Origin of the sequence: Streptosporangium amethystogenes, from assembly GCF_000721075.1 — a bacterium.
In the GTDB taxonomy this organism is placed as follows: Bacteria; Actinomycetota; Actinomycetes; order Streptosporangiales; family Streptosporangiaceae; genus Streptosporangium; species Streptosporangium amethystogenes.
In genome coordinates this window covers 55,633-112,606 of record NZ_JOEQ01000004.1, presented here as the reverse complement: position 1 = coordinate 112,606, position 56,974 = coordinate 55,633, and the positions used below count along the sequence as shown (strand labels likewise).

The following is a 56,974-nucleotide window of genomic DNA, read 5'->3' as shown; positions in this document are numbered from 1 at the left end:
GTTCCGGCGGGTGGCGCACCGCTGCCCAAGCGCCAGGTCGGCGGGCTGAAAGGCAGCGGGGGAGTCCCCACCCGGGGATTCTCCTCATGGGGCGAGTCCTCATACGAGTACGGATACGAGAACGGGTACGAGAACCCGCTGGCGGGGGCGATGCCCACGGTGGGCGTCTCCCCGCTCGAAGCCGAGCAGGAGGAGTACCTGCCCATCTTCGCCTCGGTCGAGTCGGTCTGGTTTCGCCGGGTGGACGGTTCGGTGGAAGGCGGGGCGCCCGCCTCCTTCGCACCGGAGAGCACGGCCGGTGAGCAGTCCGCCCCATCGGCGGGTGGACCGGTCCACCAGACGGCTCACGAGCCGGTCTCCCCCTCGGTGGGAGCGGAGGCGGAGCGATCCGCGACGGCGGGTGACCCGGACGGCTGGAACACCCCGTCCGACGCCGGCTGGCGGGCCGCCCAGGCGGTGAGCGATCCCACCCTCGGCGGGATCACCGCCGCGGGTCTGCCCAAGCGCACTCCCCGGGCGAATCTCGTACCGGGCACGGCCGCTCCCACGTCGTCCAGCCCGATGCCGCCCGTGTCCCCGGACAGGGTGCGCAACCGTCTGGCGAGTTTCCAGCAGGGGGTGCGACGAGGTCGCGCCGAAGTAGCCGAGGCCACTACCGAGAGCCTTACCGACAAGGAGGATCGCTCGTGACGACCCTGAGTCATGAGGCGCGCAGGTTCGACTGGCTGATCACCGAGTTCGTCCGCGGTACGCCAGGTGTCGCGCATGCGGTGTGCGTCTCCGCCGACGGGCTGAGGATCGCCAGTTCGGAGGGATTTCCGGTCGACAGGGCCGACCAGCTCGCCGCGGTCGCCGCGGGCCTGCTCAGCCTGACCGTGGGGGCCTCCCGGGTGTTCGACGGCGGTCCGGTCACCCAGACCGTGGTCGAGATGGAGCGTGGCCTGTTGCTGGTCATGGCGATCAGCGACGGTTCCGCGCTCGCCGTGCTGGCCTCTTCCGACTGCGACATGGGTCTGGTGGCCTACCAGATGACGATGCTCGTCGAGCGGGCCGGTCAGGTGCTCACCCCCGCGCTCCGCGCCGAGCTACAGTCCCTCCGGGGCCGGTAGTGACCGGGACCGTGTTGGGTTTGTCCAAGGGAGGGGTCAGTGCGGGGGATTGACGAGAGCGAGGACGACGAGCCGCTGTTTCGCCCGTACACCGTCACCGGTGGCAGGTCGGAGCCCCGTTTCCAGCTGGCCCTGGAGACGTTGGTCTCCTCGTCCTTCATCATGGAGGAGGACCTGGCTCTGCTCACCCCCGAGCAGGATGCGATCATCAGGCTCTGTCGCTCGTACCGCTCTGTGGCTGAGATCTCGGCTCTACTGAAGGTCCCGCTTGGCGTGGCCCGCGTTCTGGTGGCGGATATGGTCGACGAGGGCTTCGTCCGCATCCATCAGCCGCGTCTTGATGAGGGACAACCGAATCTCAACATGCTCGAAAGGGTTCTCAGTGGACTTCGCAGGCTCTAGCCAGGGTGGCCTGACGTCAACGAAAATCGTTGTCGCGGGCGGGTTCGGTGTCGGCAAGACCACGTTCGTGGGGGCGGTGTCGGAAATCCTGCCGCTGACCACGGAGGCGGTGATGACCGACGCCAGCGCCGGGATCGACGACCTGGGGCTGACTCCGCACAAGACCACCACCACGGTCGCGATGGACTTCGGCCGTCTTTCGCTGGACCGCGACCTGATCCTGTATCTGTTCGGCACTCCCGGCCAGCACCGGTTCTGGTTCATGTGGGACGACCTGGTCCGCGGCGCGATCGGCGCGGTGGTCCTGATCGACACCCGGCGGCTGGCCGACGGCTTTCCGGCGATCGACTACTTCGAGGAGGCCAAGCTCCCCTTCCTGGTCGGCATCAACGGCTGGAACGGGGAGTTCCCGCACAACGAGGACGAGGTGCGCGAGGCCCTGACGCTGGCCCCGCACATCCCGGTCGTGCGGACCGACGCCCGCTCCCGGGACTCCGTCAAGGGCACGCTGATCACTCTGGTCGAGCACGTTCTACGGGTCCGCGCGGCCTACGGCACCTCCGTGTAGCCCTCGTCGCATCCGGGTGGGTCCGTGGTCCGTGACCGCCCCACCCGGACAGGGCCGGAGCCATCAGCCGGGGAGCCACTCCTTCCAGACGATCTTATTCGCGTCGATCCACTTCTGGGCCGCCCGGTCGGCGTCCAGGCCGTTCTCCGTCATGTCGTTCGCCACCGCGTTCTGCTGGTCGTTCGTCCAGGTGAAGTTCCTCACCAGCTCGTAGGCCCTGCCGCCGGTGTCGGCGAACCGCCTGCTCACGATCTTGTCGAGCAGGTAGGGCGGGTAGTCGCACCTCACCTTGGCGGGGTCGGCGTCGCAGCCGATCGCGTACGGCGGAAGATTGACCTTCGCCAGCTTGACCTGGGTGAAGAGCCACTGCGGCTCGTAGAAGTACATCAGCAGCGGGGTGCGGTCGCGGGTCGCCCGTCTGGCGGCCTCGATCAGTGCTTTCTCGCTGCCCGCGTAGACGACCTTGTAGTCGAGGTCGAGATTGCGCACCAGGGCCTCGTCGTGGGTGACATATGAGGCGTCCCCGTCAAGAAGTTGACCTAAATTGCCGGATTTGTCAGTTTTGAAGAGATGGGCGTACTTGTTGAGCTGCCGCCAGTCGGTGATGTCTGGATACTCCTCCACCATCCACTGCGGGACGTACCAGCCGATGACACCCCTGCTGCCGTTTCTTCCCGCGGAGACCGCGACCTTTTTCTCCTCGATGTAGGTCTGCTTCTCCGCCTCCCGTCCCCAGTTCTCCACGATCACGTCCACCGTGCCCTTTTCGAGGCCCTCCCAGGACTGGGCCTCATTGAGCTTGACCGTCTGCACCGGGTAGCCGAGCTCCGTGGTCAGCAGCCGCCCGAGGACCGCGGCGCCGGCCTCGTAGCCCGCCCAGCCGTTGACGGCGATCCGCACCGGCCTGTGGTCGGCGACCGGTGCGGACGGCTGCTCGCCCGTGCACGAGGTGAGCGGTAGGACCAGCGCGGTGACCGCACCGAGCACCGCGACGCGGGTGAGCGTCGAGAGGCGGCCGAGTGCCGGAAGGCGGGCGGGTGGGCGCGGCCCGCGAACCTGGCTCGCGGCGTCGCCGGGTGTGGCCACGTTCTCCTCCAGGGCTCGTCGCCCGGATCCGGTGAACCGAGGACGTGGTGCACTGCGGACGTAAGAGGTCACGATATGGGGTGATTATCGTGACTCACAATGATGTGATCTTCCGGGGGCGGTGCGCTTCCGTCCAACGCCCCTGAGCCACCGAATGGAACGATGCAAACGGCCATGCGAGCCAGTAAATAGGTAAATAAAGGTATTTGGGCGACTGAAACCGATGTTCCAGTCGCAGCTGGAGCTCCAGGCTCTCGTCACCACTTCATTAGGAATACGCATTTATTGAGCCGTGTTCGCTTGGCCCCATAGGTCGATATGTGCTCGAATTGCCGAGAACCGCGGGAAATTCGACCGAGGGTTCATCCACCGAGAGGCAGCGTTCGGTGAGCACACAGAGGATCCAAGACGCGGGCAGCGGCCTACGCCCGCGGAACTGGCGGGTGCGCCGACGCCTTGTCGCGCTCATCCTGGTGCCCACGATCGCCGCGGTGCTGCTCGGCGGGGTTCAGGTGTTCGCCTCGATGAGCGCCTCGGACGACTACCGGCGGATCAACGACCTCGCCCGGCTCTCCGGTCACGTCGGCGCGCTCACCCACGAACTGGCCGAGGAACGTGACCACACCGCCTGGTTCATCGCCCTCGGCCGCCCCGCGAGCGGGGTGGAGAACGTGCGGGCCCAGATGGACCTGGTCGACGGTGCCGTGACACGCGTTCGCGAGAGCGGTGCCCTGCTCGGCGGGGAGGTGAAGGGGCGTACCCGGGACGAGGTCGAGACCGCGATCACCCACCTGGACGACCTCCCCCCGCTGCGCATCCAGGCCCTGGGGTCGACGCTGCTGTCCGACGCGGTCATCACCGCCTACAGCCTGGTCATCGCCGATCTGATCTCCCTCCACGACGAGATCGGCAAGGGTACGGCCGACGACGTCCTGTTCGGCCAGGCCCTGACCCTGGACGCGCTCGCCCGCGCCAAGGAGGCGGTCTCGTTCCAGCGGGCGCTGCTGACCGTGGTGCTGGTGGCGGGGCGGTTCGAGCAGGAGCAGATGGAGCAGTTCCTCGGCGCGCTCTCCACCGAGCGCAACGAGAGGAAGACCTTCGCAGCCGAGGCCGGAAGCCGGGACCGCCGCCTCTTCGACGAGGCGGTCAACGGCCGTACCGCAGAGCGCGCGGAGTTCCTCCGCGAGCTGGTCCTGCTCCGCGCGGCCTCCGGCATCTCGCTGAAAGGGCTGGACCTGGCAGAGAAGGACGACGCCAAGGAGTGGTACGACGCGGCCACCGTCGTCGTCGACCACATGCGCGGGGTCGAGGAACGGCACGCCCGGGACATCGTCGCACGCAGCCAGCAGCTCGGTGACGCCGAGCAGAGCCACGCCCTGATGGTCGCCATGGCCGTCGTCGCCCTGCTGGCGCTCGTACTGGTGATCACCATCTGGGTGGCGCGCTCGCTGGTCAGCCCGCTGCGGCGGCTGCGCGGGGAGGCGCTGGAGGTCGCCGGGGAGCGGCTGCCCGCGTACGTCCAGCGGGTCCGCGAGTCACGTGAGGGGGAGGTCGTCGTGGACGTGCCGCCGATCGGGGTGCTCTCCCGGGACGAGATCGGTGAGGTCGCCAGGGCGTTCGACGAGGTGCTCAGGGAGGCGGTGCGGCTGGCGGGCGACGAGGCCAAGCTGCGTAACACGGTGAACGCGATGTTCGTCAACCTCTCCCGGCGGAGCCAGAGCCTGGTGGAACGCCAGCTCAGCCTGGTCGAGCGGCTGGAGCGCGGGGAGCGCGACGACCAGCGGCTGGCGGACCTGTTCAAGCTCGACCACCTCGCCACCCGCATGCGCCGCAACAGCGAGAACCTGCTCGTCCTCGCCGGGCAGGAGGTGGCGCGGCGCTGGAGGCAGCCTGTCGAGTTGATGGACGTGGTCAGGGCGTCGCTGTCGGAGGTGGAGAACTACGAGCGGGTGACGAACCGGGTCCAGTCGGAGGTCGCCGTCGCGGGCCCCGCGGTGAGCGACGTGGTCCACCTGCTGGCCGAGTTGGTGGAGAACGCCGTCTCGTTCTCGCAGACGAACACCAGGGTCACGGTGTCCAGCAGCCGGATCGAGGGAGGAGGCGTGATGGTCTCGGTGACCGACCAGGGCATCGGCATGACGCTCGACGAGCTCTCCCAGGCCAACTGGCGGCTGGCCAACCCGCAGGCCGCCGACGCCTCGGTCGCCCGCCACATGGGTCTGTTCGTGGTCGGCCGCCTCGCGCTCAAGCACGACGTCCGCGTCCAGCTCCGCCCCCAGGGATCGGGGCTGACCGCGATGGTCCTCCTCCCGGAGACACTTCTCGTCACGCCGCCCTCCGCGCCCCAGCAGGTCGGTTACCCGCGGCTCCCCGCCGTCTTCCCCAAGGGCGTCGCACCCTTCGCCGGTCCGTCGTTCCCGCAGGCTCCCGGCGCGGGGCCGTCCGGCGCCGAGGGCCTGCCCCCGAGGGTTCCCCTGCTCGCGGCGCCCCCCGCGCAGACGTGGCCCGCACCCGCGTGGGACGGGCGGCCGGACATGAGCACGCCGAGCGTGTGGAGCCCGCCCCCGGAGCGGCCCCGCCCGCAGGGGGAGTTCCCGGAGCCGCGCCCCGACCCGCTGGGTCCCCTTCCCCGTCCGGCCCGGGCGGACGAGACAGGGCCGTCGGCGAGGCGGGACGACTTCCTGCCGATCTTCGCCTCGGTCGAGTCCGCCTGGTTCAGGATCACCGCCTCCAAAGATCCCGACGCGGCCACGGGCGACCCCGTTCCAGAGAGCCCTCGGACCGAGCCCGAGCCGTGGTCCTCGCCCGGGGACGGGGGCTGGCAGGCCGCCCAGGCGGCGAGCGCACCCGCACACGGCGGTACGACCGACGCCGACCTGCCCAAACGCACCCCCAGGGCGAACCTGGTGCCCGGCTCGGTGGCGCCGCTCGCGCGGTCTCGGCCGAACTCGGGACCGGGACCGGGCGCGGTCCCGGTCTCGGCCGAGCGACTCCGTGACCGGATGTCGAGCTTCCAGCAGGGCGTGCGCAGGGCGCGCAACGAGCTCCCGAACCGGGACCGGTAGCCGTGCGGACCGACGACTTTGGCGGTGGGCGGGGCGGGCGCTTCGGGTACGAGCCGGAGTACGGCGAACCGGTCGAGGAGGAGAGCTCGCTGGTCCGGATGTACGCCGTGACCGGAGGGCGGATCGTGCCGAGCGCCAAGCTCGCCATGGAGGCGATGGTCTCGACCTCGACCCCGGTCCAGCTCGGCCTGTCCTACATCCGGGAGTACCGTCTCATCAGCGATCTGTGCCGCCGGATCCGCTCGGTCGCGGAGATCTCCGCCCTCCTCGGCGTCCCCCTCGGCGTGACCCGCGTCCTGGTCTCCGACATGGAGTCCGAGGGCCTGGTGCGGATCCACCACCCCAAGGTCGACGCGGCGGGTCCCGGTCCCGACCTGCTCGAACGCGTCCTGAGCGGTCTCGACCAGATCTGAGGCCGGCCGGGGCAGCCGGGGGTCAGCTCGGGGCGAGCCACCATTTGGCGGCGACGAGCTCGGCCACCAGGGTCTCGGTCAGGAGCGCCACGTCAGGGTCGTCATCGTGGCGGTAGCGGACGGCGGCCTTGGCGCCGGGAAGGTCGCCGCCGACGGCCAGGACCGTGGAGCCGCGCTGCCGGATCCAGTCCATGGCCTGCTCGTCGTAGCGAGAACCGGGGAACAGGATGGCGCGGTAGTCCAGGGTCTTGGTGAGATAGACGTCCACGTGGGCCCAGTCGCCGGTCTCGCACGCGTCGGCCGCCCTGCGCGGCCCCTCCCGGAACATCAGAGCCGACTGCTCGGCGGAGGACAGGTGCTCGGCGGGGGCGATCGTGTAGACGCCGTGCGGGCCGTCGAGCAGTGCCGCCGCCGGCTCCAGCCACTCGTCGCGGCGCTCCAGCAGGTCGGCGGTGGCCTCGGCCGTACGGCGGAGCAGCGCGGGTACCTCCCCGCCGGAGGCGGTGAGGCGGTTTCCGAGTGCCAGGAGCAGGGCGAGGGTGTGCTGGAAGGTCCGGCAGGCCACGCCGCCGCGCTCCTCGCCGGCCAGCATCGGGACCACCAGGTCGGCGCCCTCGGTGACCGGCGAGCCCGGCGCGTTGGTCAGCGCGAGGACGAAGGACCGGCCACGATGGCGGGCGAGGGCGTCGAGGGTCTCCCTGCTGCCACCGGTGGCGGAGATGGCGACCACCAGGGTGTCCGGGCTCGGCGGGTGACCCAAGGTGGCGGAGGCGTACTCGGCCACCGCGTCCACTCCGGCGGCCCGCAGGCGCAGCGCGGCCACCCGGGCGGCGTACCGGGAGCTGCCCATGCCGAGGAAGACCACCCGCCGGATCCGGGAGGGGATTCCGGAATACGGGTCGTCGGCCTCCAGGGCGCTCGCCAGGCCGGTCAGCGCGGCGGGCTTGGCCTCCAGATCGGCGAGGTACAGCTCGGGAATCACGTGCTCTCCTTCATCGGTTTCACCGGTCACCGGTAGCGGGACCGAAGGACGCCCATCGGGGCGTAGCGCCAGCGGGGGAGATGCCGGGCGGCGTAGACGAGCTCACGGCACTCCTGTTCGATCTCGAACGGGCGCAGCAGGGAACGGTCCAAAAGACCGGCGTGGCCCAGCTCGGCCAGGCGGTCTGAGTAGGCCGTCTCCAGGGTGGCGCGGGCCGCGACGGCCCACTCGGCGATCATCGCCGGATCGGCGTCGCGGCGCCTGACCGCGACCTGGCCGACGTGTTCGAGGCTCGTGGTGAGCTGTGCGAGGTCGCGGGCGGCGGGCTGGAAGGGGGCGGCGTCCGTGACGGTCGGGTTGCCGTCGAAGTCGATCACCGCGTACCCGTCCCGCCAGCGGAGCATCTGGCCGACGTGCAGGTCGCCGTGGATGCGGATCAGCGGGGTGGCGCCCGCGACGGCCAGCGGAGCCAGGTCGGCGCGGAGCGCGCCGGCGTGGGCCGCGAGCCACTCGCCGTCCTCGCCGTCGGTCAGTGCCAGCGCCTCCTCCAGTGCCTCGCCGGCCCGGAGCGACCACGGGCCCTCCGCCGTACGCACCGGGTCGGGGAAGGTCACCGACGGGGTCGCCATCGCCGAGTGCAGGTCGGCCGAGAGGGCGCCCAGGTCGGCGGCGAAGGAGGTGCCGAAGGAGACGGCCTCGTCCACGCACCACTCCCAGCCGTCCCTCGCCTCGGGAAGGTAGGCGGTGACAAGGGCGAGCAGCGTCTCGGAGCCGTCGTCCGCGCGCCGGGAGAGGGCCGCGTAGGGCGTGGCGGTCGCGGTGAAGCCGACCGATGTCAGGTGCGCGAACATGTCGGGCGCGGGCGCCGGGAGTGGTAGGGGCGGGGTGAGCCACTTGACGACCACCCTCTCGCCGACGACCACCGAGTGGTTGGTCTGGTCGACGTCGAACCCGCGTTCACCCGTCCCGGAGGCTCCGCCGATCCATGACAATTGAGTGTCGGTTGAGATAAGTGTGGCAGTCGGGGAGGGAAGCGGATGGAACCGGCGCACTCTGAAGGGGGAGGTATCCGTGCTGGTCAGAGCGTCAAGGAGCGCGCTGCTCCGTCCGTCGCCGGCTCGGGGAACCGTGTCGAGCCGGTTCCAGATTGAAGCTGGATTTAACAAACGGACCCAACTTTCCAGGGGTGATGTCGTGGGAAGTCTTGCTCAAGATAATGTTGACTGCAACACTCCTGCTTTGGTCTGCCGTGTCCCTAACGGCCGGTCTACCCCACTTACACTGAATTCTTAAGGAGTAGCGGCCGTGTCCCGCACTCGGTACCCCCGTAATCTTCCGGCTGTCGCCCTGGTCGCCGGCCTCGCGCTCGCAGTCTCGGCATGTGGCGGGGAGGCCGCGGACACCGCCGCGCCCGCCGCCAGCGCCTCATCGGCGCAGCTCAACCCGAACGCCGACCTGTCCAAGCAGAGCCTCACCATCTCCGTCTGGGACGGTTACACCCCCAAGGAGCTGGCCACCGAGGTCAAGGAGAAGCTCAAGACCGAGCTCAAGGTCACCCTGCACGACACCAACGAAGTGATCATGGCGAAGCTCACCAGCGGCGCCGACACCGGGCTCGACGTGGCCTTCGTCTCCGGTCAGTACGCCCAGGCGCTCAACGAGGCCGGCCTGCTTGAGCCGCTCCACCCCGAGCTCATCCCGAACCTGGCGAACCTCTACCCCGAGGCCAAGGAGCTCTCCTACGACAAGGGCAACGTCTTCTCGGTCCCCTACACCTGGGGTACCACCGGGCTCTGCTACCGGACCGACCTGATGAAGACCGCCCCGACGAGTTGGAACGATCTCCTCAACCCGCCGGAGGAAGCGGTCAAGAAGGTCACCATGATGACCACCGAGCGCTGGCTGGCCCTGCCCGCCCTCAAGGCGCTCGGCTACTCGGTCAACACCAAGAACGACGAGGAGATCGCCAAGGTCAAGGAGGCGCTGCTGAAGGCCAAGCCGAAGCTGCTCGCCTACGACGACACCACCTTCGGCGAGAAGCTCAAGACCGGCGAGGCCGTGATGGTCGAGGCGTGGGACGGCTGGTGCCCGACCACCGAGAAGAACATCAAGTTCGTGGTGCCCAAGGAGGGCAGCGACCTGTGGGTGGACACCATGGTCGTGCTGAAGTCCTCCAAGAACAAGGAGGCGGCGCACGCCTTCATCAACTACATCCTGGACCCGAAGGTACACGGCTGGGCCGCGGAGAACATCCTCTACAAGGTCCCGAACAAGGCCGCGATGGACGCGATGAACCCCGAGCTCAAGGCCGCCAACGCGCCGCTGCAGATGACCCCGTCCGACCTGCTCAAGGGTGAGTCGATCATCGACCTGGGCGAGGACTCACTGAAGTTCGGCAGGCTCGCGGCAGAGGTCTCGGCCCAACAGTGACACGCTCCACCGGTTCCGGCGCGTCCGTGCGATCACGGGCGCGCCGATCGCGTGCCCTGGGAAGGCTCGTCTTCCTGGGGCCCGGACTGACGTACCTGATCGTCCTGCTGCTGATCCCGCTGGCGCTGCTCATCAGCTTCACGGTGTTTCGCAGGGGCCGCTTCGGCGGCATCGTCTACGAGCTGACGGCGGAGAACTTCACCCGCCTGTTCGACCCCCTCTATCTCGGCGTGGTGATCGGCTCGCTGCGGCTGGCCGCGATCGCCACGCTGATCGCCCTGCTGGTCGGCTACCCGACGGCCTACCTGATCGCCCAGCTGCCGCAGAAGTGGAAGACGATCGCGCTGGTCGCGATCGTGCTGCCGTTCTGGACCAACTTCCTGGTGCGCATCTACGCCTGGATCATCCTGCTGAGCGGTCCGGGGCTGGTCAACAGCACCCTGATGGACCTGGGACTGATCGACAAGCCACTGGAACTGCTCTACAACCAGGGCACCATCGTCACCGGCCTGGTGTACTCGTACCTGCCGCTGATGGTCCTGCCGCTGTACGCGGCGATCGAGAAGCTGGACCCGCAGCTCCGCGAGGCGTCGGCCAACCTCGGCGCCGGCCCCGTCCGCACGTTCGCCTCGGTGACGCTGCCGCTGACCCTGCCGGGCGTGCTCACCGGTTGCCTGTTCGTGTTCGTACCGAGCTTCGGCAACTTCATCATCCCCGAGCTGCTCGGCGGTGGCCGCTCCATCATGGTCGGCAACCTGATCAGGGACCAGTTCCTCAAGTCGCGCGACTGGCCGTTCGGATCCACCCTCGCACTGGCGCTGATCGCCGTGCTGATCGTCCTGCTGCTGGCGCAGGCATGGAGTGCCCGACGTGCGTAAATCCCGACTGCTGTACGTCCCCTTCTGGGCGACCTACGTCTTCCTCTACACGCCGATCGTCGTGCTCGTCGTGATGTCCTTCAACGCCGGCGACTCCCCCTACGTCTACGAGGGCTTCAGCCTGGAGTGGTACGGCACGCTCGCGAAGAACGCCGCGATCCGCGAGGGCCTGGTCAACACGCTGATCGTCGCGGTGGGCTCCACGGTGCTGGCCACGGTGCTCGGCACCCTGCTGGCCGTGGGCCTGGCCCGCCACACCAGGTCGCGGGCGCTGGACGCGCTCGGCATGCTGCCGGCCGTCCTGCCCGACCTGGTGCTGGGCATCGGCCTGCTGGTGTTCTACGCCACGATCAAGTCGACCCTCGGGCTGCACTCGGTGCTGCTGGCCCACACGGTGTTCGGCATGGCGTTCGTGACCGCGGTGGTCCGCACCCGGCTCACCCACGCCGACACCTCCCTGGAGGAGGCGTCCAGGGATCTGGGGGCGACGCCGTTCACCACGTTCGTCCGGATCACCCTGCCGCAGCTGGCGCCGGGCATTCTGGCCGGCGCGCTGCTCGCGTTCACCCTCTCGATCGACGAGTTCGTCATCGCGTTCTTCACGGCGGCGCCCACCACGCCGACCCTGCCCATCGTCATCTACTCAATGGTCCGCTTCGGGGTCACCCCCGAGATCAACGCCCTGGCCACGCTGCTGCTGCTCGTGAGCTTCACCGCGGTGATCGTGACCCAGCGGATGACCCGACTGACGGAGTCGCTGTCCTAATGCTGAAGATCACGGGTGTCAGCCGTCGGTTCGGTGACGTCACGGCGCTGTCGGACGTCTCCCTGGAGATCCGGCAGGGCGAGTTCTTCGCGTTGCTCGGCCCCAGCGGCTGCGGTAAGACCACACTGCTGCGGATTCTCGCGGGCTTCGAGTCGCCCGACGAGGGCACCGTCACGCTCGACGGCGACGACCTGCTCGGCCAGGCGGCCCACCGCCGCCCGGTCAACCTGATGTTCCAGTCGTACGCGCTCTTCCCGCACATGACCGTGGCCAAGAACGTCGCGTACGGCCTGGAGCGGGAGAGGCTGGGCAGGGCGGAGGTCCGCGGCCGGGTCGACGAGGTCCTGCAGAAGGTCGGGCTGGAGACCATGGCCGGCCGCAGGCCGCATCAGCTCTCCGGCGGCCAGCGCCAGCGGGTCGCGCTCGCCCGCGCGATCGTCAAGCGGCCGCGCCTGCTGCTGCTGGACGAGCCGCTGTCCGCGCTGGACAAGAAGGTGCGCGCGGAGATGCAGCTGGAGCTCAAGCGACTCCAGAACGAGGTCGGCATCACCTTCGTCGTGGTCACCCACGACCAGGAGGAGGCCATGTCGCTGGCCGACAGGATCGCGGTCTTCAACGCCGGCGGGGTCGAGCAGGTGGACGCCCCGGTGGAGCTGTACGAGCACCCGCGCACGCCGTTCGTCGCCGGCTTCGTGGGGGCCAACAACATCTTCGAGGGCAGGGCCTGCTCGGCCGGCCTGGCCGGCGAGGAGCTCGGCATCCTGCCAGGGGACTCGGGCCTGCCCGACGGCACGCCCGCGTTGCTCGCGGTACGGCCGGAGCGGATCAGGCTGGACGGCGAGGACAAGGGCGTGCTGGGCGGCGAGGTCGTCGACGTGAGCTTCTACGGCGGCATCTCGCACGTGTCGGTACAGGTGAGCGGGCGTCGGCAGCCGGTGCTGGTGGCCACCCAGGGGGCCACCCAGGTCCAGACGGGGTCCAAGGTGGCGCTCGGCTGGGCGGAGGGGGACGGAGTGCTGATCCCTCAATGAGACGAGTTGAGCGGGTGGTTCGTCGCGGTCCTGGCGTAGTCGAGGATGAGTTCCGCCGCCTCCTGCGGGCCGATCACCGGGTGGCGGGCCGTTATGCGGTAGCCGTACGCATCCTCAAGCGCGACCAGGTTGCGGGCGATGAGCAGGGAGTCGCCCGACAGCGTGAAGGTCTCCAACGCGGCCCCGGTGTCCAGGATGCTCTGGTAGAGCGAGACCTGGCGGTCGTAGAGGGTGGTCAGCAGCAGGGCGTACATCCTGTTGCGGGGGGCGGCTCCGCCGAGCTCGTTGAGCAGCCGGACGTCCGGGTCGTCCGGGCCGTGCGGCAGCCCCGAACGGACGGTCACGACAAGCTTCTCCGCGGGGTCGCGCATGCCCTTGATCCGCTTGAGTCGCTGCTCGTAGAAGCGCTCCATCCCGGAGTGGTGGGCGTCGACCAGCAGTTCGCTGAGACGCGGGTAGTGGTACAGGACGGCCCCGGAGGTGAGTCCGGCCTCCTCCGCGACATGGTTGAGGTGCACTCCCTCGGTACCGTGCCGGATGATCGCCCGATGTGCGGCCGCGATGAGATCCAGGCGCCGGTCCGCCCGTCCCTTGCGCGTCATATTCCCCCGCTCGTTGAAAACCACGCTCTGTGCCGGGGTCCATAGTGACCGTTTTCTGGGTTTTTTGCTAGCTGAGAATTTCACCATTCTTCAAAAGCCGCAACTTCTAGACGTAAGGAGGCGTGATGTCTCTCACGATCCTGTTCATGCCGGAGAGCGCCTACGGGCCGACGAACAACTGCATCGGCATCGGCGACATTCTTCGTAAGCGTGGACATAGAGTTGTTTTCGCAGCTGAGGCCTCCTGGAAGGGGAAATTGACGGCCCTCGGATTCGAGGAGGACCTGGTCGATCTCGCGCCGCCGGCCGAAGAGGAACAGGACGCCGGGCAGTTCTGGAAGGACTTCATCAGGGACACCGCGCCGGAATACCGGAAGTCGACTCTGGAGCAGTTGGAGACGGTCACCAAGCCGATCTGGGAGGCGCTTATCGACGGCGCCAAGTACTGCGAGCCCCGGTTGAAGGAGATTGTCGAGCGCGTCCAGCCGGACGTCATCGTCGAGGACAACGTCATCACCTTCCCGGCGCTGCTGACGGCGGGCAAGCCGTTCGTCCGGATCGTCTCCTGCAACCCGCTGGAGGTGCGCGGCGAGGGCGTCGCCCCGGTCTTCTCCGGGCTGCCCGCCGACGACCGGTCGCAGTGGGGCGCCTTCAACGCCGAGTACGACCGCACCCACCGCGAGATCTGGACCGCCTTCAACGAGTGGGTCGTCGAGCAGGGCGCCGACCCGCTGCCGGACCTGGACTTCATCCACGAGGGTGACCTCAACCTCTACGTCTTCCCCGAGATCGCCGACTACGTCGACGCCCGGCCGCTGGGCGACTCCTGGCACCGCCTGGACTCCTCGGTGCGCGAGACGGACGGCGGCTTCGAGCTTCCCGCGTCGCTGGCCGATCGGGACGGCTCGCTGGTCTACTTCTCGCTGGGCTCGCTCGGCTCGGCGGACGTCTCGCTGATGCAGCGGGTCATCGACGTGCTGGCCACCACCCCGTACCGCTTCATCGTCTCGATGGGTCCGCTGCACGAGGAGATCAAGCTGGCCGACAACATGTGGGGCGCCGAGTTCGTCCCGCAGACCAAGATCATTCCTATGGTCGACCTGGTCATCACGCACGGCGGCAACAACACCACCACCGAGGCGCTGCACTTCGGCAAGCCGATGATCCTGCTTCCCCTGTTCTGGGACCAGTACGACAACGCGCAGCGCGTCCACGAACTCGGCTACGGTGTGCGCCTGTCCACCTACACCTTCTCCAACGAGGAGCTGACCGGCGCACTGGACAGGCTCCTGGGCGACGGCGCGCTCCGCGAGCGCCTGGCAGCCGCGGGCGAGGAGATCCGCGGGCGGGACGGCCTGCGCAGGGCGGCCGACCTGATCGAGCAGGCCGGCGCCTGACGGCTCTCCGCACCACCACGATGAGGGAAGTTCCATGGGCAAGTTGATCAATCCGGCGACCGGCGAGATCCTGAGGGAGATCGCCGACACCCCGATCGAGGAGGTGGCCGCCGCCGTGCGGCGGGCCCGCGTGGCGTTCCGGGAATGGAGCGAGGCGACGCCGGCCGAGCGGGCCAGGGTGCTGCTGCGCTTCGCCGATCTCGTCGAGGCCGACGCCGAGGAGCTCACCCGGCTGGAGGTCGCCGAGACGGGCAAGCCCGCGGCGGTCTTCCGCGACGGCGAGCTGCCGTTCGCGGCGGACAACCTCCGCTTCTTCGCCGGGGCGGCCCGCTCGCTGGACGGCACCGGTGCGGGGGTGCTCAGCTCCGGCTACACCTCGCTGCTGGTGCGTCGTCCGGTCGGTGTCGTCGGATCGATCGCCCCGTGGAACTTCCCCCTGGTCATGGCGGTGTGGAAGATCGGCCCCGCGCTCGCCGCGGGAAACGCGGTGGTCATCAAGCCCGCACCTCAGACGCCGGGCACCACGTTGCGGATGGCCGAGCTGTTCGCCCGTGCCGGCGCGCCCGACGGCCTGCTCCAGGTGGTGCTGGGCGGTGCCGAGGTGGGCGAGGCCCTCGTCACCGACCCGGGCGTCGACATGGTGAGCGTCACGGGCTCCACCGCGACCGGCCGCGCGGTCATGCGCGGCGCCACGGGTTCCCTGAAGCGGGTCCATCTGGAGCTCGGCGGCAAGGCTCCGGCGCTGGTCTTCGGTGACGCGGACCTGTCCGAGATGGCCAGGGGCGTCGCGATGGGCGCCACCTACAACACCGGCCAGGACTGCACGGCCGCGACTCGCGTCTACATCTCCCGGGAGGTGTACGACGAGGCGGTCGAGGCGCTGCACGCGACGCTGGCGCGGATCAGTGTGGGCGACCCCTGGGATCCGGCCACCGACATCGGCCCGTTGATCTCCAAGGGGCACCGCGACCGCGTGCACGGCTTCGTGGAGCGTTCCGTCGCCGCGGGCGCCTCCGTGCTCTGCGGCGGTGCCCCGCTCGAAGGGCCCGGGTTCTACTACCCGCCCACCCTGGTTTCCGGCGCGACCCAGGACAGTGAGATCGTTCAGGGTGAACTTTTCGGTCCGGTACTGATCGCCCTGCCCTTCGACGGAGAGGACGAGGCGGTCCGGCTGGCCAACGACACCGTCTACGGGCTGGCCTCATCGGTCTGGTCCAGGGACGTGGCCAGGGCGCTGCGCGTGTCGCATCGGCTCGATGTGGGCGTGACCTGGGTGAACGACCATCTGCCCATCGCCTCTGAGGCGCCGCACGGCGGGGTCAAGGGGAGTGGCTTCGGCAAGGACATGAGTCAGGAGGCGGTTGGGGAATACTCTGTGACCCGCCACCTGATGATCAAGCACCAGGCTCCGGAGGTGAAGGATTCCTTCCGGCCGGCCTGAAAGCTTTGTGGCCGTATGTCCTTTTTGCGGTGATTTATCGGCATTTACTCCATTCGAAGTGACATAAAGGATGTGCTCAAATTGCTTTCGCCGCTTCCAAATCCGGCGAGGGGTTACGTAGGCCAGTGATGACACAAGACCGCCGGAGCCACCGCGCGTCAGGGGTGGGCAGTCGACTCCTGCCGGCGAACTGGCGCGTGCGTCCCCGTCTGGTCGCGCTGATCCTGCTCCCGACCGCCGCGGCCGTCCTGCTCACCGGACTTCAGCTGACCACCGCCCTCGCCACGGCCGGCGAATACCGCCGGATGACCGAGGTCGCCTCACTGGTCGAGTCGCTCGGCACCCTCGCCCACGAGATGGCCGAAGAGCGCGACCTCACCGCCTGGTACGCCGCCGGCGCCACGCGCTCCCGGCTCACCAAGGTCAGGGAACAGCGTGGGGTGGTCGACCGGAGCAGCAAGCAAACGCTGACCGCCATGGAGGCCCTCGACGAGTCGCAGGCGGCCCGTGTCCGTACCGAGGTCGCCCAGATCCGCCGCTGGCTCGACGGTCTTCCCGGCCTGCGCAGGCTGATGACCGACGGCAGCGTGCTGCCCCGGGCGGCCCTCGGCATGTACTCGCGGATGATCTCCGACTTCATCACCCTCCACGACGACCTGGGCCGCAGCGGCGGCGACGAGCGCCTTATCGGTGACGCGCTCGCGCTGGGCGCACTGACCCGGGCCAAGGAGCAGGTCGCCAGGCAGCGGGGCACCCTCCTGGTCAGCTTCCTGGACGGCAAGTTCGACTTCGACGACCCCGCCGACCTACTGGGCGCGTACCGGAGCCAGCAGAGCGAGGAGAACGCCTTCCGGGCGACCGCCTCGGCCGCCGACATCAAGCGCTTCCGTGACGTGGTCAACGGTCCAAAGATCGACCAGGCCGACTCCATGCGGGCTCTCGTCATGTCCCTCATGCGGGAGAACAAGCCGCTGGAGCGGATCGGCGGTGGCTGGCTCAGGAGCGCCGACACCTGGTACGCGGCCTCCTCCGCGATCGTGGACGACATGCGGACCGTCGAGCGCGGCCTGTCGGCCGCGGTGGTCGCCCGCAGCCAGGAGATGGAGAGTGCGGAACAGCGCAGCGCCGCGATCTCCGGTGTCTCGATCCTGATCCTGCTGGTCCTGATCCTGCTCATCACCGCCTGGGTGGCCGGCACGCTCGTCCGGCCGCTGCGCAAGCTGCGCAGCGAGGCGCTTGAGGTGGCCGACACCCGGCTGCCCGAGACCGTCCGGGTGCTGCGGGAGTCCGGAGACCACGCTCCGAACATCGAGGTGCCCTCCATCGGGGTGCTCTCCCGCGACGAGATCGGGGAAGTGGCCAGGGCATTCGACGAGGTCCACCGCGAGGCCATCAGGCTGGCGGGTGACGAGGCCCGGCTGCGAAGCAACATCAACGCGATGTTCGTCAACCTCTCCCGGCGCACCCAGTCGCTGGTGGAACGCCAGATCGACCTCATCGACGACCTGGAGCAGGGTGAGCAGGACGAGAGCCGCCTCGGCAGCCTCTTCAAGCTGGACCACCTGGCCACCCGCATGCGCCGGAACTCCGAGAACCTCCTGGTCCTCGCCGGTCAGGAGCAGAGCCGCCGGTGGAGTGAGCCGGTTCCGCTCAGCGACGTCGTCCGCGCCTCGCTGTCGGAGGTCGAGAACTACGAGCGGGTGAACCTCCGGGTCGAGTCGGGCATCTCGATCATCGGCCAGGCCGTCAACGACATCGTCCACCTGGTCGCGGAGCTCGTCGAGAACGCGATCTTCTTCTCGCCGCAGGACACCAAGATCACGGTGACCAGCAACGGCAACGAGATGGGCGCCGTCATCCTGGCGGTCACCGACGCGGGCATCGGCATGAGCGACGAGGAACTGGCCGAGGCCAACCGCCGGCTGGCCGAGCCTCCCGCGGTGGACCTGTCGGTCTCCCGCCGGATGGGCCTGTTCGTGGTCGGCCGCCTTGCCATGCGCCACGGGATCAGGGTCCAGCTCAGGCGCCCGGAGACCGGCGGCCTGAGCGCCGTCGTACTCCTGCCGGTGCAGGTGGTGGCCCAGGGCGCGGGGATGCCCGAGATGGCGATGGCCGGACAGGGCGGCATGCCGTCCGGTTCCTTCGGCGGTCCCGCGAACTCGTTCCCCTCGGTGAACCCCGACCCGTTCGGCTCCGCTCCGAACGCGGACCCGTTCGGGACCGGTGCCGGGCGCGGTGGCCGATCGCCGGCCGGCTTCGGGCAGCCCGCCCAGACGCCGCCTCAGATGCCGTCTCAGGCGCCTCCCCAGGTGCCGGCACCGATGTCCGGAGATCTCTGGTCGGGGCCGGTGGTGCCCGCCTCCGCGGTGGAGGACCTGTGGTCGTCGCCGCTGGCGTCGACCCCGGCGCCGTCGTTCCCCTCGGCCTGGCCCGAGACCTCCTCGTCCGATCTGTGGACACCGCAGCGGCTGGAGCCGGTGGAGAACACCCAGGCCCTTCCCGCGGTCGAGGTCTCGCCGACGGAACCGGAGCCGGAGGAGTTCCTGCCGATCTTCGCAGCGGTGGGGTCCGACTGGTTCCGCAGCAGCACCTCTGGCGCACCCGAGCCGGAGCAGGAGGCGGAGCCCGATCCCGAGCCCGTCGCCGAGGCCAGGCCCCGGCTGCTGGAGCCGCGGGTCAGGCGAGGCCCGCAGGGACTGGAGACCCAGAACTTCCCGCAGCTCTCGCACTCCACGCCGCAGCCTCAGCAGCAGCCGGGGCAGCCGCCGCAGCAGCAGCAGGCGCAGCCGCCCAGGCCGGCTGCGCCCGCGGCCGACAGGCAACCGTGGAGCACCCCGTCAGATCAGGGCTGGGCGGCCGCGGAGGTCGCCAAGAAGCCGGTGGAGGGCGGCGTGACCGGATCGGGCCTTCCCAAGCGGGTGCCCAAGGCGAACCTCGTTCCCGGAGCCGCCTCGGCGGCACCGGCTACGCCGGCCCCCCCGATGCCGCCGATATCGGCGGATCGGGTACGCAGCCGCCTGTCCAGTTTCCAGCAAGGCGTACGGCAGGGACGCGCTGAGATGAGCGAGCGCGCCAAGGCCGTCGAGGGAGAGAACCAGCAGTGAACAACCAACTCAGCCAGGCCGCCCGCGGCTTCAACTGGCTGATCACCGAGTTCGTCAAGGAGATGCCCGGAGTGGCGCACGCGGTGATCGTCTCCGCGGATGGGCTCCCGCTGGCCTACTCCCAGGGGTTTCCCAAGGACCGGGCGGACCAACTCGCCGCGATCACGGCCGGTCTGATCAGCCTCACCCAGGGTGCCTCACGAGTCTTCGAAGGTGGTCCGGTGGCACAGACAGTGATCGAGATGCAGCGGGGCCTCCTGCTGACCATGTCGATCAGCGATGGTTCCGCGCTGGCCGTACTGGCCTCGCCGGACTGTGACATGGGCCTGGTGGCCTACCAGATGACACTGCTCGCAGAGCGTGCCGGGCAGGCGCTTACGCCTGCGCTACGGGCCGAACTGCAGTCGGTTCAGCGATAGGGGGGTGATATGGACGCACCAGGTTGGCGTGGGCCGGGGGAGGAACCCCAGAACACGTCTCAGGCCAAGAGCGGGCGAGACCGGTTGATTCGCCCGTACGCTGTGACCGGGGGCAGGACCGCCCCCCGGATGCAGCTAGCTCTTGAGGCACTGGTCTCCTCGGCGACGTTGGCGGGAGTGGATCCCGCCACGCTTTCCACGGAATATCAGGCGATCATTTCGCTGTCCCGGCAGGTGCGCTCGGTCGCCGAGCTCTCTGCCCTGTTGCGCATGCCACTTGGCGTGACCCGGGTACTGATCGCGGACATGGCGGCCGAGGGCCTGGTGCAGATCCATCAGCCGTCACTGGATGCGGGTAAGCCGGATCTCAATTTGCTTGAAAGGGTGCTCAGTGGGCTTCGCAGGCTCTGACGCCGGGATGACGTCGACGAAGATCGTCGTCGCCGGCGGGTTCGGTGTCGGCAAGACGACCTTCGTCGGCGCGTGGGACGACCTCGTGAAGGGCGCGATCGGTGCGATCGTGCTCGTCGACACCCGGAGGCTGGCCGACAGCTTCCCGGCGATCGACTACTTCGAGGAGGCCGGACTCCCGTTCGTCGTGGCCCTCAACGGGTTCGGCGGATCGCACATCCACGGTGAGGAGGAGGTGCGGGAGGCTCTGACGATCTCCCCGCACATCCCCGTCGTCCGGACCGACGCCCGGTCCAGGGACGCGGTGAAATCGACCTTGATCACCTTGGTCGAGCACGTCCTCACCCTCAGGGTCTGATCTCCTGGCGCGGGTCTCGCCCCTGAGAAGGGGCGAGACCCGCTTCTTTTTCCCCTGACAGAGCTCCCGCGAAGCCGCCCTCGCCCGCCGCGGGTCGGCGGGGCTCGCCCTCCCGGACGACGCCCCGGTTCCGGAATCCCCGATCTCCACGCCTTCGCCGGCCGACTCGTTCTCCGTCCTCGGGACCCGGGTGTCCCCTACCTGACAACGACATCGGACGCCGGCCCGCCGGTGATATTCCGGCGGGGGCGGGGCCGTTGCCCCCCCCGCCCCCCCCCGCCGCTGTTTCGCGAGCCCGATGCCGGCCTTTACGCCGGCCCTATATCGGCCGCTAAATAGGCAGGGCCTCAACAATTGAGGCGCCACCGGGTAGTTCCATCTGCCGGTTGAGCCGGAAACCGGACTTGCCCAGGAGTTCGGCGTACTCGGAGGTGCTGCGTTCCATGCCCTCGCCGAAAAGGGCGAGCATTCGCATGTCGATGTCCTTACTGATGTGCGGTCTGTCGTCGTCCGGCACCACGGCCTCCACCAGGAGCACTCGGCCGTCGTCGGAGACGGCCTCCCTGACGTTGCGCAGAATCCGCACCGAATCCTCGTCGGACCAGTTGTGGATCACACTGCTCAGCAGATAGGCGTCCGCCCCGCCGGGCACCGAGGTGAAGAAGTCGCCGTCCACGAATTTGCACCGGCCTTCAAGACCGGCCTCGGCGAAGAACTCCCTGGCCGCGCTGACCACCGGTTCCTGATCGAACAGCACCCCGTCCAGATCTGAGTGGGTCTTCAGAACGGCGGCCAGGATGTGCCCCTTGCCGCCGGCCACGTCCACCAGGGTCCGGACCCCGGAGAAGTCGTAGCGGGAGGCCACGGCGTCCGCGAACGGCTGGGCCCTGACCACCATGTAGTCGTTGAACAGCGCGCCGGCCCCGGGGTTGGCCTTCAGGTAGCCGTAGAGGTGCCCGTGCCGTTCGACGAAGCCCGACCTGCCGGTGCGCACGGTCTGCGGGACCATGCCCATGCCGTGCCAGAAGCCCTCCTCGGAGATCATCCGTACGGCGGAGCGGAGCGAGCCGGGCAGGTCGGCGCGGAGGGTGGCACCCGCCTCGGTCAGCTCGTAGGTGCCGGGCGCCGTGGTCGCGACCATGCCCATGGCGGCGAGCTGGCGGAGCACCCTGCCGAGCGCGGAGGCGTCGGCGCCGCAGCGCAGTGCGAGCTCGTCGACGCTCAGGGCGCCGTCTCTCAGGTGGTCGGCGCAGCCCAGCTCCGCCATCGTGGCCAGGGCGGCGAAACGGGAGACGCCGCCGATCGCGTCCCAGACCGGTGCCTGTGGGTGGCTCATGGAAATCCTCTCTCTGCGGTGTGCGGCCCTGAGGGGACCACCACGTTTCGGCAGGCGTTTTGAAGAGGGCTTCAGGAGGCCGAGGGCGACGGGCTCCGCATGCCGCGCACCAGGCGGCCGACCTCGGCACGCAGGTGCACGAAGTCGGGGTGCTCACGGGTGGTGATCTGATCGCGCGGTCCCGGGAGGTCCACGCGCAGGTCACCGACGATTCCGGCAGGGGCCTTGGACAGGACCACGACGCGGTCACCGACGTAGACGCTCTCGTCGATGTCGTGGGTGATCAGCACGATGGTCATGTTGTGCAGGTTGCGGACCCGCAGGGTCAGGTCTTCCAGGTCCTCACGGGTCTGGGCGTCGACGGAACCGAAGGGCTCGTCCATCAGCAACAGGGCGGGGCGGTAGGCCAGGGCTCGGGCGATGGACACCCGCTGCTGCATGCCCCCGGAAAGTTGCCACGGGTACTTGGCCGCGGCGCCGTCCAGGCCGACCTCCTCCAGTGCCTCCATCGCCGCCTGCCCGCGCTGCCGCTTGTCCATTCCCTTACGGCGCAGCGGGAGCGAGACGTTGTCGACCACCGACATCCAGGGGAACAGGGAGCGGCTGTAGTCCTGGAAGACCACGGCCAGGTTGTCGGGGGTCTGCTCGACCTGGGCGCCGTTGAGCGTGACCTGGCCGCCGCTGGGCCGCAGCAGCCCCGCGATGGAACGCAGCAGTGTGGACTTGCCGCATCCGGAGGGGCCGACGATGCACACCAGTTCACCCTGGGCGACCTTCAGGTCGATGCCCCCCAGCGCGTTGTGGGCGGTCGGCCCGTTGCCGTAGGTGTGGGACAGATTCGTGATCTCAAGCACAGCAGGTCCTCAGGTCGTCTGCTTGGCGGAGCGGTGCCAGGACAGGACACGTCGCTCGGCCGCCAGGAACGCCGAGTTGAACACGTATCCCAGGACGCCGAGCACCACGATGGTTCCCCACACGCCGGAGAAGTCGTATGACCTCTGGGCGTCCAGAAGCTGGAAGCCGATCCCGTCGGTGCTGCCGACCAGTTCGGAGAGCACCATGAGGATCAGCGCCAGTGACAGGCTGACCCGGAGTCCGGCGAAGATCTTCGGCATGGCCGAGGGCAGGATGATCCGGAACAGCCGCTCACCGCCCGACAGCCCGAAGACCCTGGCGGTGTCCAGGTGCTGGCGGTCGACCTGCCGAGCCCCCTCGGAGGCGTTGATCAGAACCGGCCAGACGATGCCGAACGCGATGAAGCTGATCTGCATCCGGGGACCGATGGAGAACAACGCCATGAAGAACGCCAGCAGCATGGGCGGCGGGATGGCGCGGGCGAACTGGACCAGGGGGTCGATGAAGCGAAAGAGCAGCGGGGAGCGGCCCAGGGCGACCCCGAGGACGATCCCGACGACCCCGGCCAGCACCCACCCGGACAGCAGCCGGCCGACGCTCACCGGGATGTTCGTCAGCGCCGCGTCGGTCAGCCAGAGCCGCTCCGCGGGACCGGTCAGCCACATCGTGTACATGCTGGTCGCGATCTGCGACGGCGGCGGGAAGCTCAGCATCTCGATGCCGCGGGTGAGCAGCTCCCACAGCAACAGCACGACGGGCACCGGCCACAGCCGGACCGCGCCGCGCAGCAGGCCGTTCATCAGACCACCTCCGTACGGGCGGTGTGCCAGCGGAAGATCCGCCGTTCCGCGAGCACGAACAGGCCGTTGGTGACCATGCCGATGACCCCGGCCCAGATGGCGGCGGCGATGATGTACTCCACCGCGTCCGCGTTGCCGCCGCTCTCCAGGACGTAACTGCCGATGCCCTGGGCGCCGCCACCGAGCAGTTCCGCACTGATTCCCACGATGAGCGCGATCGCCGACGCCAGCCGGACACCGGTGGCGATGAAGGGCGCCGTGCTCGGCAGGGAGACGCGCCACAGCACGGCCGACTTCCCGAACCCGAAGCTGCGGAGCGTCTCCTTGGCGAGCGGGTCGACGTCCTTGAGGCCGTACATCGTGTTGATCAAGACGGGCCAGGTCGCCGCGTAGACGATCAGGAGGACCTTCATGTCGAACCTGTCGGAGAACACGGCGAGCGCCAGCGGGATCAACGCGATCGACGGAATCGGGCGCAGGAACTCAAGGATCGGCCGGAGCGCGCTCTCCACCCGGGGCAGGCTGCCGAGCAGGAACCCGGCGGGTACGGCGAGCGCGACCGTGAACAGCAGTCCAAGAGCCCAGGCCCCGAGGGTCGAGGCGACGTCGGAGAGGAACTCGCCGTCGGTCACGAGTGCGGCTGCTCGACCCAGCACCGTGGAGGCCAGTGGGAAAACGAGCGGATCGATCAACCCGGTCCGGCCCGCGACCTCCATGACGCAGAACAGCCCTGCGACGCCGAGGGCGCCGCAGAGCAGTCTGTTGTCGAGCGGGTTGTGCCGTGTCACCCGAGGTTTCCGGGAAGGAGGGTCTTGGCCTGGATCGGGCTCTTCAGGTAGCCCTGCTCGACCATCAGGTCGGCGACGCGCTGAAGGCGGGTCTCGTCAAGGCTGGTCGGGAAGGACCCGAGGGTGATGACGGCGGCGGTCGCAGCGTCGATCTTGGTGTAGGTCGGCAGGATCTCCTCGACGGCCTTGCGGTCGGTGGCGGAGATCTGCTGGGCCTTGGCGATCGCCCGCTGGAAGGCGGCGACGGTCTTGGGGTTCTCGGTGGCGTAGCTCTCCATGACGATCACGCCGGCGATGGGGAAGTCCGCCGTGGAATCGACCATCGTGTCGGCGAGCTTCTGGGCGCCGAGGTTCTTCTGCACCGCGGTCAGGGCCGGCTCGGTCATCCAGGCCGCGTCGACGGTCTTGTTGGCCAGCTGGGCACCCATCTCGGGGAAGGGGAACTCCAGGAACTGCACGTCGGCCTCGGTGAGGCCGTGCGTCTTGAGCACCGAGGTGACCGCCAGGGTGCCGATGTTCTTGAGGCTGTTGACCGCGATCTTCTTGCCCTTGAGGTCGGCGGGCGTCTTGATCGAGGAGTCCTTGGGCACCATGAGGTTGAACGAGTTCGGAGCGGCCTGGTAGAGGTCCGAGATGATCTTCATCTTGTTGCCGGCCGCGACGGCGAGGAAGGCGGAGACGTAGTTCGTCTGGGTGGCGTCCAGGGAACCGCCGATGAGGGACTGCTGGGCCTGGGCTCCACCGGGCACCGGCTCGATGGTGACGGTGAGCCCCTCCTCCTTGAAGAAGCCCCGCTTGTTGGCGATGTAGAGCGCGGCGGAGTCAGGGATCGGCAGCGCGCCGATCTTGATCTGAGTCTTCTCCAGACCGCCCGCGTTCGCGGCGGTGGTGTCAGTGGACTTGTCGGAACCTCCGCAGGCGCTCAGCACCAGGGCGGCGGTGACTCCTGCGATGACGGCCCGGCTCGCAAGTGTGAACCTCATGGGTCTCCTTAGCTGCATTTGACCGCCCCTGCCGGAACTCGCGGTGACTCATCGGGCGACATGGAGGGGGTCCCGGGAGGCATGTTGGTCAAGGGGGGGTTTGCCGACCGCGGATCAGAGTAGCGGAGTAGATCAGTCAAATTACAAATATAACCCCTTTCGCCCCTATCGCCCCGAAGCTACAAAGCAGGCATACGCCACTCAGTTGTCACATCCGTATCAATCAACGGATAGATCCGCATAGCGGGCATAAGCAGAGATGTCAATAAATCTGTTTCGCAACTTTGTGGAAGTTTGTGGTTACGGGGCGGAGAGTCACCGCCCGATTACAGGTGTGATGTACCCGTTCGGTAGGAAATGTGAGTTATGTGCTGTTGGCCGAACTCATCCGGCTGTGCTCCAATAACCCCTACCCCATGGATGCGTCGGCGTCACTCGCACATCATTGCGTGACGCGATCCCCTCCAAGCAGACGATCCGAGGAGAGGCAGCGGAGGCCAGTGAGGACAGCGTCAATCCCCAGCGAACGCGAATCCGGGCTGGCACCTGCCCTGGGATTCGACAACCAGGGGGGGCGGCCGCAGAGCGGCCCGGGTCAGGACCGGGACGACTCCGGTTCCGAGAGTTCTGCGAGGAACGGCGGCAAGCTCGCGCTCAAGAACTGGCGGGTGAGATCGCGACTGATCGCGCTCATCGTCATCCCCACGGCCGCCGCGATCGTGCTGGGTGGCCTGCGGGTCACCACCTCGATCAGCAGTGCCACCGAGTACGAGCGCGTGCGGACCACCGCCGAACTCACCGCGGGCCTGAGCCGCCTGGTCGACGAGCTACAGGTCGAGCGGGACCTGTCGGCCCGGTACGTGGCCCAGGGTCGGCTGAGCACCGGCAAGTCGAATCTACGCAAGCAGTACGAAAGCGTCGACAGCGTCGCCGGCGAGGTGCGCACCCGCATCAACGGCGTCATCAACGACAGCGGCGTCATCGAGTCGTTCGGGGCTCGGAGCAGGAACGAGCTCACGCAGATCCGCAGCCGCATCGACGAGCTCAAGAGCCTGCGTGACGCGGCGACGGCCACCCAACTACCGGCCCAGCCCACGATCGCCGCGTACTCCCGTACCATCACGGACCTGCTCGCCCTGCACGACGAGATCATTCAGGGCGTCGCGGACCAGGAGATCACCGCCAGCGCCGCCGCGTTCGCCGCACTGGCCAGGGCCAAGGAACAGGCCTCCAGGGAGCGGGCGAACCTCGCCGTCGCCCTCGCCGTCAGGGGGTTCAGCGCGGAAGGCCTCAACGCCATGCTGGCCGCCCGGGCGCAGTTCGACAGCGAGCTCGCGACCTTCCGCTCCGAGGCCTCGGTCGCCCAGCGCCAGCTCTACGACGACACGGTCAGCAGCCAGAAGAAGGACCGCGCGGCGGCACTGCGCGCCCGCGCCATCTTCCTGGCCCTCAACGGCCAGCCGCTGAGGAACGTCGACGTCTCCAGGACCGGACTCGGTGACCAGACGACGTGGTTCGACGCCTCCAGCGACATCATCGAACGCATGCGCGCGGTCGAGGAGCAGGTCGCCGATACCCTCATCACGCAGAGCCGGGTCCTGCAGGAGTCGGAGCAGCGCGGCGCGCTGATCGCCGCCGGGTTGAGCGTGCTGCTGCTCATCTTCGTCCTGATCGTCACCGCGATCATGGCGCGGTCGCTGGTCAGGCCGCTGCGCAGGCTCCGTACCGAGGCGCTGTCCATCGCCGGCCAGCGTCTCCCCGAGACCGTCCAGAGCATGCGCGAGAGCGGCGAGGTCTCGACCACGGACATCACCCCGATCGGTGTCGCCTCCGACGACGAGATCGGTGAGGTGGCCCGGGCCTTCGACGAGGTCCACCGCGAGGCCGTGCGACTGGCGGGCCAGGAGGCCACGCTGCGGAGCAACGTCAACTCGATGTTCGTCAACCTCTCCCGGCGCAGCCAGACCCTGGTGGAGCGCCAGCTCTCCCTCATCGAGAGCCTGGAGCAGGGCGAGCAGGACGAGGGCCGGCTCGGCAGCCTCTTCCGCCTCGACCACCTCGCCACCCGCATGCGCCGCAACTCGGAGAACCTCCTGGTCCTCGCCGGTCAGGAGCCCGCCCGCCGGTGGAGCCAGCCGGTCCCGCTCATCGACGTGGTCCGCGCCTCGCTGTCGGAGGTCGAGAACTACGAGCGGGTCGACCTGCAGCTGTCCGCGGGCGTGGCCGTGGCCGGAACCTCCGTCAACGACGTCGTCCACCTGATCGCGGAGCTGGTGGAGAACGCGATCTCCTTCTCCCCCCGGGAGACCAAGGTCATCGTCTCCAGCAACCGCATCGACGGCGGTGGCGTGATGGTCTCGGTGACCGACATCGGCATCGGCATGACCGCCGAGGAACTCGCCCAGGCCAACTGGCGACTGGCCAACCCGCCGGTGGTGGACGTCTCGGTCTCCCGCCGGATGGGCCTGTTCGTGGTCGGCCGCCTTGCCCTGCGGCACGGCATCCGAGTCCAGCTCAGGCAGCAGGACAGCGGCGGCCTGACCGCCATGGTCCTGCTCCCGGAGAACCTGCTCGCCGTCACCGCCCGCCCGGGAGGCGGTCCCGGTGCCATGCCGCAGAGCGGAGACTGGGCCGGGTCCATGGCCTCCATGGAACGCCCGCCCGTGCTGGCCAGCCCCGCGGCTCCCCAGATGCCGTCCTTCGCCTCGTTCGAGGCCGCCCATCAGAACTCGTTCGCCTCCTTCGACCTGGGGCAGCAGTTCAACTCCTTCGAGGCCTCGCAGCCTCCCTTCGGTGGCGGCCAGTTCGGGCAGGCACCCGTCGACACCCCATGGCCGGGACAGCTCCCGCCGCCCGGCGCCACCCCCGGTCACGGCTGGCCGGACGCCTCCCAGCCCGACCCCACCGCGTGGCACCAGGGCCAGGGCGCCCCGTCCAGAAACGACGCCGGAACGTGGTCGGGGGGACCGAGCGCGCCCGCGCGCGGTGACGCCCCCGTCTGGCCCGGCGGGCAGAGCAGGGACGGCGGCTCCGACGTCTGGTCGAGTTCCTCGTTCCGCGGCGGCGACTCCGGAGGCTGGCCGTCCAGCGGCAACTCCGGCCCGTTCGGACGGCGCCCGTTCGACACGGCGGACAACACCGGCCCGCTGCCGGTGATCCCCGCCTCCTCGCCCATGGAGGAGGCGAAGGAGGAGTTCCTGCCGATCTTCGCGGCCGTCGAGTCCGACTGGTTCAAGAAGGTCGAGCCGGTCCAGGCCGCCGAGGAACGGGGCGAGGAGGTCCAGACGGCCCAGCCGTCCCAGGCCGTCCAGGAGACCGTTCAGCTCTCACAGCAGGCCGCCCCCACACAGGGGAACGGTTGGTCGTCACCCGCCGACGTGGGCTGGCAGGCGGCCAAGGCCGCCAGCGAGCCCTCACTCGGCGGGATCACCGGTTCCGGGCTGCCCAAGCGGGTGCCCAAGGCGAACCTGGTGCCCGGTACGGCCGCGCCCGACCTGGGCGCGGCTCCCCAAACCCCCGCGCTCCGGCCGACAGTCTCCCCGGAGGCGGTGCGCAACAGGCTGGCCAGCTTCCAGCAGGGCGTACGGCAGGGCCGCGCGGCCGCCAGGGGCGGAGCCGCGGACGGACGGCCGTATCCCGACTTCGGCCGGGACGTTGAAGGAAACAAGGAGGACCGGTGAGCGAGCTCATCATGGTCGCCAAGGAGGATGACACGTGCGCGAAATGAGCCAGGCCGCCCGGGGGGTCAATTGGCTGATCACTGACTTTGTGAACAACGTCCCAGGTGTGGCGCACACAGTCGTCGTGTCGGCGGACGGTCTGCCGTTGGCGTATTCCGACGGATTTCCCAGGGACAGGGCGGACCAGCTGGCCGCGGTCGCGGCCGGCCTGATCAGCCTGACCCAGGGCGCCTCGCGGGTTTTCGAAGGCGGTGCGGTCACCCAGACCGTGGTGGAGATGCAGCGAGGGCTGCTCCTCATCATGTCCATCAGTGACGGTTCCTGTCTGGCGGTGCTGGCCGCCGCCGACTGTGACATGGGACTGGTGGCCTACCAGATGACGTTGCTCGTCGAGCGGGCAGGTCAGGTGCTGACCCCGGCCGTCCGCGCGGAACTGCAGTCTTCCCACTCACGGTGACGGCGATGACGCTAGGAGGCTGTCGTGGCAGGCCGCGGCTGGACCGGTGAGGGCGACCCGCACGGCGGGTTTCCCTACCAATCGATGGACGACCCCCACCGGCAACAGGCGGGGCCTTCGCATCTCATGCAGCCGGCGCCGTTGGAGCAGAGCTCCCTCGTCCGTCCGTATGCCGTGACCGGGGGGCGTACCGCCCCCCGGACCCAACTCGCCCTGGAGGCCCTGGTCTCCTCGGCGACCTCCATACATCACGATTTATCCACCCGCACTCCGGAGTATCAGGCAATCAGTGCCCTGTGCCGGCAAGTGCGTTCGGTCGCTGAGATCTCCGCGATGCTCCGCATCCCGCTCGGCGTGACCCGGATCCTGGTCGCCGACATGGCCGCCGAGGGTCTGATCCAGTTGCATCAGCCTCAGCTGGACGCGGGCAAGCCGGATCTCAACCTGCTGGAAAGGGTGCTCAGTGGACTTCGCAGGCTCTAGCCGCGGCGGCGGCCTGACATCGACGAAAATCGTCGTCGCCGGGGGATTCGGTGTAGGTAAGACCACGTTCGTGGGGGCGGTGTCGGAATGGGACGACCTCGTGAAGGGCGCGATCGGTGCGATCGTGCTCGTCGACACCCGGAGGCTGGCCGACAGCTTCCCGGCGATCGACTACTTCGAGGAGGCCAAGCTCCCCTTCGTCGTCGCGGTCAACGGGTGGGACGGCACCTACCTGCACGGTGAGGAGGAGGTACGCGAGGCGCTGACGCTGGCGCCGCACATCCCCATCTCCAAGACCGACGCCCGCTCGCGCGACGCGGTGAAGGCCACGCTCATCACGCTTGTGGAGCACGCGCTCACCACGCGGATGGCTGTTCCCGGCTGGGGCCGCTGACCCCGGGAGGGCGTCAGTCGCACCTCCCAGCGGATAGGCTGGGAGGTCGAGTCGCAGACCTGTAGCGCAGAGGCTGGCCAATCACGTGTTCGAGACGCTTTCCGACCGGCTGACATCGGTCTTCTCCTCCCTTCGATCCAAGGGTCGGCTCTCCGAGGCCGACATCGACGCGACCTGCCGCGAGATCCGCATCGCGCTCCTCGAGGCCGATGTCGCGCTGCCCGTGGTCAAGGCGTTCGTCGCCCAGGTCAAGGAGCGCGCCCGCGGCGCCGAGGTCTCCCAGGCGCTGAACCCGGCGCAGCAGGTCGTCAAGATCGTCAATGACGAGCTCATCGAGATCCTCGGCGGCGAGACCCGGCGGCTCCGCTATGCCAAGAACCCGCCGACCGTGGTGATGCTCGCGGGCCTGCAGGGTGCGGGCAAGACGACCCTGGCCGGCAAGCTCGCCCGCTGGCTGCGTGAGCAGAACCACACGCCGCTGCTGGTCGCCGCCGACCTCCAGCGGCCCAATGCGGTACAGCAGCTCTCGGTCGTGGCCGAGCGCGCGGGCGTCGCGGTCTACGCGCCCGAGCCGGGAAACGGCGTCGGCGACCCGGTCGCGGTGGCCCGCCAGTCGATCGACCACGCCAAGCGGCAGCAGCACGACATCGTCATCATCGACACCGCGGGCCGCCTGGGCATCGACCAGGAGCTGATGAAGCAGGCGGCGGACATCCGCGACGCGGTCTCGCCCGACGAGGTCCTCTTCGTCGTCGACGCGATGATCGGCCAGGACGCCGTCAGCACGGCCCAGGCGTTCATGGAGGGTGTCGGTTTCGACGGCGTCGTACTGACCAAGCTCGACGGCGACGCCCGCGGTGGCGCCGCACTGTCGGTCCGCCACATCACCGGCAGGCCGATCATGTTCGCGTCCACCGGTGAGAAGCTCGAGGACTTCGACGCCTTCCACCCGGACCGGATGGCCTCCCGCATCCTCGACATGGGTGACATCCTCACCCTGATCGAGCAGGCGCAGAAGACCTTCGACGAGGCCGAGGCCGCCAAGATGGCGAGCAAGCTCACCTCGGGCGAGGGCTTCACCCTGGAGGACTTCCTCGAGCAGATGATGATGGTCCAGAAGATGGGCCCGATCAAGAACCTGCTCGGCATGATGCCCGGCATGGGGCAGATGCGTGATCAGCTGAACCAGGTGGACGACCGCGACCTCGACCGGATCGCCGCCATCATCCGCTCCATGACCCCTGCCGAGCGTCACAATCCGAAGATGATCGACGGCTCCCGCCGTGCCCGTATCGCGAAGGGCTCCGGTGTGACGGTGACCGAGGTGAGCGGCCTGGTCACCCGCTTCTTCGACGCTCAGAAGATGATGAAGCGGATGGCCGGCGGCATGGGCATCCCCGGCATGCCCGGTGGCCGCAAGGGGGCCAAGGCCGCGCAGAAGAAGGCGGCCAAGGGACGCAGGGTCAGCGGTGACCCGCGCAAGGCGGCGCTCGGCAAGGCCGCCCCCGACAAGTCCGGCGAGCCCGCACCCCCGGCGGGGAACGGCCTCCTCGGCAAGCTCGGTTCCCGGCAGCAGCTGCCTCCTGGCCTGGAGCTGCCGCCGGGCTTCGACCCCTCGAAGTTCAAGCTCCCCGGTCAGAAATGAGCGATGGACCCTTCCACGCGCGTGCCAGGTGGATCTGGGTGATCATCGTCGCGGGGTTCATCCTGGTGGCCGTGCTCGAACTGCTCGGGGTACGTCCGAAGTAGTGCTCCCACCACGGCATCCCGGCCGACGGATCGTACGGCGGGTAGGTGAGCCGCGTGGGTGCTCCCGGGGGTGCGGGGATCTCCGGTGCCTGGGCGGCTCCCGGCAGGATCGGCGCCTCGGGCAGGACGGGGGTTCCGAGCCGTGAGGCGGTCCCCGGCGGCCCGACTGTCTCCGGCGGGGCGGGTGCTCCCGTCCGCGCCGGAGTCCCGGGCAGGAGCGGGGTCCAAGGAGGCACGAACGTGCCTCCTTTCGGAGTCACGGCAGGGGACGGGGCGGACGCCGGCGGCGCGTCGGCCTGACCGGCAGGGACCGCCCTGATGGTCAGCACCGCTCCCAGCACGGTGATGGATCCGGTCGCGGTCAGCAGCAGAGATCTGAGGGTGGTTGCCACGGCGGCCATTTAGCGCAGCAGGCCGGACCCGCCGGGGGCCCGGACACACGTGGATTACCGAGATTTGCCCTCCGGCCGCCGCAGGGGATGGCCGTGGATTGGCCGGACACCCCCGCGCGTCTGGCACAATGACATGTTGGAACATCGTGACACGTGGTTGCCCTCTCACTCCCGCGTGCCATGCCTGTCCCTCGATCGGTCCTCTCCTCGTGCCCCACTCGATGAGACACCGCTCACCCACGCTCTAATGCAGGAGAGACCACACCAGTGGCAGTCAAGATCAAGCTCAAGCGGCTCGGCATGATCCGCAACCCGCAGTACCGCATCGTCATCGCCGACAGCCGCACCAAGCGTGACGGCCGGGCGATCGAGGAGATCGGCCTCTACCACCCGAAGGAGAACCCCTCGCGCATCGAGGTCAACTCCGAGCGGGCGGCCTACTGGCTGGGTGTCGGCGCGCAGCCGACCGAGCCCGTCCTCAAGCTCCTCAAGCTCACCGGCGACTGGCAGAAGTTCAAGGGCGAGCCGGCTCCGGCTCCGCTCCTGGTCGCCGAGCCCAAGGCCGACCGGCACGCCGTCTACGAGGCCGCGGCCAAGGAGGCGCTGTCTCTGGAAGCCGCCACCACGCCGAAGAAGTCGACCCGCAAGGCGGCTCCCAAGGCTGAAGAGGCCCCCGCCGAGGCCCCGGCTGAGCCCACCGCGGCCGCCGAGGAGAAGCCGGAAGGCGAGGCCTGAGGTGCTTGAGGAGGCCCTCGAGCACCTGGTGAAGGGCATCGTCGAATATCCCGACGATGTCCAGGTGCACGCTCGCCGCATCCGCAGCGGGCGTGTGCTTGAGGTCCGGGTGCATCCCGAGGACCTCGGCAAGGTCATCGGCCGCGGCGGCCGTACGGCCAAGGCGCTTCGCACGGTCGTGAACGCCCTCGGCGACGGCAAATACGTCCGGGTCGATCTGCTCGACCTGAACGAGGCCCGCTAGCCGCCGGACGCGTCCAATCGAGCGAACGGGCCACCCGCCCAGCGCGGGTGGCCCGTCTGCTTTCCACCGGCACCACTATGTGAGGAGGCGGGCGTGCAGCTCGTCGTAGGGCGGATCGGTCGCCCGCACGGACTCCGCGGAGACGTGTCCGTGGAAGTACGCACCGACGAGCCTGACAGGCGCTTCGCCCCGGGCACAGCCCTGGCCACCGAGCCCGCCTCGGCCGGCCCGCTGGTCGTCGAGTCCCGCCGCTGGCATTCGGGCATCCTGCTGGTCAGGTTCGAGGGCGTGAACGACCGCGACCACGCCGAGGAGCTCCGCGGCACCATGCTCGTCATCGACTCGGCGGACATTCCGCCGTCCGACGATCCCGACGAGTTCTACGATCACCAGCTCATCGGCCTCGCCGTGGTCAAGCCCGACGGCGAGCGGGTGGGCGAGGTGTCCGACGTGCTCCATCACGGCCAGGACCTGCTCGTCGTACGGCGTGGGAAGGCGGAGGTCTACGTGCCGTTCGTCAAGGCGCTGGTCCCGGTGATCGACCTTGAGAAGGGCATCCTCGTCGTGGACGCTCCGGCGGGACTGCTCGATCCGGACGAGATCGTCTGACATGCGCGTCGACGTCATCTCGATCTTCCCCGAGTACTTCGGCCCCCTCGACGTCTCCCTCATCGGCAAGGCCCGCGAGCGCGGCATCCTCGACGTCCGTCTCCACCAGCTCCGCGACCACGCCCACGACGTGCACCGCACCGTGGACGACACCCCCTACGGGGGCGGCCCCGGCATGGTCATGAAGCCCGAACCCTGGGGTGAGGCCCTCGACGAGGTCCTCGCCGCGGATCCCGCGGTCCTGCCGCGGATGATCGTGCCGACCCCCAGCGGTGTGCCCTTCACCCAGAAACTGGCGATGGAGTACGCCGCCGAGCCCTGGCTGCTGTTCACCCCGGCCCGCTACGAGGGCATCGACTCCAGGGTGATGGCCGAGTACGGCGCGCGCATGCGCGTGGACGAGGTCAGCATCGGCGACTACGTGCTCGCCGGAGGCGAGGTGGCCGTGCTGGTGATGATCGAGGCCATCGGACGGCTGCTGCCGGGTGTACTCGGCAACGTCCACTCGGCCGTGGACGACTCCTTCGCGCCCGGTGCGATGGAGAACCTTCTCGAAGGTCCCGTCTACACCAAGCCGCCCGAGTGGCGGGGGCACGAGGTGCCGGAGATCCTGCTCTCCGGGCATCACGGAAAGATCGCCCGCTGGCGGCGGGACCAGGCACTGCGCCGTACCGCGAGGAACCGGCCCGAACTGCTGGCGGCGCTCGCCCCGCAGAGCCTGGACAAGCACGACAGGCAGCTCCTGTCCGAGCTCGACCGGCCCGGGGCCGGACCTGTCGACCCGGCTCCCTGACCGGTTCCTTCCCCTGACCGGCAGCCGATACGGAGGCCGGTCCGGCCGCCCTGACCGGCTGATTTCCGGTCGGTCGGGAAAATATGGCAGACTGAAGCGTTGCCGCCGACCGTCCATGGGTTGGCGCGCACTGCCGGGAGAGCGACCCGGCTCCCGAGACACAGTCCACTTCAGCACGCGTGTCCGTCACGACGCCGCTCCGTTGCGGCCGGATGGACCTCCGGGTGCGTTTAAAAATGAGGTACCACTGCCATGCACACGCTGATCAGCGAGCTCGAGAAGTCCTCGCTCCGCACCGACATCCCGAACTTCCGGCCCGGTGACACGCTTGAGGTCCACGTCCGGGTCATTGAGGGCAGCAGGTCCCGTGTCCAGGTCTTCAAGGGCTTCGTGCTCCGTCGCCAGGGCGGCGGCTCCCGCGAGACCTTCACGGTTCGCAAGGTCAGCTACAGCGTCGGCGTCGAGCGCACCTTCCCGGTGCACAGCCCGGTCATCGAGAAGATCGTCCTCGTGACCCGTGGCGACGTCCGCCGGGCCAAGCTCTACTACATGCGTGACCTGCGCGGCAAGGCCGCCCGCATCCGCGAGAAGCGTGAGGCCCGCTAGGCGCGCGCTGGTCGCCGCCCTGGCCCGCACCCTCCTTTCCGGGGAGCGGGCCAGTCGCATGTAAGGAGGTTTGACCTCCTATGGCAATACGCATGGCTGTGCGGTACCCCGTCACTCGACCACTTGGTGCCGCCCATCATCTAGGCTCGTCAGCGATGACTAGCGAAGACCGGGAGTACGGCGCAGTCTCGCGTCGACCTGTCGAGGACGAGGTGGACGTGGTCGCCGAAGACACCCAGAAGAACGCCAAGGGCGACAAGGACAAGAAGAAGGGCTCCTTCTGGAAGGAGTTGCCTGTTCTGATCGTCGTGGCGGTGGTGCTCGCTCTCATAATCAAGACCTTCGTGATCCAGGCGTTCTACATTCCCTCGGAGTCGATGGAGAACACCCTCCTCACGAACGACCGGGTCCTGGTCAACAAGCTCGTCTACCGCGTCCGGGACATCGAACGCGGCGACGTGGTGGTGTTCTCCGGGGTCGACTCCTGGGATCCCGAGATCGACCTTGAGGAGCCGTCCAACCCGGTCGCGGGGTTCTTCCGCTGGGTCGGAACCGCCTTCGGCGTGGTCCCCGGCGAGAAGGACTACATCAAGCGGGTCATCGGCGTCGGTGGCGACACGGTGAAGTGCTGTGACGCCCAGGGCCGGGTGACGGTCAACGGGGTCCCCATCGACGAGGACTACCTCTACCCGGGGGACGTGCCGTCCCAGAAGTTCTTCGAGGCCAAGGTCCCCGAGGGCCGCCTGTGGGTGATGGGCGACCACCGGATGGTCTCCCTCGACTCCCGCTCCCACCTGGGCGATCCCGGCGGCGGGACGATCTCGGTGGACAAGGTGATCGGCCGGGCCTTCGTGATCGTGTGGCCGTTCTCCAGGGCCACGACCATTCCCATCCCCGACACCTTCGGTCAGCCGGCCCTCAAAGCCGCCGCGGCCGTGGGAGAGGCGACCCCGTTCCTCGCGGGCTTCGCAGGCGCCGTGCCGCTGGTGCTGTGGCGTCGTCGCCGGCTTTCAAGGCGGTAGCCGAACCTCATGACCGTGGAACCCGAGGCTGACAAGAACAAGAAGTCCGGCAAGGGCGGGAACCTGCGCGAGTCGCTGTTCCTGCTGGTGTGCGGGGTGGTGGTGGCGCTGCTGTTGCAGGCCTTCGTCTTCCAGTCGTTCTGGATCCCGTCGGAGTCGATGGAGAACACCCTCCAGGTGGGCGACCGGGTGGTCGTCAACAAGCTGCACGGCGACACCGAGCGTGGCGACATCGTGGTTTTCAAGGGTTGGAACGACGAGGACACCATCAAGCGGGTCATCGCGGTCGGCGGTGACACGGTGAAGTGCTGCGACGCCCAGAAGCGGATCACGGTCAACGGGGTGCCGCTCGAAGAGGGCTCCTACCTGTACCCCGGCGACTTCCCCTCGGGGGACGCGTTCGAGAAGGTGGTCCCCGCCGGGAGACTGTGGGTCATGGGCGACCACCGCACCGCCTCCGCCGACTCGCGCGCCCACGAGGAGCGGGAGAAGGAGGGCACGATCTCCGAGGACGACGTCATCGGCCGTGCGATGGCGATCTACTGGCCGTTCTCCAGGGCCACGATCCTTTCGAGGCCGGAGAGCTTTCTCAAGGTGAGATAGCGGTACCGAATGTACCGGAGGGGGCGTACTCTCTGCTCATGGTCGCTGTGTCACCCGAGGTGTCATGACGGTTGCGTTCCGCCCCAGGCCCAGCGTGGTCCGGCGCGATCTAGGGCTGTACGGCTACGAGCGGGCCCTTGACCGCCGCGGACTCGGTCCCGTGGCAGGGGTCGACGAGGCGGGCCGGGGCGCCTGTGCCGGGCCTCTGGTGGTCGCCGCCGTGGTGCTGGGCGGCCGGATCGACGGCCTGGGTGATTCCAAGCAGTTGACGGCCTCCCGCCGCGAGGCGCTGTACGAGCGGATCACGGCGACCGCGGAGGCGGTGAGCGTGATGGTGATCCCGCCGGGTGAGATCGACGCCCGCGGTCTGCACAGATCCAACATCGATGGGATGCGCAGAGCCGTGGCACGACTTCCCCGTCAGCCCGGCTACGTTCTCACCGACGGGTTTCCCGTTCCCGGGCTGCCCGTGCCGTCATTGGGCGTGTGGAAGGGAGATCAGGTCGCGGCCTGCATCGCCGCGGCCTCGATCGTGGCCAAGGTGACGCGGGACGAGATGATGGTCGCGTTGCACGAACGTCATCCCCGGTACGGATTCGCCGTGCACAAGGGGTATGGCACCGTCGATCATCGCAGGGCTCTCAGCACCTACGGTCCGTGTCCGGACCACCGCTTCTCGTTCTCGACGGTGGCACGGTCAGGAGCGGGCGAGGTGATGGGTGAGAATGAACTGGGGGCCGGTGCCGTCTGATCGGGCGGGCCGGGGTGTGCGTTTAACAGGAGGACCGGTATGAGCGCAGAGGATCTCGAGAAGTACGAAACCGAGATGGAGCTGCAGCTTTACCGTGAGTATCGCGACGTTGTCGGCCTGTTCACATACGTCGTGGAGACTGAGCGGCGCTTCTATCTCACCAACTCCGTCGATCTCGACGTGCGGACCGCCGAGAACGGCGACGTTTTCTTCGACGTGAAGATGCAGGACGCCTGGGTCTGGGACATGTACCGGCCCGCAAGGTTCGTCAAGAACGTCCGAGTGGTGACCTTCAAGGACGTGAACGTCGAGGAGCTCGCCAAACCCGATCTGGAGATGCCGAAGGAGGGCTTCTCCTCCTGAGAGGCTTTGCGGCTTTTTGACCATTGCTGAGTGGGGCGGGGCGTCGTCCACAGGCGCGCCTCGTCTCCGGCGGGTTGTCCACAGAGTCCCGTTCGGCTCGTCGGGGGTGCGGTGAGCTGAGCGAAGGTCGGGAACCGGAGGTGGTTCCATGGCCGCGAAGGATGAGCTCGGCAGGTACGGCGAACAGGTCGCCGTCGACTATCTGCTCGCGCACGACCTGCAGATCCTGGATCGCAACTGGCGATGCCCGGACGGGGAGATCGACGTCGTCGCCCGAGAGGGACGCACGCTCGTCGCGGTGGAGGTGAAGACCCGCTCCGGCCGCAGTCACGGCACCGCCTTCGAGGCGGTCACCGATGCGAAGATCGCGCGCCTGCGCATGCTCGTGGCCAGATGGGTCGCCGAGCACCGGGAGGCGTTCGACGCGATCCGCGTTGACGTCGTCGCCCTTGAGCGGTTCGCCGGGGATTTCGCCATCCGCCACGAGCGGGGGGTGTGCTGATGTCTCCTGGCCTGTCCTGGATCATTCGCCGCCCACATCCCGCCCGGTGGGAGGTGAGGTGAGTGGCCGTCGCACGCACGCGCTGCGTCGCCCTGGTCGGGGTGACCGGCCGTCTCGTCGAGATCGAGGCCGACATCGGCAGCGGTGTCGCGGGTCTGCACCTGATCGGAATGCTGGACACCGCGCTGAGCGAAGCCCGCGACCGGGTCCGCTCCGCTCTGGTCAACAGCCGGTACGCGTGGCCCGACGCCCGGATCACCGTCAGCCTGTTCCCCGCCAGCCTGCCCAAGCGGGGCAGCCTCTTCGATCTCGCGATCGCGATGGCCCTGCTCGCGGCGGCCGGATTCGTGCCCGCGGCCAGGGTCGCCGAGCCGTTCTTCCTGGGTGAGCTGGGTCTCGACGGCTCGGTGCGGCCGGTGAGGGGCGTTCTCCCCGCCGTGCTGGCGGCCGTCGCCGCGGGTGCCCGCACCGTCGTCGTCCCCGCACGCAACGCCGCCGAGGCGGGTCTGGTGCCGGGCGTGACCGTGATCCCCGCGACCACCCTGGGCGCGCTGGTGAGCGGGCTGCGGAGCGGCGAGTCGCCGGGAGGCGTCCTGGACGGTGCCGAAGATCCCGGTCACCGGGCCGCGCGCCCGCTTCCGCCGGGATGTCACGGCGAGGCCGTCCCCGGGAACGAACTGGAAGACGGTGCCGCCGAGGACGGTCCCGACCTGGGAGACGTCGCCGGGCAACCCGTCGCCCGCCGCGCGCTGGAGGTCTGCGCCGCAGGTGGTCACAACCTCTGGATGCTCGGTCCTCCCGGCACCGGCAAGACCATGCTCGCCGAGCGGCTGCCGACCCTGCTCCCGGCCCTGCAGTGGGATCAGGCCCTGGAGGTGACCGCCATACACTCGGTCGCCGGAGTGCTGCCCAAGGATCGCCCCCTGCTGGTCCGCCCGCCGTTCGTGGCGCCACACCACACCGCGACCGTCGCGTCCGTCATCGGTGGGGGCAGCGGGATGATCCGCCCTGGTGCGGTTTCGCTGGCCCACCGGGGAGTGCTCTTTCTCGATGAGGCCCCCGAGTTTTCGACGACCGTTCTCGACGCGCTCAGGCAGCCGCTCGAATCGGGCCGGGTGACGGTCTCCAGGGCGTTGGGGGCGGTGACCTTTCCCGCCAGGTTCGCGCTGGTGCTGGCGGCCAACAGGTGCCCGTGCGCGCGGCCCTCCACCCCCAAGGATCCGTGCGCGTGCGCTCCCGCCGCCCGTCGCCGCTATCTCGCCAGGCTTTCCGGCCCGCTGCTCGACCGGGTGGACGTCAAGGTCAGCCTCGCCAGGTCGACCCGGCGCGAACTCCTCGCCGACCGCCGCTTCATCGAGCCCAGCAGGGTGGTGGCGGAGCGGGTGCTGCTCGCCCGTGAGCGCGCCGCCAAGCGGTTCGCGAACACGCCGTGGCGCTGCAACGCGGAGATGCCCGCTCGCGCCCTCCATGCCGAATACCGGCCGCCGCCCGCGGCGATGTCACCGCTGCTCCGGTATCTCGACAGCGGCCTGCTGAGCGCCCGGGGGCTTGACCGGATCATCAAACTGGCCTGGACTCTGGCCGATCTCGCCGGCAAGGACCGGCCGGAGCCGCACGAGACCAACTCCGCCCTCGGGCTGTGGCTGGGGGAGGAACGTTGAACGACAGGCTCGCGCGGCTCACCCTGATGCGCCTGGCCGAACCGGGTGACCCCGCGATGGGCGCGCTCGTCGCCCTGCGCGGCCCACAGGCCGCCGTCGCACTGGTCCGGGAGGGCGCCGCGGACGCGGATTTCACCCGGTGGTTCGCCGACACCCACGGCCGCCCGGCTGGAGGCCCCGGCCCCTGCGACGAGGGCTCCGGTCCGTACGACAGAGGGCTGTACGACAGGAATCCGTACGACAGGGGCTCGGATGGCGCCTCAGGGGCGGGCTGCGGCAGGAGGGCCGGATGGGACGAACGGCTCGTGGCCAGGTTCGACCGGATGGTCGCATCCTGGGCGGCCCGGCTGAAGACGGCCGACCCCGAGCGCGATCTGGCCGAGGGCGAGCGGATAGGCGCCAGGCTGGTGATTCCCGGCGACGCCGAGTGGCCGAGCCAGCTGGATGACCTGGGAGGCTCCCGGCCCCATGCGCTCTGGCTGCACGGCGACTCCGACCTGCGATTCTCCTGCCTCAGATCCGTCGCGGTCGTCGGTTCCCGGGCCGCCACGCCATACGGCACGCACGTGGCGGCGGAGCTGGGGGCGGGACTGGGCGAGAAGGGATGGGGGGTCGTCTCCGGTGGCGCCTACGGCATCGATGGGGCCGCCCACCGCGGTGCGCTCGCCTGCGAGGCGCCGACGGTCGCCGTGCTCGCCTGCGGCGCCGACGTCGCCTATCCCAGCGCGCATCAGCAGTTGTTCGCGGCCGTTCGGGCGCAGGGGGTGCTGGTCAGCGAATGTCCCATGGGCGCGCACCCGACCCGGCCGAGGTTCCTGGTCAGGAACCGTCTTATCGCGGCCCTGTCACGGAGCACCGTGGTGGTCGAGGCCGCCGTGCGCAGCGGGGCGCTCAACACCGCCGGGCACGCGGTCGCACTCAACCGGCAGCTGGCCGCGGTGCCTGGCCCGGTGACCTCGGATGCTTCGGCAGGGTGCCATCGGCTGATCCGCCAGGGCAAAGCCGTCTGTGTCACCGGTGCCGATGAGGTGATCGAGCTCGCCGGAACGATGGGCGCCGACCTGGCCCCCGAAGCGCGTGGGCCGGTGCTTCCCCGTGACCGGCTCGACCCGGAGAGCAGGAAGGTCATCGAGGCCATGCCCACCCGGATCGGCATGGGACCGGCGACGATAGCCGTCGCCGCGGGCGTCGACCTGGAGACCGTGCTCTCCTGCCTCGGCGGCCTGGCCGCCGCGGGCTACGTCGAGCGTGCCTCCCAGGGCTGGCGTCTCCGCGCCGATCGCCCTTTCGGTGGATAGCCACCTTCCCGGCCCGGGAAGGTGGCCGCCGTGGCGTCGGTCAGGGACGAGTGCCGGCCTGTCCATCGGTGATCAGCGATGGACAGGCCGGCCGGCGAGATCCCGGCCGGGCCACAGGGGGAGCAGGCGGACCTGGCCGTGACCGAGGAGGAGCAGGGGGTCGAGATAAGCGCGGTCGCGGAGCAGACCCCAGTGCAGGCAGGCGGCGGGGCAGTGCCCGGGGACGTCCTGGAGGACGCCGATCACCTCGCCGGTGGCCACCGCCCGCCCACGTCCTACCGAGGGCTGGACGGGCAGGTAGGTCGTTCGCAGGCCGCCGGGGTGGAGCACGGTCACCACTCCACGCTCTGCGAGCGGGCCCGCGTAGCCGACCGTTCCGGCTCCCGCGGCGCGCACCTCGGCTCCGGGGGACGCGGCGAGATCGGCGCCCCGGTGGCCGGCCAGCCACGGCTGCGCCGGTGGCGCGAACCCCCTGAGCACCCGTGGCCGCCCGGCGAGCGGCCATCCCCAGAGCGGAGAGGGGGCGGGTGCCTCGCCCGGACGCGTCGCCCCGGCCATGCCGGGTGTGGCCTCACGGCCGGTTCCTCCGCCGGTTCCTCCGCCGGGGGACGCGAGGGCGGTCGCATGGTGGGCGCCGGCTGCCGGAACGGCCAGAATCAGCGAGCAGAGCACGGCTCGCAGCCCCATGGCGGGGAAGGGTCTCATGCCTGCGAGCATGCGGACCAGCGGTGTGACGGATATGGGCCGAACTGGATTCTGTGGACAGGCGGCCGAGGGTGTGGAGGGGCACGTGGTCGAAGAACGTATTCGCGAGCTGGCGGCCGAGGTGGGGGTCGGGCTGCCGCCGGTACGGGTGACCGGGGATGATCCGGTGCTGCCTTCCGTCTTCCGGGTGGGTGGCGCCGCCGCCGTCGCCGTCGGAGCCGCGACCGCGGCGGCCGCGGCGCTCGGGGGAGGCGGGCATGAACCGGCGGTGGACGTACGGGAGGCGGCAGCGGCCTTCAGGGACGAGCGGCACTTCAGGATCGACGGAGTCGCCGGAGAGCTGTGGGCCCCTCTCTCGGGCGACTACCGCGCAGCCGATGGCTGGGTCCGGTTGCACTGCAACTTCGACCACCACCGTGCCGCGGCTCTCACGGCGCTGGGACTCCCCTCGGCCGCGGGCAGGGACGCCGTCGTGCGTGCCTGCGCCGGCCGTGCCGCCGTCGAGGTCGAGGAGTCGGTGACGGCCGCGGGAGGATGCGCCGCGGCCATGCGCAGCCGTGCCGAGTGGCGCGAGCACCCCCAGGCCCGGGAGGTCGCCACGGCGCCGCTCGTCGGCCTGACCCGGCTCGGCGACACCCGGCTCGGTGACCCCGACGGTGTGCGGACCAGTGCCCCGAGGAGGGGAGGAAGGCGGCCGCTGGACGGGGTACGGGTGCTCGACCTGACCAGGGTGATCGCGGGGCCGGTGGCGACGCGCACGCTGGCGGCCCACGGTGCCCAGGTGCTCAGGGTGGGCGCCGGGCACCTTCCCGAGGTGCCGAGGCTGGTGATCGGCACCGCGTTCGGCAAGCGGTCCTGTCACCTCGACCTGAGGACGGCGGCCGGGCGTGCCGCGCTGCGCGAGCTGGTGGCCGGAGCGGACGTGTTCGTGCAGTCCTACCGGCCGGGGGCTCTCCAGTCACTGGGGTTCGGTCCCGGGGAACTGGCGGCGATCAGGCCGGGGATCGTCTGCGTGGACGTCTCGGCGTACGGGGGGCGCGGGCCGTGGGCACTCCGGCGCGGGTTCGACAGCCTGGTGCAGATGGCGTGCGGCATCGCGCACGAGGGCGGCGACGGATCGCGGCCGCATCCCCTTCCCGCCCAGGTCCTCGACCACGCCACCGGCTACCTGGCCGCTTTCGGGGCGATGGCCGCCCTGCTCCGCCGGTCCGCGGAGGGAGGTTCCTGGAGGGTCGAACTCTCCTTGGCGAGGACCGCGCGATGGCTGGACGGCCTCGGCCGGGTCGACGGTGCGGCCACCCCGGAGCCGGACGTCACCGACCTGATCGAGGAGATGGACAGCGCCTTCGGTCGCCTGACCTATCTCCGGCCCCCCGGCACCGTCGGCGGTGTCTCGCCGTACTGGGCGAGCCCCCCTCCGGAGAACGGCGAGCACCCGCCCGCCTGGTGGTGAGGTGACCGCGCGGGACATCACGATCATCGTGTCGAAGTGCTGGAGGAGTGGCGGAGTGGGGAGAGGCCGATCCACACGATCGTGGTCAGCACCCCGGCCGCGGAGATCCACAGCACCGGGCGCAGCCCCAGCGACTCGCCGAGCAGGCCGCCCGCGAGACCGCCGAGGGTGAGGATGCCCTGGATCATGAACGACATCGTGGCGTTGACCCGGCCGCGCAGCTCGGCAGGGGTCTCGCGGAAGATGATGGCGCCCATAGGGACGGCGAAGGCGACTACGGCCATGCCGGAGGTCATCGCGCTGGCTGACATGAACAGGAGGCTGCGCCACACCGGGCCGTCGGCGAGCGCCGTGACCGCGTAGTCGAGGGGAAAGAGCAGCGTGGCGCAGGCCAGCACCCGGTTTTCGCCGAACCGTCTGGTCAGGCGTGGTACGACGGCCGCGCCGAGTAGGCCGCCGACACCGAAACAGGCGGTGATCGCGCCGATGAGGCCCCCAGGCAGGTCGAGCACGGTGAGTGCGTAGATCACGAACAGTGCCATGTAGACGCCGCCGAAGAAGTTGATCGTGATGCCGCAGCCGCAGAGCGCGCGGAGTACCGGGTTCTTGGCCAGTGTGCCCAGCCCCTCGCGGATCTCGGTCCACATGCCGGGTGGGGGAGCGGGCGTGTGGGTCTCCGGTGTGCTGATCCGCCGGATCAGGAACGCCGAGAGCAGGAACGACGCCGCGTTGACCAGGATCGCGAACGGTGCGGTGATCAGTTGGACGAGCAGCCCGGCGAGGCCGGGGCCGCCGACGCTTGCCACGGCGAAGGCCGACTGGAAACCCGCGAGCGCCTCGGTTCGCTGGCTCTCGTGGACCACGGTGGCCAGGTGCGGGAAGTTGACCGCCCTGAAGATCACTGAGCAGGTGCCGACCACGAACGCCACCGCGATCAACCAGGGCACGGTCAGCATCCCGGTGATCCAGGCCGCCGGGATGGTGGCCATGGCGACGGCCGCCACCAGGTCGCAGGCGACCATGACCGGCCGATGCCGCCTCAGCCGGTCGGCGAGGGCGCCCGCCTGGAGCCCGATCAGCAGGTAGGGCAGCGAGGTCGCGGCGGTGAGCACGCCCATCTGGGTGGGGGAGGCGCCGAGCAGGACGGCGGCGGTGAGCGGCACCGCCAGCCGGGAGACCTCGGCGCCGGTCTCGGTGACGGCGCGGGCGGAGAGCAGGAGCCGGTAGTCGCGCTGTCTCCTGAGTGGGACCGGTTGGAACGCGGCGGTGTCGGAGGAAGTCTGAAGGGAACGCTTCATAACTGTGAAGCTAGTCCTTCACAGTTATGAAGGCAATACTTCATATTTGGAGTGGGTACGGTCTGCACATGACCGAGGTACGGAAGCACAGGTCCCTCACCGATCCCACGGCGATGCGCGCGCTCGCCCACCCGGCGCGGCTCGCGATCCTGAACCGGCTCCAGGCCGAGGGGCCCTGCACCGCGACCGAGGTCGCCGAGGTCGTCGGGGTCACACCGAGCGCGGCCAGTTACCACCTGCGCATGCTCGCCAAGTACGGCTTCGTCGAGGACGCGCCCGCCCGCGGTGACGGCAGGGAGCGGCTGTGGCGCTCCAGCCCCGTGAGCGTGAGTGTCAGCCGCGATCCGGAGGACGGCTCGGATGTGCGCAGCGCCAAGGAGTTCCTGATCAAGGCACTACGGGACCAGGCGGCGGACGAGGTGACCCGGGCGATGGAGAACCTGGAGCGGGAGTCCCGGGAGTGGCGCGAGGCCACGGTGCTCAACCGTGCCATCCTGCTGGTCGACGCCGACGAGCTGAAGTGGCTGAACGAGCGGATCGATGAGCTGCTCGCCCCCTACAGGACCACCGTCAGAGACCGGGCGGACGCCCCGTCCGGAGCCCGGATCGCCGAGGCGCAGATCAATCTCTTTCCCCGGGCTCGACGCCGGCCACACGGCCTCCCCAGTGACGCGTAAGGGGTGCTTGACGACCGAAGGTCAGGGACAGGCCCGGTTACGGGTACAATTTTTGGTGGCCCATTCGTCGTGGGCCGACTTCGCATGCCCCGTCAAGAGCCAAGATCCCTCGGTCCGGGTGAGAGCCCGGCTGGATCCGGTTCGGGGCATCAGGGCGACAGTCGCAAACTGTCGCGGCCAACCGAGAACAGCGCCCAGAGATGGGCGCCCCGATCTGGAGGACAATCAATGTCCACCCCCGTCGTCACCATGCGACAGCTGCTCGAAAGCGGCGTGCACTTCGGCCACCAGACCCGTCGCTGGAACCCGAAGATGAAGCGCTTCATCTTCACCGAGCGCAACGGCATCTACATCATCGACCTTCAGAAGTCGCTGGCCTTCATCGACAGGGCCTACGACTTCGTCAAGGAGACCGTCGCGCACGGCGGCACGATCATGTTCATCGGCACGAAGAAGCAGGCCCAGGAGGCCATCGCCGAGCAGGCCGCCCGCGTCGGCATGCCGTACGTCAACCAGCGCTGGCTGGGCGGCATGCTCACCAACTTCTCCACCGTGCACAAGAGGCTCCAGCGCCTGAAGGAGCTGGAGGAGCTCGACTTCGACAACGTGGCCGCCTCGGGGCTCACGAAGAAGGAGCTCCTCATGCGCCGTCGCGAGAAGGAGAAGCTTGAGCGCACCCTCGGCGGCATCCGGGACATGTCCCGGATTCCCAGCGCGGTGTGGGTCGTCGACACCAAGAAGGAGCACATCGGGATCAGCGAGGCTCGCAAGCTTCACATCCCGGTCGTGGCCATCCTCGACACCAACTGTGACCCTGACGAGGTCGACTACCCGATCCCGGGTAACGACGACGCCATCCGCGCCGTCGGCCTGCTGACCCGCGTCGTCGCCGACGCCGTCGCCGCCGGCCTGATGGCCCGCGCCGGTGCGGGCCGCGGCGACGACAAGCCGGCCGTCGCCGGTGGCGCCGAGCCGCTGGCCGAGTGGGAGCAGGAGCTGCTGGCCGGTAGCGCCGAGAGCGCTCCTGCCACCGAGAGCGCCCCGGCCGCCGAGGCCGAGGTCGTGGAGGCCCCTGCCGAGGCCGAGGCCGCGGAGGCTCCCGCCGAGGCCGAGACCGTCGAGGCCGCCGAGGCTGAGACCGCCGAGACCGCCGAGACCGCCGAGAAGCAGGCCTAGGTCATCTCCGTACGGCCTGGCCGTACGACCCGCAAGACCCTTCCGGGTGGGTGCCGCTCAGTCGGGGGCACCCACCCGATCCACGACGATTCCCACGAGGAAAAGACAATGGCTTCCGTGAACATGGCCGACGTCAAGCGGCTTCGTGAGCTGACCGCCGCCGGCATGATGGACTGCAAGAAGGCTCTTGAGGAGTCCGAGGGCGATTTCGACCGCGCGGTCGAGCTCCTCCGTCTCAAGGGTGCCAAGGACGTCGGCAAGCGTGAGGCCCGCACCGCCTCCAACGGCCTGGTCGCCCTGGAGCAGGACGGCGACTCCGCCGCCGCGCTGCTGGAGCTCAACTGCGAGACCGACTTCGTCGCCAAGGGCGAGCGTTTCCAGGAGCTCGCGGCCCAGGTCGTCAAGCACATCCTGGCCTCCAGGCCGACCGACGTGCCCTCGCTGCTCGAGTCCGAGCTCGACGGCAAGAGCGTCAAGGCGCACCTCGACGAGGCCAACGCCGCGCTCGGCGAGAAGATCGAGATCCGCCGGTTCGCCGTGCTTGAGGGCGGTTTCATCGGCTCCTACATGCACAAGACCGACCCCCAGCTTCCCCCGGCGGTCGGCGTGCTCGTGCAGCTCGACACCCCGAACGCCGGTGTCGCCAAGGACCTCGCGCAGCACGCCGCCGCGATGGCCCCGAAGTACCTCAGCCCCGCCGAGGTCCCGGCCGACGTCATCGAGAAGGAGCGTGCGCTCTTCGAGGAGATGACCCGCGAGGAGGGCAAGCCCGAGGCGGCCATCGGCAAGATCGTCGATGGTCGTGTCAACGGCTGGTACAAGGACTTCACCCTTCTTGAGCAGTCCTTCGTCAAGGACAACAAGAAGTCCGTCGCGAAGTTCGCGGACGAGAATGGTGTCAAGGTCCAGGCCTTCGCCCGCTTCAAGGTTGGCCAGGCCTAATTCCAGACACCCGCTCTTTACGCAGAGCACCAAACGAGGAGGCCGCCGCCGTGCAGGAGAATCCAGGACCCGCCACGCCGGCGGTTTCTTCGTACTCAGATCCGCTTCGCTGGAAGCGGGTGATGTTGAAGCTGTCCGGCGAGGCGTTCGCCGGCGGCGAGCCGCTGGGCATCGACCCGGCGGTCGTGGGTCACCTCGCGGACTCGATCACCGAGGCCGTCCGAGGTGGCGTCCAGGTCTCGGTGGTGGTGGGCGGCGGCAACATGTTCCGGGGTGCCGCCCTCTCCGAGCGCGGCATGGACCGGGCGAGGGCCGACTACATGGGCATGCTCGGTACGGTCATCAACTGCCTGGCCCTCCAGGACTTCCTGGAGAAGCGGGGCGTCGACACCCGCGTCCAGACGGCCATCACCATGCAGCAGGTCGCCGAGCCGTTCCTGCCCCGCCGTGCCATCCGTCACCTGGAGAAGGGCCGAGTGGTCATCTTCGGGGCGGGGCTCGGTTCGCCGTTCTTCTCCACCGACACCTGCGCAGCGCAGCGAGCGCTGGAGATCGGCGCCGAGGCTCTGCTCAAGGGCACCCAGGTGGACGGCGTCTACGACGCCGACCCTCGTAAGAACCCCGATGCCGTCCGGTTCGACCATCTCGAATATGGTGAGGTGCTGACCCGCGGTCTGGGGGTCATGGACGCCACCGCCATCAGTCTGTGCATGGACAACAACCTTCCCATCGTGGTCTTCGACCTCATGGGTGAGGGCAACATCCTGCGGGCCGTGCGCGGTGAGAAGATCGGCACACTGGTAAGTCCGGCACGTTAGGGAGCATCCCCGAGGTGGCGAGCGGAGTGGTACGCGAGGTAGGAGCGTCCCGCGAAGTGAGCGAGGAGTGGGGAGCGACCAGGAGACAGGGAGCGAGCCCGACGTAGCGAGCGGAGTGGTACGCGAGGTAGGAGCGTCCCGCGAAGTGAGCGAGGATGGTGAGTGACCGAGAAGACAGGGAGCCGCTGTGATCGACGATACTCTCCTCGAAGCCGAGGAAAAGATGGACAAGGCCGTGTCGGTGGCGAAGGAAGATTTCGCAGCCATCCGCACCGGTCGGGTCACCCCGTCGATGTTCAACAAGATCAGCGCTGAGTACTACGGGACGCCCACCCCCATTCAGCAGCTTGCCTCGTTCCACGTGCCCGAGGCGCGCATGGTCATCATCCAGCCTTTTGACAAGAGCTCGATGGCCGCGATCGAGAAGGCGATCCGCAACTCGGACCTCGGTGTGAACCCTGGTAACGACGGAGCGGTGATCCGGGTGGCCTTTCCCGAACTGTCGGAGGAGCGCCGCAAGGAGTACATCAAGGTCGCCAGGAACAAGGCGGAGCACTCCAAGGTCTCCATCCGTAACATTCGTCGTAATGCCAAGGAGATCCTGGACAAGCTGATCAAGGATGGCGAGGCGGGTGAGGATGAGGTACGCCGGGCGGAGAAGGAGCTTGACGACCTCACCCAGAAGCATGTCGCCAAGATCGACGAGCTGCTCAAGCACAAGGAATCCGAGCTGCTTGAGGTTTGATCCATGATCCTTGTCCCGCGCGGGCGCTCCGTGCGGGACAAGGATTTTGTGTATGTATGAAAGTAGGACCCCCTGTGGAACCCGTGGCGGGCAGTAGCCGTACCGGCCGGAATCTCCCCGCTGCGGTGGCGGTAGGTCTTGCCCTGGCGGCGGTCACCATAGCCTCCCTCTACTTCGTAAAGGTGCTCTTCCTCGTCGTGGTGATCGCGGCGGTAGGCGTCGGAGTGACGGAGCTGGTCAGGTCGTTCGAGGAAAGGGACATCAGGATCCCGCTGATCCCGGTTCTGGTCGGCATGGCCGCCATGCTGACCGGTGCCTACTTTGGCGGGCCCGCCGCTCTGGTCGGCGTCTTCGCGATGACCGTGCTGGTGTTGATGATCTGGCGGATGTTCCTGGGCACCGAGAACTACGTCCGCGACATCACCGCGACCGTCCTGGTCGTCGTCTATCCCTCCCTGCTCGCGGGGTTCGCGGCGCTGCTTCTCGCCCACCCGATAAAGGGCGCGGACCTGGTGCTCGTCTTCATCGCCACCACGGTCGCGAGCGACATCGGTGGATATTTCGCGGGGATATCCCTGGGCAGGCACAAGATGTCCCCGACGATCAGTCCGAAGAAGACCTGGGAGGGCTTCGCCGGGTCGGCACTGGCCTGCATGGCCGTGGGCGGCTGGCTGGTGGCGTGGCTGCTGAAGGACGACATCTGGAAGGGTGTCCTCCTCGGCGCGGTCGTGGTGGTCTTCGCCACCCTCGGTGACCTGGTCGAGTCGGTGATCAAGCGCGACCTCGGCGTCAAGGACATGAGCAGTGTGCTGCCCGGCCACGGCGGCATGATGGACCGCCTCGACTCCCTCGTCGTGGCGCTGATTCCGGTCTGGGCGCTGTTCACCCTGCTGCTGTGAAGGGGCTTATCCGGTCCCGGTGAGCCGGGTCGCCGACAGGCGCGGAAGCACCGCCCGGTAGCCCTCGGCCGAGACCAGGTCCAGCTCGTCCGGCGTGATCGGGATGAGCCAGAGCCACTGGACGGAGTCCCCGCCGAAGGAGAAGCCCGACAGGTCGGGCAGCCCCGGCAGCCCGGTCAGCATCATGACCCCGCCGTAGGCGGAGCCGAGCGGGAAGGTCTCCGGCCGGTGGTACCACCTGGCGGTGTGGCCGTGGCCCAGCCAGGTGACCGAGTGCCAGGGGTACTGCCCCAGCCACAGGAAGAGCCGGGCCGCGTCACGGGCGTCGCCGGGGGAGGCGACGGCGAGCTCGACCCGGGCGTAGGCGTCGGGCCGGTCGATGTACTGCTCGACGGTGGGCATCCGCTGGCAGCTCATCCCGACGGTGGACAGGATCGTGTACTCCCTGTCCCGCTCCGGCGGTCGCTCGGTGATGCCCACCATGGGCATCCGCTCGCCCCCGGCGTCCCAGAACCGGCCCGCGGTGCCGACTCTGCGGTCCAGATGACCCATCACGAACTGCTGGAACGACGCCCAGGCGCCGTCGCCGCCCCGCCACTCCCAGTAGGCGCGGGCTTTGGCGATCCGGGAGGCCAGGCCGTCATAGGCCTCCTCCAGCGACCAGGCGAGCGGGGACTCGCCCAGCGCGTCGCGGCAGTAGCCGGGCATTCCCCGGTTCATGTCCGCCCAGCCGGGAATGACCGCGAGCAGCTCTCCGTTCTCGTACAGGGCGACGCCGTCGCCCTCCTCGAACCACAGCGCCCGCAGCGTGCCCAGGGGGCCTCTGCCGTCAGGGTGCCGGGTGTTCGCCCGAGGGGCGGTCGGCGGGAGTGCGGAGTCCAGCCGGTCCTGGTCCAGCCCTTCGGGAGCGGGGCCGTGATTGGCCAGCCAGACGGCTCCGTGCACCTCCCCCTGTGAACCGCACAGGTAAGCTACCGAGGAAGTCTCGTCGCGTTCGACCACCAGGGTGCGGCTCCGGTAGGGATTGACGTCGGTGAGCACGACCTCGACGCCGTCTCCCCGCTCTCCCGTGGGGCGGTTTGTCGCCATACCTCCGGACTCTAGATCACGGTCGGGCACCGCTTCGAGTATTCGCGTAACCGTCGAGAGAAGGCATTGGACGTGTCGACTGCCAGTCAGTCCGGGACCCCCGTACCCGGCCAGCTCACCTTCGTGGCGCCGCGCCGGGCCAAGCCCGCCCGCCACCTGGCCGACCTGACCATGGCCGAGCGCCGGGCGGCGGTCGCCGAGCTGGGCGAGAAGCCGTTCCGTGCCGACCAGCTCTCCCGGCACTACTTCGAGAAGCTCAACGGCGACCCCGCGCTGATGACGGATCTTCCGGCCGCCGCCAGGGAGAAGTTCGCCGCCGCGTTCTTCCCCAGCCTGCTGACCTCCGTCCGGGAGATGACCACCGACGCCGGCACCACCCGTAAGACGCTGTGGCGGCTCTTCGACGGCGCGCTGGTCGAGTCGGTCCTGATGCGCTACACCGACCGCACGACCATGTGCGTGTCCTCGCAGGCGGGCTGTGGCATGAACTGCCCGTTCTGCGCCACCGGCCAGGCGGGTCTGACCCGCAACATGACCACCGCCGAGATCGTCGAGCAGGTCGTGGCCGGAGCGCGGGCGCTGGCCGCCGGTGAGGTGCCCGGCGGTCCCGGGCGGGTCAGCAACGTGGTCTTCATGGGCATGGGCGAGCCGCTGGCCAACTACAAGGCCGTGGTCGGCGCCGTCCGCCGCATGGTCGAGCCCGCGCCCGACGGCCTGGGCATCTCCGCCCGGGGGATCACCGTCTCCACGGTCGGTCTGGTTCCGGCGATCGGCAAGCTCGCCGGGGAGGGGCTGCCGGTGACGCTGGCGCTCTCGCTGCACGCTCCCGACGACGAGCTCCGTGACACCCTGGTGCCGATCAACACCCGGTGGAAGGTCGCCGAGGTCCTCGGCGCGGCCTGGGACTACGCGGCCAGGACCAAGCGCCGGGTCTCCATCGAGTACGCGCTGATCAAGGACATCAACGACCAGGAGTGGCGGGCCGACCTGCTCGGCAAGCTGATCAAGAACAAGCTCGTGCACGTCAACCTGATCCCGCTCAACCCGACCCCGGGTTCCAAGTGGACCGCCTCCCGGCCCGAGGACGAGCGCGCCTTCGTCCGGCGCCTGGAGTTCCACGGTGTGCCGGTGACGGTCCGCGACACCCGCGGTCGCGAGATCGACGGTGCCTGCGGTCAGCTCGCCGCCGCCGAGTAACCTCCCGCCTTACCGTACGGCTGCGCCGCCAAGGCGCCGACCGCCGCCCGGCTCCTCTGGGCCGGGCGGCGCTCCCCGGCCGCCCCGTCCTCCCGCCGCATCGTCCACCGGCCCGGCACGGCCCGCCCGGGGAAGCTCGTCAGAGTACGGCTCGTCAGGGCCCTCCGCTCCCGAATCTGCCATCAGCCCCAAGGTAGGAATTGAGCCGAAGGGATCGCCGCGGCCGAAGCCGAAGGACGCTACCGCGGCCGGCCGGCCGCCCGCACTGGCCGGCGCTCGGCTTCCAGGGCCAGGACACCTCGATTGCAGCCCTCGCACGCACCCATGCTTCATGATCGTTACCCCTTGTATGGCCGAGACCCCGCTGATCGCGCTGTTGAGGGCCCGGCCGCCGGTCGGAGCCCTACCCGGTCGGGCTGGGACATCCCGGCTGCCGCGACCTGGCAAACGTATCTTTGTCCGGTCTCCCGGCCCTGCCAGCCGGTCTTCCCCCAGATGGCGGGAGCCTGTGCTTTCAGCCAACCCCTCACCAGCGCGGGGAGACAGTCGACCGGCCAGCCCCGTTCACCCACCCGTGACGACCACGAACCGCAATCGTGATCACTCACCCGGTCACTTCGGGGCCGGGGTCAGCTTCGGGAGCGGAGAGCCGTCAGGGTGCGGCGATGGCCGGGGCGATCCGGGCACCGTGGCGCCGACCGGCCCCGCCTATCCGTACGGATCCCCTGCACGCCTGAGCCGTCCGGCCGCCAGGAAAACAGCGACCATCCTGCCACCTGGCCAGCGACCATCCTGTCAGCACCCTGGCGACCAATCTGTCAGCAACCCAGCGGCCATCCTGTCAGGCAGCCCCGGTTGTGCCATGCTTATCCAATGGTCAGCGGCTCGCAGACTCCTCTCGGCAGAGTTCTTCCACGGCATGCGGAAAGAGCCGTTGAAGAGGCGTTGGCCGACACCCGCGTCACCCTCGTCACTGGGGCGCGCCAGTGCGGTAAGAGCACTCTGGTCCGGCTTCTCGCCAAGGGGCGTGCGGGAGAGTGGCGCAACCTTGACACCCCCGCCGCCCGCCAGGCCGCCATCACCGACCCCGCCGGTTTCGTCGCGTTCCCCGAGCTGATGGTCATCGACGAGATCCAGCGGGTCCCCGAGCTGTTGCTCGCCATCAAGGAGCAGGTGGACGCCGACCCGAGGCCGGGCCGTTACCTGCTGACCGGATCGGCCCGGGTGCTCGGGCTTCGGGCGCTTCCCGACGCGCTGCCCGGCCGGATGGAGACCATCGAGCTGTGGCCTTTCTCGCAGGGCGAGATCGACGGCACGGCCGATGGGTTCGTGGACGCGCTCTTCGCCGAGCGCGATGACCTGCACCACACGTCGGAGACCAGCCGCGCCGAGTACGCGGAGCGGGTTGTCCGAGGTGGATTTCCCGAGGCGGTGTCACGATCCAACGCCCGTAGACGGGAGCGGTTCCTCGACTCGTACGTCTCGGATCTCATCGCGCGGGACGTGAGCCGGTTGGCGGAGATCGAGCGAACAGCGGAGATGCGGGCTCTGATCCGGCTGCTGGCCGCCAGGTCGGGCCAGTTGCTGGTCCCCGGTTCCCTGAGCAGCGGGATCGGGCTGTCCGCGAACACGGTCCATCGTTACCTGGGGTTGTTGGAAGAGGTCTTTCTGATCAAGCGGATCCCTGCCTGGTCGCGCAACCTCGGCAGTCGTGCGATCGGGACACCCAAGATGGCCTTCGTCGATTCGGGGATCGCGGCCAACCTTCTGGGAGCCGACTCACGGAGCCTGGTCCGTCCCGAGGGCGCGTTCGGTCCCCTCCTGGAGGGCTTCGTCCTTATGGAACTGGCTCGCCAGCTCACCTGGTCCAACGAGCGGGTGGAACTGTTCCACTACCGCACCAAGGACAAGATGGAGGTGGACGCCGTCCTGGAGAACCGGCAGGGGATCGTGGTCGGTATAGAGGTGAAGGCCTCCTCGACCGTGCGGCCGGATGACTTCAAGGGATTGCGCCATCTCGCGAACCGGCTTGGCGACGATTTCGCGGTGGGGATCGTTCTCTACACCGGAACGCAGACGCTCCCGTTCGGCGAGCGGATGCGTGCCATGCCGGTGAGTGCTCTCTGGGAGGTCGGCGCTTCGTGAGCTGGGTCCCTCAGGGATTCAGGCGGCGGAGGCGTGTGTACAGGGTGAGGCCCGCGGCGGTCCAGAAGAGGGTGGCGGCGGAGATGGGGAGCAGCACCTCGTCGAGCAAACCGTCGTTGGCGGCGCGCATCCAGGGCATGATCGGCACCGAGAGACGGCCCACGGGGGTCAGGCTGATCAGCAGCAGGGCGAGATAGCCGCCGAACAGGACGAGCATCGAGACCGCGGGGGAGGCCAGGATCGGCCGACTGGTCAGCGCGCCCAGCGCGGTCCCGGCGCTCACGCCGAGCACGTGCAGTGCGATGCCGCCTGCCAGGTCGGCGGGTGCGGGCATGGCGGCGAAGCCGTGGATCAGCGGGAGCCCGACCGCGATCGTCGCCATGCCGAGGTTGACCGTCAGCGCGGCGAGCAGTCCGGCCCCGATCTCACGGCCCGGCCGTCCGGCCGCCGTCATGGAGATCAGCCGCTGGGTCGGGGGCTCGGTGTCGAGCAGCCCGCGAGCGGCCCAGGCGAAGATGAGGATCAGCAGCCCGGCCGAGTCGGCGTAGGCGGACAGCTCCTTGCCGGGCGGGGTCAGCGTGGAGTAGAAGATGGCCAGCATCATCAGGAGCCCGATCATCGGCTGGAACAGCCGGTGCGACCGGGCGTAGGCGGAGAGCTTGAAACGCGCGAGATGGATCATGATGACCGCCTGGTGAGATAGCCGTCGGCGCGGAGCTTCTGTTCCACCGCGTCGGCCTCGCCGGCGTCCACGATCACCTGGATGACCACCTGGCGTGCCGACGGCTTGGACACCTGAGGCGGCAGGCGGTCGGCATCCCATGGGTGGTCGAGCCGGGCGTCGGCCGGGCGTGCCTGAGGGTCGGGCGTGTGCGGGGTGACCGCGGCGTCCGCGACGAGCCAGTGGATGGCGCCGGGGAAGGCCCGGAGCTGGTTCTGGTGGTCGCTGACCACGACCATGCCGCCGGCCGAGGAGATCTCGTCGATGATCAGGGGGAGTTCGGCGCGGGTCTGCTCGTCCAGGCCGGCGAAGGGCTCGTCCAGGATCAGCAGGTCCGGCGGGGCCAGCAGCGCCTGGATGAGCCCGATCTTCTGCGCGCTGCCCTTGGACAGGTCGCCCAGCGGTTGCTCCAGGAGGTGGGAGGCGTTCAGGCGTCCGGCCAGTTCCACGGCGGAGGCGGGGGAGCCGCCCCTGATCCTGGACATGTGGGCCAGGTAGGCGGCGACGGTGAACGGCTGGTCGGTGGGGAACACGTCGGGGGCGTAGCCCACGGTGCCGGGCCGGTCGGAGATCGAGCCGTGGGAAGGGGGGAGGAATCCCGCGAGCAGCCGCAGTAGCGTCGACTTTCCGGCGCCGTTGTGGCCGGTGACCTCGGTGACGGAACCCGGGTGGAGCGAGAGTTCGACGTCCTTCAGAATCCAGGGGCCTCGGCGGGAGTATCGGAAGGACACCTGGGAGAGCCGCATAACCGGCCACCATATCGGGATCATTCACCAGGTGGCTTGGCATGACGGATATCGGGTGAATCCCCGGCGTCACGTCGACTGCGCACCGGAACGCCTCGCTCCCGCACGGTTTCGGCGCCCGCCACGGCCCTCAACCCCGTTCGCGACACTGTTCCGATTACTCGCTTTTACCCGGTAATTCCCCTCAGAATGGAGGCCATCGGCTGAAAGGCCAATAGGCGAGAGGCGAAAGGATGCGGGGTTGAACCGCTTTCCACGGGTTCTCGGGGTGCGTACGGGATATGACCCCGATCAGGTGGATCTGCTGGTCCGCCGGATCGAGGGCACCCTCGGCAGGGGCGCCCCGGAGGGGGAGCCGATCACCGCGGACGAGATCCGCGACGCCCGTTTCCGCACGAAGCTCGGCGGCTACCACGAGATCGCCGTCGACTTCGCGCTGGAGGCCTTCATCGTGGCGATCGAGACCCGGCCCACCGGGGCGGACGGACGTCCGATCGTTCCCGCGCGCCGGCCGCCCGTGCCCTGGCCGACCGTGCCCCAGGAACAGGAACAGGAACGGGCACAGCACGCCGAACCGCCGCTCCGGAATCTGGGGGCGGCCGCGGTCGCCCGGCGTCCTGAAGCCGCCGAGCGGGAACCGGCGGCCGTCGCCCGGCATCCTGGAACCGGCGAGTGGGAGCCGGTGGCCGGCGGTTTGCCGGAACCGCTCGGCGCCGACGAGATCGAGGAGTACGCCGTCCGGGTCGAGCGGGCCGCCTTCAGGCCCGGACGGCTCGGCATGGGCTACAACGAGGACC

At 69.1% G+C, this 56,974-nt stretch carries 57 protein-coding genes (2 of these 57 running past the window's edge); 43 read left to right on the top strand and 14 right to left on the bottom strand.

Translation table 11 applies throughout. The annotated features are described in order from the left end of the window. The 4 genes in view from IG98_RS44515 to IG98_RS0105255 are tightly spaced (at most 39 nt apart) and all read left to right on the top strand, a layout consistent with a single transcriptional unit that may run on beyond the window. Window positions 1-690 carry the end of a sensor histidine kinase gene (locus IG98_RS44515; RefSeq protein WP_051751612.1) on the top strand. Its footprint begins 2,121 nt before the window's first position, so 690 of the gene's 2,811 nt are visible here — the last part of the coding sequence; the start codon falls outside the window, past its left edge; its stop codon occupies window positions 688-690. Then, entirely contained in the window at window positions 687-1,109 is a 423-nt protein-coding gene (locus tag IG98_RS0105265; protein WP_030906281.1) for a roadblock/LC7 domain-containing protein, read from the top strand. The genes IG98_RS44515 and IG98_RS0105265 overlap by 4 nt, the downstream gene beginning before the upstream one ends. 39 nt (window positions 1,110-1,148) lie before the next feature. Further along, window positions 1,149-1,511: a DUF742 domain-containing protein gene (locus IG98_RS0105260; protein ID WP_030906278.1), complete on the top strand. Its 363-nt coding sequence runs from the start codon at window positions 1,149-1,151 to the stop codon at window positions 1,509-1,511. A 10-nt stretch (window positions 1,512-1,521) separates the two neighbouring features. Further along, window positions 1,522-2,079, top strand: a complete 558-nt coding sequence (locus IG98_RS0105255; protein WP_030906275.1) for a GTP-binding protein — start codon at window positions 1,522-1,524, stop codon at window positions 2,077-2,079. A 63-nt stretch (window positions 2,080-2,142) separates the two neighbouring features. Here IG98_RS0105255 and IG98_RS0105250 read toward each other — a convergent pair whose 3' ends face one another. Next, window positions 2,143-3,165, bottom strand: coding sequence for an ABC transporter substrate-binding protein (locus tag IG98_RS0105250; protein WP_245651404.1), 1,023 nt, complete (start codon window positions 3,163-3,165; stop codon window positions 2,143-2,145). A 443-nt stretch (window positions 3,166-3,608) separates the two neighbouring features. Between IG98_RS0105250 and IG98_RS0105245 the strand changes: the two genes are divergently transcribed. Next, window positions 3,609-6,230 carry a sensor histidine kinase gene (locus IG98_RS0105245; RefSeq protein ID WP_245651403.1) on the top strand — a complete coding sequence of 874 codons (2,622 nt, stop codon included), beginning with the start codon at window positions 3,609-3,611 and terminating at the stop codon, window positions 6,228-6,230. A 2-nt stretch (window positions 6,231-6,232) separates the two neighbouring features. Then, window positions 6,233-6,643, top strand: coding sequence for a DUF742 domain-containing protein (locus IG98_RS0105240; protein ID WP_030906265.1), 411 nt, complete (start codon window positions 6,233-6,235; stop codon window positions 6,641-6,643). Between the two features lie 22 nt (window positions 6,644-6,665). On the opposite strand, the gene IG98_RS0105235 is transcribed toward IG98_RS0105240, so the two are convergent. After that, on the bottom strand, window positions 6,666-7,625 hold the full coding sequence (locus IG98_RS0105235; RefSeq protein WP_030906262.1) for an SIS domain-containing protein: 960 nt from the start codon (window positions 7,623-7,625) through the stop codon (window positions 6,666-6,668). 26 nt (window positions 7,626-7,651) lie between these two features. Beyond that, window positions 7,652-8,617, bottom strand: coding sequence for a hypothetical protein (locus tag IG98_RS0105230; protein WP_051751606.1), 966 nt, complete (start codon window positions 8,615-8,617; stop codon window positions 7,652-7,654). A 313-nt stretch (window positions 8,618-8,930) separates the two neighbouring features. Between IG98_RS0105230 and IG98_RS0105225 the strand changes: the two genes are divergently transcribed. From IG98_RS0105225 to IG98_RS0105210, 4 genes are read left to right on the top strand one after another with little or no spacing between them, the layout of a single operon-like run. After that, on the top strand, window positions 8,931-10,055 hold the full coding sequence (locus IG98_RS0105225; protein ID WP_030906257.1) for a polyamine ABC transporter substrate-binding protein: 1,125 nt from the start codon (window positions 8,931-8,933) through the stop codon (window positions 10,053-10,055). Further along, the gene (locus IG98_RS0105220) at window positions 10,052-10,933 is read left to right on the top strand and encodes an ABC transporter permease (protein WP_211263885.1); all 882 of its coding nucleotides are present in this window, start codon (window positions 10,052-10,054) and stop codon (window positions 10,931-10,933) included. The genes IG98_RS0105225 and IG98_RS0105220 overlap by 4 nt, the downstream gene beginning before the upstream one ends. After that, a complete protein-coding gene (locus IG98_RS0105215) occupies window positions 10,926-11,699 on the top strand; it encodes an ABC transporter permease (RefSeq protein WP_030906251.1) in 774 nt (257 codons plus the stop codon). Before IG98_RS0105220 ends, IG98_RS0105215 begins: the two co-directional genes overlap by 8 nt. Beyond that, on the top strand, window positions 11,699-12,730 hold the full coding sequence (locus IG98_RS0105210) for an ABC transporter ATP-binding protein (protein ID WP_030906248.1): 1,032 nt from the start codon (window positions 11,699-11,701) through the stop codon (window positions 12,728-12,730). The genes IG98_RS0105215 and IG98_RS0105210 overlap by 1 nt, the downstream gene beginning before the upstream one ends. On the opposite strand, the gene IG98_RS0105205 is transcribed toward IG98_RS0105210, so the two are convergent. Beyond that, complete coding sequence (locus IG98_RS0105205) at window positions 12,724-13,332, bottom strand: TetR/AcrR family transcriptional regulator (protein WP_030906245.1); 609 nt, start codon at window positions 13,330-13,332, stop codon at window positions 12,724-12,726. The genes IG98_RS0105210 and IG98_RS0105205 overlap by 7 nt on opposite strands. A 125-nt stretch (window positions 13,333-13,457) precedes the next feature. Between IG98_RS0105205 and IG98_RS0105200 the strand changes: the two genes are divergently transcribed. From IG98_RS0105200 to IG98_RS0105175, 6 genes are all read left to right on the top strand, one after another. Continuing rightward, on the top strand, window positions 13,458-14,729 hold the full coding sequence (locus tag IG98_RS0105200; RefSeq protein ID WP_030906241.1) for a glycosyltransferase: 1,272 nt from the start codon (window positions 13,458-13,460) through the stop codon (window positions 14,727-14,729). A 34-nt stretch (window positions 14,730-14,763) separates the two neighbouring features. Next, window positions 14,764-16,170, top strand: coding sequence for an aminobutyraldehyde dehydrogenase (locus tag IG98_RS0105195; RefSeq protein ID WP_030906238.1), 1,407 nt, complete (start codon window positions 14,764-14,766; stop codon window positions 16,168-16,170). 197 nt (window positions 16,171-16,367) lie between these two features. Further along, complete coding sequence (locus tag IG98_RS0105190; protein WP_169750073.1) at window positions 16,368-19,274, top strand: nitrate- and nitrite sensing domain-containing protein; 2,907 nt, start codon at window positions 16,368-16,370, stop codon at window positions 19,272-19,274. Next, a complete protein-coding gene (locus IG98_RS0105185; protein WP_030906232.1) occupies window positions 19,271-19,693 on the top strand; it encodes a roadblock/LC7 domain-containing protein in 423 nt (140 codons plus the stop codon). Before IG98_RS0105190 ends, IG98_RS0105185 begins: the two co-directional genes overlap by 4 nt. A gap of 9 nt (window positions 19,694-19,702) precedes the next feature. Continuing rightward, window positions 19,703-20,104 (top strand): DUF742 domain-containing protein, encoded by a 402-nt coding sequence (locus IG98_RS0105180; RefSeq protein WP_084195143.1) that lies wholly within the window; start codon window positions 19,703-19,705, stop codon window positions 20,102-20,104. Window positions 20,105-20,111: 7 nt separating this feature from the next. Further along, complete coding sequence (locus tag IG98_RS0105175) at window positions 20,112-20,462, top strand: GTP-binding protein (protein ID WP_030906227.1); 351 nt, start codon at window positions 20,112-20,114, stop codon at window positions 20,460-20,462. 331 nt (window positions 20,463-20,793) lie between these two features. Here IG98_RS0105175 and IG98_RS0105170 read toward each other — a convergent pair whose 3' ends face one another. The 5 genes from IG98_RS0105170 to IG98_RS0105150 all read right to left on the bottom strand — a co-directional run bounded on the left by IG98_RS0105170 (window position 20,794) and on the right by IG98_RS0105150 (window position 25,224). Next, a complete protein-coding gene (locus IG98_RS0105170; protein WP_030906225.1) occupies window positions 20,794-21,798 on the bottom strand; it encodes a methyltransferase in 1,005 nt (334 codons plus the stop codon). A 71-nt stretch (window positions 21,799-21,869) separates the two neighbouring features. Next, window positions 21,870-22,652 (bottom strand): ABC transporter ATP-binding protein, encoded by a 783-nt coding sequence (locus tag IG98_RS0105165; RefSeq protein ID WP_030906224.1) that lies wholly within the window; start codon window positions 22,650-22,652, stop codon window positions 21,870-21,872. A 9-nt stretch (window positions 22,653-22,661) separates the two neighbouring features. Further along, window positions 22,662-23,453 (bottom strand): ABC transporter permease, encoded by a 792-nt coding sequence (locus tag IG98_RS0105160; RefSeq protein ID WP_030906222.1) that lies wholly within the window; start codon window positions 23,451-23,453, stop codon window positions 22,662-22,664. After that, window positions 23,453-24,241, bottom strand: coding sequence for an ABC transporter permease (locus IG98_RS0105155; RefSeq protein ID WP_051751601.1), 789 nt, complete (start codon window positions 24,239-24,241; stop codon window positions 23,453-23,455). Before IG98_RS0105155 ends, IG98_RS0105160 begins: the two co-directional genes overlap by 1 nt. Beyond that, a complete protein-coding gene (locus tag IG98_RS0105150) occupies window positions 24,238-25,224 on the bottom strand; it encodes an ABC transporter substrate-binding protein (RefSeq protein ID WP_030906219.1) in 987 nt (328 codons plus the stop codon). Before IG98_RS0105150 ends, IG98_RS0105155 begins: the two co-directional genes overlap by 4 nt. A 500-nt stretch (window positions 25,225-25,724) precedes the next feature. Here IG98_RS0105150 and IG98_RS46590 point away from each other — a divergent pair, with 500 nt between their 5' ends. From IG98_RS46590 to dprA, 17 genes are all read left to right on the top strand, one after another. Beyond that, window positions 25,725-28,904 (top strand): sensor histidine kinase, encoded by a 3,180-nt coding sequence (locus IG98_RS46590; RefSeq protein ID WP_169750072.1) that lies wholly within the window; start codon window positions 25,725-25,727, stop codon window positions 28,902-28,904. Between the two features lie 43 nt (window positions 28,905-28,947). After that, complete coding sequence (locus IG98_RS0105140; protein WP_211263895.1) at window positions 28,948-29,361, top strand: roadblock/LC7 domain-containing protein; 414 nt, start codon at window positions 28,948-28,950, stop codon at window positions 29,359-29,361. Between the two features lie 24 nt (window positions 29,362-29,385). Then, on the top strand, window positions 29,386-29,844 hold the full coding sequence (locus IG98_RS0105135; RefSeq protein WP_157594167.1) for a DUF742 domain-containing protein: 459 nt from the start codon (window positions 29,386-29,388) through the stop codon (window positions 29,842-29,844). A 13-nt stretch (window positions 29,845-29,857) separates the two neighbouring features. Further along, window positions 29,858-30,238: a GTP-binding protein gene (locus IG98_RS0105130; protein ID WP_037969548.1), complete on the top strand. Its 381-nt coding sequence runs from the start codon at window positions 29,858-29,860 to the stop codon at window positions 30,236-30,238. An 85-nt stretch (window positions 30,239-30,323) separates the two neighbouring features. Beyond that, window positions 30,324-31,883 (top strand): signal recognition particle protein, encoded by a 1,560-nt coding sequence (gene ffh, locus IG98_RS0105125; protein WP_030906212.1) that lies wholly within the window; start codon window positions 30,324-30,326, stop codon window positions 31,881-31,883. A 763-nt stretch (window positions 31,884-32,646) separates the two neighbouring features. Beyond that, the gene (gene rpsP / locus IG98_RS0105115) at window positions 32,647-33,114 is read left to right on the top strand and encodes a 30S ribosomal protein S16 (RefSeq protein ID WP_030906211.1); all 468 of its coding nucleotides are present in this window, start codon (window positions 32,647-32,649) and stop codon (window positions 33,112-33,114) included. Between the two features lies 1 nt (window position 33,115). Then, on the top strand, window positions 33,116-33,358 hold the full coding sequence (locus tag IG98_RS0105110) for an RNA-binding protein (RefSeq protein WP_030906210.1): 243 nt from the start codon (window positions 33,116-33,118) through the stop codon (window positions 33,356-33,358). A 93-nt stretch (window positions 33,359-33,451) separates the two neighbouring features. Beyond that, complete coding sequence (rimM, locus tag IG98_RS0105105) at window positions 33,452-33,967, top strand: ribosome maturation factor RimM (RefSeq protein ID WP_030906209.1); 516 nt, start codon at window positions 33,452-33,454, stop codon at window positions 33,965-33,967. 1 nt (window position 33,968) lies between these two features. After that, a complete protein-coding gene (gene trmD / locus IG98_RS0105100) occupies window positions 33,969-34,760 on the top strand; it encodes a tRNA (guanosine(37)-N1)-methyltransferase TrmD (protein WP_030906208.1) in 792 nt (263 codons plus the stop codon). A gap of 252 nt (window positions 34,761-35,012) precedes the next feature. Continuing rightward, window positions 35,013-35,366, top strand: a complete 354-nt coding sequence (rplS, locus tag IG98_RS0105095) for a 50S ribosomal protein L19 (RefSeq protein WP_030906207.1) — start codon at window positions 35,013-35,015, stop codon at window positions 35,364-35,366. Window positions 35,367-35,521: 155 nt separating this feature from the next. After that, window positions 35,522-36,388 carry a signal peptidase I gene (gene lepB, locus IG98_RS0105090; RefSeq protein ID WP_030906206.1) on the top strand — a complete coding sequence of 289 codons (867 nt, stop codon included), beginning with the start codon at window positions 35,522-35,524 and terminating at the stop codon, window positions 36,386-36,388. 9 nt (window positions 36,389-36,397) lie between these two features. Continuing rightward, a complete protein-coding gene (gene lepB, locus IG98_RS0105085; RefSeq protein ID WP_030906205.1) occupies window positions 36,398-36,991 on the top strand; it encodes a signal peptidase I in 594 nt (197 codons plus the stop codon). Between the two features lie 64 nt (window positions 36,992-37,055). Beyond that, complete coding sequence (locus tag IG98_RS0105080) at window positions 37,056-37,742, top strand: ribonuclease HII (protein ID WP_030906204.1); 687 nt, start codon at window positions 37,056-37,058, stop codon at window positions 37,740-37,742. A 39-nt stretch (window positions 37,743-37,781) separates the two neighbouring features. After that, on the top strand, window positions 37,782-38,105 hold the full coding sequence (locus IG98_RS0105075) for a DUF2469 domain-containing protein (protein ID WP_030511723.1): 324 nt from the start codon (window positions 37,782-37,784) through the stop codon (window positions 38,103-38,105). A gap of 148 nt (window positions 38,106-38,253) precedes the next feature. Further along, on the top strand, window positions 38,254-38,607 hold the full coding sequence (locus IG98_RS0105070; protein ID WP_030906202.1) for a YraN family protein: 354 nt from the start codon (window positions 38,254-38,256) through the stop codon (window positions 38,605-38,607). 62 nt (window positions 38,608-38,669) lie between these two features. Further along, window positions 38,670-40,268 carry a YifB family Mg chelatase-like AAA ATPase gene (locus IG98_RS0105065; RefSeq protein WP_030906200.1) on the top strand — a complete coding sequence of 533 codons (1,599 nt, stop codon included), beginning with the start codon at window positions 38,670-38,672 and terminating at the stop codon, window positions 40,266-40,268. Continuing rightward, the gene (gene dprA / locus IG98_RS44505) at window positions 40,265-41,566 is read left to right on the top strand and encodes a DNA-processing protein DprA (RefSeq protein WP_037969420.1); all 1,302 of its coding nucleotides are present in this window, start codon (window positions 40,265-40,267) and stop codon (window positions 41,564-41,566) included. The genes IG98_RS0105065 and dprA overlap by 4 nt, the downstream gene beginning before the upstream one ends. A gap of 72 nt (window positions 41,567-41,638) precedes the next feature. Here dprA and IG98_RS0105055 read toward each other — a convergent pair whose 3' ends face one another. Continuing rightward, window positions 41,639-42,271, bottom strand: coding sequence for a murein hydrolase activator EnvC family protein (locus IG98_RS0105055; protein WP_051751598.1), 633 nt, complete (start codon window positions 42,269-42,271; stop codon window positions 41,639-41,641). Between the two features lie 85 nt (window positions 42,272-42,356). Between IG98_RS0105055 and IG98_RS0105050 the strand changes: the two genes are divergently transcribed. Continuing rightward, a complete protein-coding gene (locus IG98_RS0105050) occupies window positions 42,357-43,724 on the top strand; it encodes a CoA transferase (RefSeq protein WP_051751596.1) in 1,368 nt (455 codons plus the stop codon). A 23-nt stretch (window positions 43,725-43,747) separates the two neighbouring features. Here IG98_RS0105050 and IG98_RS0105045 read toward each other — a convergent pair whose 3' ends face one another. Next, window positions 43,748-45,022, bottom strand: a complete 1,275-nt coding sequence (locus IG98_RS0105045) for an MFS transporter (RefSeq protein WP_051751594.1) — start codon at window positions 45,020-45,022, stop codon at window positions 43,748-43,750. Between the two features lie 68 nt (window positions 45,023-45,090). Between IG98_RS0105045 and IG98_RS0105040 the strand changes: the two genes are divergently transcribed. The 6 genes from IG98_RS0105040 (at window position 45,091) to IG98_RS0105015 (ending at window position 50,279) form a co-directional block, all read left to right on the top strand. Continuing rightward, window positions 45,091-45,699 carry an ArsR/SmtB family transcription factor gene (locus tag IG98_RS0105040; RefSeq protein ID WP_030906190.1) on the top strand — a complete coding sequence of 203 codons (609 nt, stop codon included), beginning with the start codon at window positions 45,091-45,093 and terminating at the stop codon, window positions 45,697-45,699. A 228-nt stretch (window positions 45,700-45,927) separates the two neighbouring features. Continuing rightward, complete coding sequence (rpsB, locus tag IG98_RS0105035) at window positions 45,928-46,875, top strand: 30S ribosomal protein S2 (RefSeq protein ID WP_030906187.1); 948 nt, start codon at window positions 45,928-45,930, stop codon at window positions 46,873-46,875. A gap of 108 nt (window positions 46,876-46,983) precedes the next feature. Beyond that, complete coding sequence (tsf, locus tag IG98_RS0105030) at window positions 46,984-47,817, top strand: translation elongation factor Ts (protein ID WP_030906170.1); 834 nt, start codon at window positions 46,984-46,986, stop codon at window positions 47,815-47,817. Between the two features lie 50 nt (window positions 47,818-47,867). Continuing rightward, window positions 47,868-48,635 (top strand): UMP kinase, encoded by a 768-nt coding sequence (gene pyrH / locus IG98_RS0105025; protein WP_030906168.1) that lies wholly within the window; start codon window positions 47,868-47,870, stop codon window positions 48,633-48,635. A gap of 187 nt (window positions 48,636-48,822) precedes the next feature. Next, window positions 48,823-49,380, top strand: a complete 558-nt coding sequence (gene frr / locus IG98_RS0105020; protein ID WP_030906165.1) for a ribosome recycling factor — start codon at window positions 48,823-48,825, stop codon at window positions 49,378-49,380. Window positions 49,381-49,505: 125 nt separating this feature from the next. Beyond that, window positions 49,506-50,279, top strand: coding sequence for a phosphatidate cytidylyltransferase (locus IG98_RS0105015; RefSeq protein ID WP_245651401.1), 774 nt, complete (start codon window positions 49,506-49,508; stop codon window positions 50,277-50,279). Between the two features lie 6 nt (window positions 50,280-50,285). Here the strand turns inward: IG98_RS0105015 and IG98_RS0105010 are convergent, their stop codons facing one another. Continuing rightward, complete coding sequence (locus tag IG98_RS0105010) at window positions 50,286-51,368, bottom strand: suppressor of fused domain protein (RefSeq protein ID WP_030906159.1); 1,083 nt, start codon at window positions 51,366-51,368, stop codon at window positions 50,286-50,288. Window positions 51,369-51,440: 72 nt separating this feature from the next. Between IG98_RS0105010 and rlmN the strand changes: the two genes are divergently transcribed. Further along, the gene (gene rlmN, locus IG98_RS0105005) at window positions 51,441-52,565 is read left to right on the top strand and encodes a dual-specificity RNA methyltransferase RlmN (protein WP_030906154.1); all 1,125 of its coding nucleotides are present in this window, start codon (window positions 51,441-51,443) and stop codon (window positions 52,563-52,565) included. A 945-nt stretch (window positions 52,566-53,510) separates the two neighbouring features. Next, the gene (locus IG98_RS0104995) at window positions 53,511-54,710 is read left to right on the top strand and encodes an ATP-binding protein (RefSeq protein ID WP_245651400.1); all 1,200 of its coding nucleotides are present in this window, start codon (window positions 53,511-53,513) and stop codon (window positions 54,708-54,710) included. Between the two features lie 10 nt (window positions 54,711-54,720). Here the strand turns inward: IG98_RS0104995 and IG98_RS0104990 are convergent, their stop codons facing one another. Together IG98_RS0104990 and IG98_RS0104985 are read right to left on the bottom strand one after the other, a co-directional pair. Then, window positions 54,721-55,392, bottom strand: a complete 672-nt coding sequence (locus IG98_RS0104990; RefSeq protein WP_030906148.1) for a hypothetical protein — start codon at window positions 55,390-55,392, stop codon at window positions 54,721-54,723. Beyond that, complete coding sequence (locus tag IG98_RS0104985) at window positions 55,389-56,177, bottom strand: ABC transporter ATP-binding protein (RefSeq protein WP_030906143.1); 789 nt, start codon at window positions 56,175-56,177, stop codon at window positions 55,389-55,391. Before IG98_RS0104985 ends, IG98_RS0104990 begins: the two co-directional genes overlap by 4 nt. A 241-nt stretch (window positions 56,178-56,418) precedes the next feature. Here IG98_RS0104985 and IG98_RS0104980 point away from each other — a divergent pair, with 241 nt between their 5' ends. Then, window positions 56,419-56,974, top strand: the 5' portion of a protein-coding gene (locus IG98_RS0104980; protein ID WP_084195139.1) for a DivIVA domain-containing protein. The gene runs 188 nt beyond the window's last position; the window shows 556 of its 744 coding nt (coding positions 1-556); the start codon lies at window positions 56,419-56,421; the stop codon falls past the right edge of the window.

Bases quoted from the DNA above. Each gene is read 5' to 3' on its own strand.
- trmD (WP_030906208.1), top strand. From the start codon at position 33,969: ATGCGCGTCGACGTCATCTCGATCTTCCCCGAGTACTTCGGCCCCCTC.
- IG98_RS0105070 (WP_030906202.1), top strand. From the start codon at position 38,254: ATGGCCGCGAAGGATGAGCTCGGCAGGTACGGCGAACAGGTCGCCGTC.
- IG98_RS0105080 (WP_030906204.1), top strand. From the start codon at position 37,056: ATGACGGTTGCGTTCCGCCCCAGGCCCAGCGTGGTCCGGCGCGATCTA.
- IG98_RS0105200 (WP_030906241.1), top strand. From the start codon at position 13,458: ATGTCTCTCACGATCCTGTTCATGCCGGAGAGCGCCTACGGGCCGACG.
- tsf (WP_030906170.1), top strand. From the start codon at position 46,984: ATGGCTTCCGTGAACATGGCCGACGTCAAGCGGCTTCGTGAGCTGACC.
- IG98_RS0105150 (WP_030906219.1), bottom strand. From the start codon at position 25,224: ATGAGGTTCACACTTGCGAGCCGGGCCGTCATCGCAGGAGTCACCGCC.
- lepB (WP_030906205.1), top strand. From the start codon at position 36,398: ATGACCGTGGAACCCGAGGCTGACAAGAACAAGAAGTCCGGCAAGGGC.
- IG98_RS0105180 (WP_084195143.1), top strand. From the start codon at position 19,703: ATGGACGCACCAGGTTGGCGTGGGCCGGGGGAGGAACCCCAGAACACG.
- IG98_RS0104990 (WP_030906148.1), bottom strand. From the start codon at position 55,392: ATGATCCATCTCGCGCGTTTCAAGCTCTCCGCCTACGCCCGGTCGCAC.
- rpsB (WP_030906187.1), top strand. From the start codon at position 45,928: ATGTCCACCCCCGTCGTCACCATGCGACAGCTGCTCGAAAGCGGCGTG.
- IG98_RS0105210 (WP_030906248.1), top strand. From the start codon at position 11,699: ATGCTGAAGATCACGGGTGTCAGCCGTCGGTTCGGTGACGTCACGGCG.
- lepB (WP_030906206.1), top strand. From the start codon at position 35,522: ATGACTAGCGAAGACCGGGAGTACGGCGCAGTCTCGCGTCGACCTGTC.
- IG98_RS0105140 (WP_211263895.1), top strand. From the start codon at position 28,948: ATGAGCCAGGCCGCCCGGGGGGTCAATTGGCTGATCACTGACTTTGTG.
- IG98_RS0105205 (WP_030906245.1), bottom strand. From the start codon at position 13,332: ATGACGCGCAAGGGACGGGCGGACCGGCGCCTGGATCTCATCGCGGCC.
- IG98_RS0105045 (WP_051751594.1), bottom strand. From the start codon at position 45,022: ATGAAGCGTTCCCTTCAGACTTCCTCCGACACCGCCGCGTTCCAACCG.
- IG98_RS0104985 (WP_030906143.1), bottom strand. From the start codon at position 56,177: ATGCGGCTCTCCCAGGTGTCCTTCCGATACTCCCGCCGAGGCCCCTGG.
- IG98_RS0105170 (WP_030906225.1), bottom strand. From the start codon at position 21,798: ATGAGCCACCCACAGGCACCGGTCTGGGACGCGATCGGCGGCGTCTCC.
- IG98_RS0105175 (WP_030906227.1), top strand. From the start codon at position 20,112: ATGACGTCGACGAAGATCGTCGTCGCCGGCGGGTTCGGTGTCGGCAAG.
- IG98_RS0105010 (WP_030906159.1), bottom strand. From the start codon at position 51,368: ATGGCGACAAACCGCCCCACGGGAGAGCGGGGAGACGGCGTCGAGGTC.
- IG98_RS0105040 (WP_030906190.1), top strand. From the start codon at position 45,091: ATGACCGAGGTACGGAAGCACAGGTCCCTCACCGATCCCACGGCGATG.
- IG98_RS0105195 (WP_030906238.1), top strand. From the start codon at position 14,764: ATGGGCAAGTTGATCAATCCGGCGACCGGCGAGATCCTGAGGGAGATC.
- IG98_RS0105075 (WP_030511723.1), top strand. From the start codon at position 37,782: ATGAGCGCAGAGGATCTCGAGAAGTACGAAACCGAGATGGAGCTGCAG.
- IG98_RS0105055 (WP_051751598.1), bottom strand. From the start codon at position 42,271: ATGAGACCCTTCCCCGCCATGGGGCTGCGAGCCGTGCTCTGCTCGCTG.
- rplS (WP_030906207.1), top strand. From the start codon at position 35,013: ATGCACACGCTGATCAGCGAGCTCGAGAAGTCCTCGCTCCGCACCGAC.
- IG98_RS0105160 (WP_030906222.1), bottom strand. From the start codon at position 23,453: ATGAACGGCCTGCTGCGCGGCGCGGTCCGGCTGTGGCCGGTGCCCGTC.